Origin of the sequence: Streptomyces sp. NPDC032472, from assembly GCF_040636955.1 — a bacterium.
Classification (GTDB): domain Bacteria; phylum Actinomycetota; class Actinomycetes; order Streptomycetales; family Streptomycetaceae; genus Streptomyces.
This window is the reverse complement of the sequence record NZ_JBEZVK010000028.1, coordinates 55,706-98,466: the sequence shown is the minus strand read 5'-3', so window position 1 is coordinate 98,466 and position 42,761 is coordinate 55,706. Positions and strand designations below refer to the sequence as shown.

General features: G+C 71.0%; 33 protein-coding genes and 1 pseudogene (1 of these 34 cut by a window edge). 19 read left to right on the top strand and 15 right to left on the bottom strand.

Annotation, left to right across the window (positions count from 1 at the left end; genetic code table 11):
• Positions 1–279: 279 nt before the first annotated feature.
• The 3 genes from AB0F11_RS20690 to AB0F11_RS20680 all read left to right on the top strand — a co-directional run bounded on the left by AB0F11_RS20690 (position 280) and on the right by AB0F11_RS20680 (position 3,255).
• The gene (locus tag AB0F11_RS20690) at positions 280–1,662 is read left to right on the top strand and encodes an FAD-dependent oxidoreductase (protein WP_362175606.1); all 1,383 of its coding nucleotides are present in this window, start codon (positions 280–282) and stop codon (positions 1,660–1,662) included.
• A 69-nt stretch (positions 1,663–1,731) separates the two neighbouring features.
• On the top strand, positions 1,732–2,457 hold the full coding sequence (locus AB0F11_RS20685; protein ID WP_362175603.1) for a hypothetical protein: 726 nt from the start codon (positions 1,732–1,734) through the stop codon (positions 2,455–2,457).
• Positions 2,458–2,538: 81 nt separating this feature from the next.
• The gene (locus AB0F11_RS20680) at positions 2,539–3,255 is read left to right on the top strand and encodes an IPT/TIG domain-containing protein (RefSeq protein WP_362175600.1); all 717 of its coding nucleotides are present in this window, start codon (positions 2,539–2,541) and stop codon (positions 3,253–3,255) included.
• Positions 3,256–3,304: 49 nt separating this feature from the next.
• Here the strand turns inward: AB0F11_RS20680 and hemE are convergent, their stop codons facing one another.
• Positions 3,305–4,369 carry a uroporphyrinogen decarboxylase gene (gene hemE, locus AB0F11_RS20675; RefSeq protein ID WP_362175597.1) on the bottom strand — a complete coding sequence of 355 codons (1,065 nt, stop codon included), beginning with the start codon at positions 4,367–4,369 and terminating at the stop codon, positions 3,305–3,307.
• 91 nt (positions 4,370–4,460) lie between these two features.
• Between hemE and AB0F11_RS20670 the strand changes: the two genes are divergently transcribed.
• The 3 genes from AB0F11_RS20670 to AB0F11_RS20660 all read left to right on the top strand — a co-directional run bounded on the left by AB0F11_RS20670 (position 4,461) and on the right by AB0F11_RS20660 (position 7,671).
• Positions 4,461–5,117, top strand: coding sequence for a DUF3000 domain-containing protein (locus AB0F11_RS20670; protein WP_361902451.1), 657 nt, complete (start codon positions 4,461–4,463; stop codon positions 5,115–5,117).
• Positions 5,118–5,444: 327 nt separating this feature from the next.
• Complete coding sequence (locus tag AB0F11_RS20665; RefSeq protein ID WP_007267191.1) at positions 5,445–6,107, top strand: response regulator transcription factor; 663 nt, start codon at positions 5,445–5,447, stop codon at positions 6,105–6,107.
• A gap of 283 nt (positions 6,108–6,390) precedes the next feature.
• Entirely contained in the window at positions 6,391–7,671 is a 1,281-nt protein-coding gene (locus tag AB0F11_RS20660) for a ribonuclease D (RefSeq protein ID WP_362175594.1), read from the top strand.
• A gap of 105 nt (positions 7,672–7,776) precedes the next feature.
• Here AB0F11_RS20660 and AB0F11_RS20655 read toward each other — a convergent pair whose 3' ends face one another.
• Positions 7,777–8,946, bottom strand: coding sequence for an alpha/beta fold hydrolase (locus AB0F11_RS20655; RefSeq protein WP_362175591.1), 1,170 nt, complete (start codon positions 8,944–8,946; stop codon positions 7,777–7,779).
• Between the two features lie 330 nt (positions 8,947–9,276).
• On the opposite strand from AB0F11_RS20655, the gene AB0F11_RS20650 reads away from it, so the two are divergent.
• The 8 genes from AB0F11_RS20650 (at position 9,277) to AB0F11_RS20615 (ending at position 20,823) form a co-directional block, all read left to right on the top strand.
• Positions 9,277–10,503 (top strand): acetyl-CoA C-acyltransferase, encoded by a 1,227-nt coding sequence (locus AB0F11_RS20650; protein ID WP_361902460.1) that lies wholly within the window; start codon positions 9,277–9,279, stop codon positions 10,501–10,503.
• Positions 10,500–12,629 (top strand): 3-hydroxyacyl-CoA dehydrogenase NAD-binding domain-containing protein, encoded by a 2,130-nt coding sequence (locus AB0F11_RS20645; RefSeq protein ID WP_362175587.1) that lies wholly within the window; start codon positions 10,500–10,502, stop codon positions 12,627–12,629. The genes AB0F11_RS20650 and AB0F11_RS20645 overlap by 4 nt, the downstream gene beginning before the upstream one ends.
• Positions 12,630–12,835: 206 nt before the next feature.
• Positions 12,836–13,819 (top strand): signaling protein, encoded by a 984-nt coding sequence (locus AB0F11_RS20640; RefSeq protein WP_362175584.1) that lies wholly within the window; start codon positions 12,836–12,838, stop codon positions 13,817–13,819.
• Between the two features lie 165 nt (positions 13,820–13,984).
• Positions 13,985–15,979 carry a hypothetical protein gene (locus tag AB0F11_RS20635; protein WP_362175581.1) on the top strand — a complete coding sequence of 665 codons (1,995 nt, stop codon included), beginning with the start codon at positions 13,985–13,987 and terminating at the stop codon, positions 15,977–15,979.
• A gap of 87 nt (positions 15,980–16,066) precedes the next feature.
• Positions 16,067–17,572, top strand: coding sequence for a bifunctional cytidylyltransferase/SDR family oxidoreductase (locus tag AB0F11_RS20630; protein WP_362175578.1), 1,506 nt, complete (start codon positions 16,067–16,069; stop codon positions 17,570–17,572).
• Positions 17,573–17,574: 2 nt separating this feature from the next.
• Positions 17,575–18,381: a rhamnogalacturonan acetylesterase gene (locus tag AB0F11_RS20625; RefSeq protein WP_362175575.1), complete on the top strand. Its 807-nt coding sequence runs from the start codon at positions 17,575–17,577 to the stop codon at positions 18,379–18,381.
• Positions 18,382–18,392: 11 nt separating this feature from the next.
• A complete protein-coding gene (locus tag AB0F11_RS20620) occupies positions 18,393–19,208 on the top strand; it encodes an Ig-like domain-containing protein (protein ID WP_362175572.1) in 816 nt (271 codons plus the stop codon).
• 13 nt (positions 19,209–19,221) lie between these two features.
• The gene (locus tag AB0F11_RS20615) at positions 19,222–20,823 is read left to right on the top strand and encodes a glycosyltransferase family 2 protein (protein ID WP_362175569.1); all 1,602 of its coding nucleotides are present in this window, start codon (positions 19,222–19,224) and stop codon (positions 20,821–20,823) included.
• A gap of 24 nt (positions 20,824–20,847) precedes the next feature.
• Here the strand turns inward: AB0F11_RS20615 and AB0F11_RS20610 are convergent, their stop codons facing one another.
• Complete coding sequence (locus AB0F11_RS20610; RefSeq protein ID WP_362175566.1) at positions 20,848–21,996, bottom strand: hypothetical protein; 1,149 nt, start codon at positions 21,994–21,996, stop codon at positions 20,848–20,850.
• 126 nt (positions 21,997–22,122) lie between these two features.
• Here AB0F11_RS20610 and AB0F11_RS20605 point away from each other — a divergent pair, with 126 nt between their 5' ends.
• Positions 22,123–23,196: an LCP family protein gene (locus AB0F11_RS20605; RefSeq protein WP_362175563.1), complete on the top strand. Its 1,074-nt coding sequence runs from the start codon at positions 22,123–22,125 to the stop codon at positions 23,194–23,196.
• 57 nt (positions 23,197–23,253) lie between these two features.
• Here AB0F11_RS20605 and AB0F11_RS20600 read toward each other — a convergent pair whose 3' ends face one another.
• The 6 genes from AB0F11_RS20600 to AB0F11_RS20575 form a co-directional block, all read right to left on the bottom strand.
• Positions 23,254–24,750, bottom strand: a complete 1,497-nt coding sequence (locus AB0F11_RS20600) for an amino acid permease (RefSeq protein WP_362175561.1) — start codon at positions 24,748–24,750, stop codon at positions 23,254–23,256.
• A gap of 131 nt (positions 24,751–24,881) precedes the next feature.
• On the bottom strand, positions 24,882–26,798 hold the full coding sequence (gene dxs / locus AB0F11_RS20595; RefSeq protein WP_362175558.1) for a 1-deoxy-D-xylulose-5-phosphate synthase: 1,917 nt from the start codon (positions 26,796–26,798) through the stop codon (positions 24,882–24,884).
• A 256-nt stretch (positions 26,799–27,054) separates the two neighbouring features.
• On the bottom strand, positions 27,055–28,314 hold the full coding sequence (locus AB0F11_RS20590) for a sugar ABC transporter permease (protein ID WP_362175615.1): 1,260 nt from the start codon (positions 28,312–28,314) through the stop codon (positions 27,055–27,057).
• Between the two features lie 41 nt (positions 28,315–28,355).
• Entirely contained in the window at positions 28,356–29,144 is a 789-nt protein-coding gene (locus AB0F11_RS20585; protein WP_361902496.1) for an ATP-binding cassette domain-containing protein, read from the bottom strand.
• A 277-nt stretch (positions 29,145–29,421) separates the two neighbouring features.
• Positions 29,422–30,543 (bottom strand): substrate-binding domain-containing protein, encoded by a 1,122-nt coding sequence (locus AB0F11_RS20580; protein WP_362175555.1) that lies wholly within the window; start codon positions 30,541–30,543, stop codon positions 29,422–29,424.
• Positions 30,544–30,661: 118 nt separating this feature from the next.
• Entirely contained in the window at positions 30,662–31,864 is a 1,203-nt protein-coding gene (locus tag AB0F11_RS20575; RefSeq protein WP_362175552.1) for an ROK family transcriptional regulator, read from the bottom strand.
• Positions 31,865–32,306: 442 nt separating this feature from the next.
• Between AB0F11_RS20575 and AB0F11_RS20570 the strand changes: the two genes are divergently transcribed.
• Positions 32,307–33,563 (top strand): helix-turn-helix transcriptional regulator, encoded by a 1,257-nt coding sequence (locus AB0F11_RS20570; protein ID WP_362175549.1) that lies wholly within the window; start codon positions 32,307–32,309, stop codon positions 33,561–33,563.
• An 87-nt stretch (positions 33,564–33,650) separates the two neighbouring features.
• Positions 33,651–34,085 (top strand): hypothetical protein, encoded by a 435-nt coding sequence (locus tag AB0F11_RS20565; RefSeq protein WP_362175546.1) that lies wholly within the window; start codon positions 33,651–33,653, stop codon positions 34,083–34,085.
• On the opposite strand, the gene AB0F11_RS20560 is transcribed toward AB0F11_RS20565, so the two are convergent.
• The 4 genes from AB0F11_RS20560 to acnA all read right to left on the bottom strand — a co-directional run bounded on the left by AB0F11_RS20560 (position 34,078) and on the right by acnA (position 40,435).
• Positions 34,078–35,007 carry a carbohydrate ABC transporter permease gene (locus tag AB0F11_RS20560; protein ID WP_362175543.1) on the bottom strand — a complete coding sequence of 310 codons (930 nt, stop codon included), beginning with the start codon at positions 35,005–35,007 and terminating at the stop codon, positions 34,078–34,080. The two genes, AB0F11_RS20565 and AB0F11_RS20560, sit on opposite strands and share 8 nt — an antisense overlap.
• Positions 35,008–35,023: 16 nt before the next feature.
• Positions 35,024–35,968: a sugar ABC transporter permease gene (locus tag AB0F11_RS20555; RefSeq protein ID WP_362175540.1), complete on the bottom strand. Its 945-nt coding sequence runs from the start codon at positions 35,966–35,968 to the stop codon at positions 35,024–35,026.
• A gap of 17 nt (positions 35,969–35,985) precedes the next feature.
• Positions 35,986–37,416 (bottom strand): N-acetylglucosamine/diacetylchitobiose ABC transporter substrate-binding protein, encoded by a 1,431-nt coding sequence (ngcE, locus tag AB0F11_RS20550; RefSeq protein WP_362175537.1) that lies wholly within the window; start codon positions 37,414–37,416, stop codon positions 35,986–35,988.
• A gap of 304 nt (positions 37,417–37,720) precedes the next feature.
• Positions 37,721–40,435 carry an aconitate hydratase AcnA gene (gene acnA / locus AB0F11_RS20545; RefSeq protein ID WP_362175534.1) on the bottom strand — a complete coding sequence of 905 codons (2,715 nt, stop codon included), beginning with the start codon at positions 40,433–40,435 and terminating at the stop codon, positions 37,721–37,723.
• A 241-nt stretch (positions 40,436–40,676) separates the two neighbouring features.
• On the opposite strand from acnA, the gene AB0F11_RS20540 reads away from it, so the two are divergent.
• Positions 40,677–41,567 (top strand): alpha/beta hydrolase, encoded by an 891-nt coding sequence (locus AB0F11_RS20540; protein ID WP_362175532.1) that lies wholly within the window; start codon positions 40,677–40,679, stop codon positions 41,565–41,567.
• A gap of 359 nt (positions 41,568–41,926) precedes the next feature.
• On the opposite strand, the pseudogene AB0F11_RS20535 reads toward AB0F11_RS20540, so the two are convergent.
• Positions 41,927–42,217: pseudogene (locus AB0F11_RS20535) on the bottom strand (substrate-binding domain-containing protein); the annotation flags it as partial.
• Positions 42,218–42,317: 100 nt separating this feature from the next.
• Between AB0F11_RS20535 and AB0F11_RS20530 the strand changes: the two are divergent.
• A complete protein-coding gene (locus AB0F11_RS20530; protein ID WP_362175529.1) occupies positions 42,318–42,587 on the top strand; it encodes an amidohydrolase family protein in 270 nt (89 codons plus the stop codon).
• Here the strand turns inward: AB0F11_RS20530 and AB0F11_RS20525 are convergent.
• Positions 42,550–42,761, bottom strand: the end of a protein-coding gene (locus AB0F11_RS20525) for a haloalkane dehalogenase (protein ID WP_362175527.1). Its footprint extends 673 nt past the window's final position; 212 of the gene's 885 nt are visible here — the last part of the coding sequence; the start codon falls outside the window, past its right edge; it ends in the stop codon at positions 42,550–42,552. The two genes, AB0F11_RS20530 and AB0F11_RS20525, sit on opposite strands and share 38 nt — an antisense overlap.

Genomic DNA, 42,761 nt, shown 5'->3' with positions numbered 1-42,761 from the left:
GTTTGAGCGCACCGGGCGCGAAGCGCCCGGAACCGGGTCCGGGCGGAGCCCGCCACGCGGCGGAGCCGCACATCCGGCACAGCGGGAAGGGGCGGAGAGGGGACTGCTCCGCGCAGCGGCGCCCGCACCGCGGCCGGGGGACTGGGCACCGGGCGGCCCGAGGACCCGGCCCGCACCGCCGACCCGACGGAGTCTGCGGGGGTTTCGGGCTGAACACCCGTACGGCCGTAGCGTGTTCCCCGAAGACAGCGGCGGCGGAAGCGAAGGACGGTGCGGACGATGGCAGCGGAACGACTGGTGGTGGTCGGAGGCGACGCGGCAGGCATGTCGGCCGCCTCCCAGGCCCGACGGCTGAAGGGCCCGGCGGAACTGCAGATCACCGCCTTCGAGCGCGGGCACTTCACCTCGTACTCCGCCTGCGGGATCCCGTACTGGATCGGCGGCCAGGTCCCCGACCGGGACCGGCTGATCGCCCGTACCCCCGAGGAGCACCGGGCCCGCGGCATCGACCTGCGCACCCGCACGGAGGTCGTGGAGCTCGACCCGGCCGCCGCCCGGGTCCGGGTCCGCGACCTGGACTCGGGGGCCGAATCCTGGACCGGCTACGACAAGCTCGTCCTGGCCACGGGCGCCCGGCCGGTCCGGCCGCGGCTGCCCGGGATCGGCGCGCACGGGGTCCACGGCGTCCAGACCCTGGACGACGGGCAGCGCCTGATGGACACCCTGGAGCACACGCCGGGCCGCCGGGCGGTGGTCGTCGGCGCGGGCTACATCGGCGTGGAGATGGCCGAGGCGCTGGTGCACCGCGGGTACGAGGTCACCGTCCTGCACCGCGGCGAGCAGCCGATGGCCACCCTCGACCCGGACATGGGCCGCCTGGTGCACGGCGCGATGAACCGCATGGGCATCGCCACCGTGTCCCGCGCCGAGGTGGTGAAGATCCTGACCGACGAGGAGGGCCGGGCCCGCGCGGTGGCCACGGCGGCCGGGCAGGAGTACCCGGCGGACGTGGTGGTCCTCGGCATCGGCGTGGAGCCGCGCACCGTGCTCGCCCGGGAGGCGGGCCTGCCGCTCGGGGAGTCGGGCGGCCTGCTGACGGACCTGTCGATGCGGGTCCGCGGGCACGGCAACATCTGGGCCGGCGGCGACTGCGTGGAGGTCCTGGACCTGGTCGCCGGGCGCCACCGGCACATCCCGCTGGGCACCCACGCGAACAAGCACGGGCAGGTCATCGGCTCGGGCGTGGGCGGCGGCTACGCCACGTTCCCGGGGGTGGTGGGGACCGCGGTCAGCAAGGTGTGCGACCTCGAGATCGCCCGGACCGGTCTGCGGGAGAAGGACGCCCTGGAGGCGGGCCTGCGCTTCGTGACCGCCACCATCGGCTCCACCACCACGGCCGGCTACTACCCGACGGCGGCCGACATGACGGTCAAGATGCTGGCGGAGCGGCGCACCGGGCGGCTGCTCGGCGTGCAGATCGTCGGCGGGGCGGGATCGGCGAAGCGGGTGGACATCGCGGCCGTCGCCCTGACCGCGGGCATGACCGTGGAGCAGGTCGTCACCCTCGACCTCGGCTACGCGCCGCCGTTCTCCCCGGTCTGGGACCCGATCCTGGTCGCGGCCCGCAAGGCGGTGTCGGCCGTGCGCGCGGCCGGGGCGTGACGGCCGATATCCTGAAGATCGGACATCGGGGGCACCTCGGGGACTTTCCTCTCACGAAGGGCAAACACGATGAACCGGCACCGGCACCGGCGTCTGGCGTTCCTCGCCGCCCCGCTCCTCGTCTCCTCGGTTGCCCTCGCCCCGGCGTACGCGGCACCGGGCCGTCCGTCGGCGGCCGGCGCCCGTCCGGTTCCCTCCTGCGCCTTGGTACCGAACGACACCGGCGCGTCGGGCAAGAACAAGGGCTACGACCTTCACCTGAGCGGGTTCCCCGCGCAGCAGTCGGTACGGATCGAGGGGCCGAAGACGGCGCTCAAGACCGCGGTGGACGACCAGGGCGAGCTCGTCCGGCAGCGTGTCCGGTACGGCACGTACCAGGTCAGCTACCGCCAGGAGGACGCGCAGCAGAGCGTCCACTGCGAGACGCCGCCCCGCAAGAATCAGGACGGCGGCAAGCAGACCGTGAAGGTCACCAGGATCGGCATCAAGACCCTCACCAAGGACCAGACGGTCGACTGCAGCACACCGCAGAAGGCCGAGTTCGACGGCCTCATCGAGGTGACGGGCACCGGCAAGGTCAGCTGGTACTGGACGCTGTTGTCCAGCGCCGACCCGATACAGCAGCGGTCGCACACCTTCGAGCCCGGCAACACGGGGCACAGCGACCTCCTGGTGGTGCCGGCGGGAACGCCCACGACCGCCTCCAAGGCAGAGGTTCGCGTCACCCTCCACGTGCCCAAGTTCAACCTGGTCAAGGAGAGCGATCTGGTGACCTTCACCTGCAAGCAGCCGTGATCCGTCCTCCACGCCGCCCCGCCCGTGGGGCCGGGCCGCGCCCCGGTCCGCCGATGTTTCCCGCTTCAGAAGGTCGCCACCATGAAACGCCGTAGCCGACTCGTGCTCCTCGCGCCGCTCCTCGCCTCCTCGGTCGCCGCCGCTCCCGCCTTCGCCGCCGCCGCCGCGCAGCCCAGTGCCGGGGCGCCGGCAGCCTTGCCGGCCGCCGGCTCGTGTCTGCTGATCGCGCGCGGACCGGGCGTGACCACGTACGACCTTCAGCTGAACAATTTCCCGGCCGACCAGTCCGTCAGGATCGAAGGCCCGCGGACGAACCTGCGGGTCACCGTGGACAACCTCGGCGCGTTCAGCAAGCCGAAGGTCCCGTACGGCAGGTATTCGGTCACCTTCAAGGAGCCGGGCACGACCAGCTCCCAGCACGTGCGGTGCCAGACGCCTCCCCGGGAGAAGACGGGCAGCGGCAAGGGGAACGTGCAGGTCACCCTCGTCGAGGTCGAGGACAAGACCCCGGCGACCGCCGTCGACTGCGCCAAGGAGAACCAGGTGATCTTCGAGGGGAAGATCCACGGTACCGGCAAGGGCAAGGTCAACTACTACTGGACGCAGCAGTCCAGCCAGGATCCCGTTGAACCCGGCACGGTCGAGTTCAACGGCCAGACGGAGGTCGCCTCCATCCGCAGGGTGGTCGTAGTCCCCCCGAACGCGCTCCAGCGCACCATCGCCACCGACCTGCACGCGCAGAACATGACCTCGGCACGGATGGAGGTCAAGCTCACCTGCACCAACGCGAAGCCCTGACGGCCCGCCGGGGGCGGCCCCAGGGGGCGGCGCCCCGGCGGACGACGGGTCAGCGGGCGGTGCGGGTGTGGACGTGGTCCACCAGGCGGGTGAGGGCATCCGGGTCCGTGGTCGGCAGGACGCCGTGGCCCAGGTTGAAGACGTGGCCCTCCAGGCCGGCCGCGGCCGCGAGGACCTCGTCCGTCTTGGCCTCCACCGCCTCGGGGGTGGAGAACAGCACCGCCGGGTCCAGGTTCCCCTGGAGCGCCTTGCCGGGCCCGACGCGCCGGGCGGCCTCGTCCAGCGGGATCCGCCAGTCCACGCCGACGACGTCCGCACCGGCCTCGCCCATCAGGCCGAGCAGTTCGCCCGTGCCGACACCGAAGTGGATCCGCGGGACGCCGTAGGAGGCGACGGACTCGAAGACCTTCGCCGAGGCGGGCATCACCGAGCGGCGGTAGTCCGCCGGGGCGAGCGCGCCGACCCAGGAGTCGAACAGCTGGACCGCCGAGGCACCGGCCTCGATCTGGACCTTCAGGAAGGCGGAGGTGATCTCGGCCAGCCGGTCGAGGAGGTCCGCCCACAGCTGCGGGTCCCCGTACATGAGGGCCTTGGTGTGCTCGTGGTTGCGCGACGGCCCGCCCTCGACGAGGTAGCTCGCAAGGGTGAAAGGCGCACCGGCGAAGCCGATCAACGGCGTGGAGCCGAGTTCACCCGTGAGCATGCCGATGGCCTCGGTGACATACGCGACGTCCTCGGGGGTCAGGTCGCGCAGCTGTGCGAGGTCCTCGCGGCGCCGGATCGGCTGGGCGACGACCGGCCCGATGCCCGGCTTGATGTCGAGGTCGATGCCGATGGCCTTCAGCGGGACCACGATGTCGGAGAAGAAGATCGCGGCGTCCACCTTGTGGCGGCGCACCGGCTGGAGCGTGATCTCGGTGACCAGGTCGGGCCGCATGCACGACTCCAGCATCTGGGTCCCCTCGCGCACCTTGCGGTACTCGGGGAGCGAGCGCCCTGCCTGCCGCATGAACCACACCGGCGTGTGCGGTACCGGCTCGCGGCGGCACGCCTTCAGGAAGGCGGAATCGTACGTCTGACTCGGCTGGCCCGTGGGGCGGTCGTTGGCGCTCACGCGGCAAATCTTCGCACGTATGAAGAAGTGCCCGGCCCGGCGCGGGTGTCCCTGCGCCGCACAAGCCCTCGTTCCGCCTAGTCTTCCGGGCATGGCTGCGGCTCAGGGACGATTTTCAGATGGCGCCGACGGTATGGACAGCGGGAAGGAGAGCTCCGTCCCGCTCCCGTTCCGACGGGCGGTCGAGGGCTTGAAGAAGGCGCGCCTGCGACCGGGGATCGAGATCGATCCCGCCAGACCGCCCCAGCGGCTGGCCCCGTACGCGTACGCCCTGGAGGCTGCGGTCGTGGACGGCGAGGACGACCTCGCCGACGGCCGGCTGATCCTGCTGCACGACCCGGCGGGGCACGACGCCTGGCGCGGTACCTTCCGCCTGGTGACCCTCGTACGGGCGGAGCTGGAGCCGGAGATGGCCGCGGACCCGCTGCTGCCGGAGGTGTGCTGGTCCTGGCTGACCGGGGCGCTGGACGCGCGCGGGCTGTCGTACGCCGAGACGGGCGGCACCGTGACCATGGCGGCCTCCCACTACTTCGGCGGGCTCGCCGAGCGGCGGGCGGCGACGCAGATCGAGATCCGGGCCTCGTGGACGCCGCGCGAGGGCGTGGGCGGGGTGCCGGACACGCCGGGCCACCTGGCGGCCTGGTGCGAGCTGCTGTGCCAGATCGCGGGGCTGCCGCCGATCGGTCCGGGCGAGTCGGGCACGGGCGTGGTCTCCCTGCCACAGCGGCGCGGTCCACACCATCCGTAGCGGTGGCGCCGTACGGCGCAGCGCCCGCGGGTGCTGCGGCCGTACGGAGGCACCCGTCCGGGGGCCGTGGCCCCGTGCGGGCGACGGCGGCTGGAACGGCTGATCGAAAGCCTTCGGCGCGACGCCCGAAAGCGGCACAGATTGTGGGCATCTGATCACCCGATGATCGATCGTGCGTCCGAATTGCCCGAATTGTTACTCACCAAATCGTGATCATTCCCTAAAGCCGGGCGGGTGACGTGCCGAAGGAGTCAATGACCATCCGCACGGTTCGCACCGGCTTCCTTCCCCGAGCCGGCCGTCCCGCCACTCCCCCAGGAGGCCTAGGTGTCCGTTCTTCTCGAGCAGCCCGCAAGCCTGGTCGCCTACCGCCCGAACAAGCCGACGGCCATGGTCGTCGTGGCCGACCCGCGCGTCCGTTCCACCGTGACCCGCCATCTGTGGGCCCTCGGAGTCCGTGATGTGATCGAGGCGTCGTCCATCGCGGAGGCCCGCCCCCGCGTCGGCAGCCCGCGCGACATCTGCGTGGCCGACGTGCACCTGCCCGACGGCTCCGGTCTGACCCTGCTCTCCGAGACCCGCGCGGCGGGCTGGCCGAACGGCCTGGCCCTTTCCGCCGCCGACGACATCGGCGCCGTGCGCAACGCCCTCGCGGGCGGTGTGAAGGGCTACGTCGTCACCGGCACGCGGACCAACATCGGGCTCCCCACCCGCCCCGGCGCCGCCCCCATCGGCGCCGCCGCCGCGCGCATGCACCGCCGCCCCCCGGGTGCCCCGAGCCACCCGGGCGGCTACCGCGAGCTCTCCGGCCGCGAGGTCGAGGTCCTGCGCCTCGTCGCCGAGGGCCAGTCCAACAAGGCCATCGGCGTCTCGATGGGCCTGTCCGCCCTGACCGTGAAGTCCCACCTCGCCCGCATCGCCCGCAAGCTGGGCACCGGCGACCGCGCCGGAATGGTCGCCGTCGCCCTGCGGACCGGAATCATCCACTGACCCCTGCCGCCGCCTCTCCCCCGCCCCTGCACTCCCCACTGCCCTGACGACGGCACCACCGAAGAAGAAGACACCACCGAAGAAGACACCGCCGAAGCGACCACCGAAGGCAAGACGAAGGCAAGACGAAGGCAAGACCGAAGACACCGCCGAAGACAACGCCGAAGACAACGCCGGGGGCAACGCCGCAGGAACCCCGGGCGAACGGCGGGACCCCGCCAGCGCGCCCGTCGCCGGAACGTTCCGGCGACGGGCGCGTCCGATCCGCGGATACCCTTGAGCGGTGACCGACGCCCAAGAGACCGCAGCACACCTGCGCACCACCCCCGGGGGCGGCCCCCCGGACGACGACACTCCGTCCGATGGGCTGCCGATTCCGCTGCTCGAACCCCGCGAGGGCATCCCTCCGGTGGTCGCCGACGAGGAGGCCCTCGCCCGGGTGGTCGCGGCCTTCGCCGCGGGCACCGGGCCCGTGGCCGTCGACGCCGAGCGCGCCTCCGGATACCGCTACGGCCAGCGCGCCTACCTCGTGCAGCTGCGCCGCGAAGGCGCGGGATCCGCGCTGATCGACCCGGTCGGCTGCCCCGACCTGTCCGCACTGGGCGACGCCCTGTCCGGAACCGAGTGGATCCTGCACGCCGCCACGCAGGACCTGCCGTGCCTGCGCGAAATAGGCATGGTCCCCACCTCCCTCTTCGACACCGAGCTCGCCGGCCGCCTCGCCGGCTTCCCCCGGGTCGGACTGGGCGCGATGGTCGAGAGCGTGCTCGGCTACGCGCTGGAGAAGGGGCACTCCGCCGTCGACTGGTCCACCCGTCCGCTCCCCGAGCCGTGGCTGCGCTACGCCGCGCTCGACGTGGAGCTGCTGGTCGACCTGCGGGACGCGCTGGAGAAGGAGCTGGACCGGCAGGGCAAGCTGGAATGGGCCCGGCAGGAGTTCGCCGCCATCGCCGCCGCGCCGCCCGCTCCGCCGCGCAAGGACCCCTGGCGCCGCACGTCCGGCATGCACAAGGTGCGCCGCCGCCGGCAGATGGCCGTCGTACGGGAGCTGTGGGAGGTGCGCGACCGCATCGCCCAGCGCCGCGACGTCTCGCCCGGGAAGGTCCTGAGCGACGCCGCGATCGTCGAGGCCGCGCTCGCCCTGCCGGCGCACCTCCACGCACTGTCGGCCCTGCCCGGCTACGGGCAGCGGATGGGCCGGCGCCAGCTGGAGCAGTGGATGGCCGCCGTGGACCGGGCCAAGGCGCTGCCCGAGAACGAGCTGCCGCAGCCGGGCGCCGCCCCGGCCGGCCCGCCGCCGCCGCGCTCCTGGGCCGACAAGGACCCGGCCGCCGCGGCCCGGCTGTCGGCCGCGCGCACCGCAGTGTCGGCGCTGGCGGAGCGGCTGAGCCTGCCGCAGGAGAACCTGGTCACCCCCGACACGGTCCGCCGGCTGTGCTGGGAGCCGCCGCAGCGGCTGGAGCAGGACACGGTGGCCGAGGCCCTGGCGGGCTACGGCGCCCGCCCGTGGCAGATCGAACAGGTGACCCCGGCCCTGGTCACGGCCCTGGCCACGACCGCCTGACCGGCGCCGCCCGCCCGAGGGCGCACGACACGGAGCCCCCGGCCACCCGGGGGCTCTCGCGCGGGCCGGCCGCGCGAGTACGCGCCGCCCCGGCGCCCCGGCGTCCTACGGCACGGGCTGCGGCGTGACGTCGTCGTTGTCGTCCAGGTGGAAGCTGCCCTTGTCCTTCCCGAACACCTTGCCGTGCTTGAGCCACTGCTTCGACATGGTCTGCAGCGTCGTGCGCCGGCCCTCCCAGGGCATCTGGTGGCTGGCGCAGGACACCTTGAACATCAGCTTGTTCTCACCCGCGATGGCCTTGTAGAGCTCCGTGACGGACAGGGGCCCGGTGGTGACGGTCTTGTCCAGGTCCCCGTACACGATGAAGACGGGGACCGGGCCGCCGAGCGTGCCGTGCAGGGGCGCGGTCTTCTTGTTCCACCCCCACCAGAACGTCTGGCGCTGGCGATTGATCCCTTCCGCCCCGCCCCCCGGCAGCGGCTTGCCCCACGTGCGGCCCACGGGGTCGCTCGCCATGATCGCTTCCCAGACCGTGTCCACGATGCCCGGCGCCTTCTGGCTCGGGCAGTCGGAGCTGGTCTCGGCCTTCCAGGCCGCCTCCACCCCCGCCTTGTTGCCGAGGGCCATCGGGTACGGCGGGGTGTTCGTGGGCAGCGGGACCGGGGCGCCGAACTCGGTCCCGGGGGCGCTGTCGGTGCCGTTGGGCGGGAAGACGGGTGCCTGGAACATCAGGCTGCGGACGTTGTCCTTGTGCTGGATGGCGTAGGGGCCCAGCGCGAACGCGGCGGCGGAGTTGCCGATCAGGTCCACCTGCTTCACGCCGTGGAGGTCCTTGATGTACTCGACGACCGTGTGGACCTCGTCCCAGTCGCTCTGCGAGTTGCCCAGCTGGTGGGGGTACGTGGGGGGGCCGTCGGAGGGCAGCGGCAGATTGGGGTACGTGACGCGGTCGTGCTGGGCGGGGTTGCCGTTGTACGCGCTGTCCATCTCCGGCCGGGGCGAGAGCCCCATCCCCTGGAGGTCCATCATGAACACGTCGTAACCGGCGTGCGCCAGCACCCTGGACCAGCTGTAGTCGCCGAGACCGATGTCGTACACCGCGAGGACCGGAACGGTCCTGCCGTGCAGCATCAGGACGGCGCGGCGCTTCTCGGGCGGGGTGTGCTCCGGTGTGCCGTCGTACTCGCGGACGAAGAGCTTCACGAGGAGGTTGTAGTTGGCGGGGACGGTCGACTTGTGCTCGACGGCGTGGTCGGTGTGCTTGATGGGCGCCATGCGGGACTCCGATCGTTCGGGGGAGGCCGGGAGGGGGCGCCTCCGGGCGGAGCCAAGGATCGGCGCCGCCGGGACTCCCGGTCCGGAGCCGGGCCGGGCCGGCGGCCGAGGACGACCCCATCGGGGCGTCCGGCCGCTCCGATCGGGTGGGCGCGCGCAGGGGGCGCGCGGGGGTCTTGGCGCCGGGGGCGGGTGTGACGTTCACCGCGTATGGGGGGAGGGCTGTGCACATTGGTTACCCGCAAGTAGCATGACGGGGTGAGCGGGCGCTCAGTCAACGCGCGCCCGTCACGCGCAGCAGTGCCATCCCGCACCTGGAGGAGAGCCAACGTGCCTCGTACCGTCAGGGACGTCGTCTTCGTCGACGGCGTCCGCACCCCGTTCGGCAAGGCGGGCCCGAAGGGCATCTACCACGAGACCCGCGCCGACGACCTCGTCGTGAAGGCGATCCGGGAGCTGCTGCGCCGCAACCCGGACCTGGACCCCAAGAAGATCGACGAGGTGGCCATCGCCGCCACCACGCAGATCGGCGACCAGGGCCTCACGCTGGGCCGCACGGCCGGCATCCTCGCGGGCCTGCCGCAGTCGGTCCCGGGCTACTCCATCGACCGCATGTGCGCCGGCGCGCTGACCGCCGTGACCGCCGTCGCGGGCGGTGTGGCCTTCGGTGCGTACGACGTCGCCCTCGCCGGCGGTGTCGAGCACATGGGCCGCCACCCCATGGGCGAAGGCGTGGACCCGAACCCGCGCTTCGTCTCCGAGAAGCTGGTCGACGAGTCCGCCCTGTTCATGGGCATGACCGCCGAGAACCTGCACGACCGGTACCCGACGATCACCAAGCTCCGCGCCGACGAGTACGCCGTGCGCTCGCAGGAGAAGGCCGCCAAGGCGTACGCCGACGGCAAGATCCAGCAGGACCTGGTCCCGATCTCGGTGCGCAACACCAACGCGGAGGTCGGTGAGACGGGCTGGGGCCTGGTCACCTCCGACGAGCCGATGCGCCCGGGCACCACGCTGGAGAACCTGGCGAACCTGAAGACCCCGTTCCGTACGCACGGCCGGGTCACCGCGGGCAACGCCGCCGGTCTCAACGACGGCGCCACCGCCGCGATCATCGCCTCCGAGGACTTCGCCCGCGAGAACAACCTCCCGGTCAAGATGCGCCTCGTCTCCTACGCCTTCGCCGGCGTGGAGCCGGAGGTCATGGGCTACGGCCCGATCCCGGCCACCGAGAAGGCCCTCGCCCAGGCGGGCCTGTCCATCGAGGACATCGGCCTGTTCGAGATCAACGAGGCCTTCGCCGTCCAGGTCCTCGCGTTCCTGGAGCACTACGGCATCGCCGACGACGACGCCCGCGTCAACCAGTACGGCGGCGCCATCGCCTTCGGCCACCCGCTGGCCTCCTCCGGCGTCCGCCTGATGACGCAGCTGGCCCGCCAGTTCGAGGAGCAGCCGCACGTCCGCTACGGCCTGACCACCATGTGCGTGGGCTTCGGCATGGGCGCGACGGTCATCTGGGAGAACCCGAACTTCAACGCCGAGGGAGACTCCAAGTGAGCACCACCGCTGAGCTCCTGAAGGGCGCGGCCGAGCTGTTCCCGGACGAGGTCGTCACCCAGGCGCACGTGCGCCACCTGGACCTGCCGTTCGGCGCCGGGCGCTTCGCGCTCATCACGCTGGACAACGGCTTCGACCACACCAAGCCGACCACCTTCGGCCCGCAGTCCCTGGCCAACCTGAACGCGGCCATCGACCAGGTCGAGCAGGAGGCCATCGCCGGCTCCATCGTCGGCGCGGGCATCACCGGCAAGCCGTTCATCTTCGCGGTCGGCGCCGACCTCAAGGGCGTCGAGCTGCTGAAGAGCCACGACGAGGCGCTGGCCATCGGCAAGGGCGGCCACGACGTCTTCAAGCGCCTGTCGGCGCTGGCCGTCCCCACCTTCGCGTACTACAACGGCGCGGCGATGGGCGGCGGTGTCGAGGTCGGTCTGCACTGCACCTACCGCACCGTCTCCAAGGCCATCCCGGCCTTCTCGCTGCCCGAGGTCTTCCTCGGCCTGGTCCCCGGCTGGGGCGGCTGCGCCATCCTGCCGAACCTGATCGGCGCCGAGCGCGCGGTCTCGGTGATCATCGAGAACTCGCTCAACCAGAACAAGCAGCTGCGCGGCAAGCAGGTCTTCGAGCTCGGCATCGCCGACGCGATCTTCGAGGGCGCGGACTTCCTGGAGCAGTCGCTGCTGTGGACCGCGAAGGTCCTGGGGGGCGAGACCGAGGTCGTACGGGCCGAGGTCGACCGCGGCGAGGCCTGGGACGCGGCCGTCGCCAAGGGCCGCTTCATCGCGGACTCCAAGGTGCACGGCGCGGCCCCGGCCGCCTACCGGGCGCTGGAGATCATCGAGGCGGCCAAGGACGGCGACCTGCAGAAGGGCTTCGACGCCGAGGACAAGGCCCTGGCCGACCTCATCATGGGCGGCGAGCTGCGCTCGGGCATCTACGCCTTCAACCTGGTCCAGAAGCGCGGCAAGCGCCCGGCCGGCGCCCCGGACAAGAGCCTGGCGCGCCCGGTGACCAAGGTCGGCGTCGTCGGCGCGGGCCTGATGGCCTCGCAGCTGGCGCTGCTGTTCCTGCGCCGCCTGGAGGTGCCGGTGGTCCTCACCGACATCGACCAGGAGCGCGTCGACAAGGGTGTGGGCTACGTCCACGCCGAGATCGAGAAGCTGCTGGGCAAGGGCCGGATCAACCAGGACAAGGCCAACCGCCTCAAGGCGCTGGTGACCGGTGTCCTGGACAAGGCCGAGGGCTTCGCGGACGCGGACTTCATCATCGAGGCCGTGTTCGAGGAGATGTCCGTCAAGCAGAAGGTGTTCGCGGAGGTCGAGGCGGTCGCCCCGGCGCACGCGATCCTCGCCACCAACACCTCCTCGCTGTCGGTGTCGGAGATGGCCTCCAAGCTGCAGCACCCGGAGCGCGTGGTCGGCTTCCACTTCTTCAACCCGGTCGCGATCCTCCCGCTGCTGGAGATCGTCCGCGGTGAGAAGACCGACGACGCCTCGCTGGCCACGGCCTTCGGTGTCGCCAAGAAGCTGAAGAAGACCGCGGTCCTCACCAAGGACGCCCCGGCGTTCGTCGTGAACCGCATCCTGACCCGCTTCATGGGCGAGATCCAGAACGTCATCGACGAGGGCACCCCGGTCGTCACGGCGGAGAAGGCCATCGAGCCGCTCGGCCTGCCGATGTCCCCGCTGGTGCTGCTGGAGCTCGTGGGCCCCGCGATCGGCCTGCACGTCTCCGAGACCCTGAACGCCGCCTTCCCGGAGCGCTTCAAGGTCTCCCCGAACCTGAAGGCGGTCGTCGAGGCCGGCAAGCGCGGGTTCTACGTGTACGACTCCGGGAAGCCGGAGCTGGACCCCGAGGTCGCCGCGCTCCTGGTCCAGGGCGACTCCGTCCTGACCGAGGAGCAGGTCCGCGACCGCGTCCTGGACGCGGTGGCGCAGGAGATCGGCCTGATGCTGGAGGAGGGTGTCGTGGCCGAGGCCCAGGACATCGACCTCTGCCTCATCACGGGCGCCGGCTGGCCCTTCCACCTGGGCGGCATCACGCCGTACCTGGACCGCGAGGGCGTCTCGGAGCGCGTGAACGGCAAGAAGTTCCTCGCCCCGGGTCTGGCGAGCGTCCCGGCCTGACACCGGCCGCCGCCGCCACGGCCTGATGCCGTGTGAGCAAGCGGACGCCCGTCCCCGCCTGGCGGGGGCGGGCGTCCGCCGCATTGCGGGCCCCCGCATTACCGGGCCCGGCGCCGGGGCGGGCCGGGTGAGCTGGCAGAATACGATCCATGGCGGATGGCAAGAGACCCCTCAGCCGCCGGACCCTGCTCTTCGCGGGCGGCGCGGTGGCCGCCGGGCTCGGTACGAGCGGCCTGGCATGGGCGCTGCGGCCCGGCCCGGGCGAGCAGGGCGACCCCCAGCCCCTGGCCGGCGAGTTCGACATGCGCACCGGTGCGCAGTTGCTGGCGCCGACGCCCCTGTTCAACACGACCGGCCCGCAGTCGTTCGCGTTCGACGACACCAACGGGCAGGTCTACGCGCTGCAGACGGTGCAGAGCGGTCTGCAGCTCGACGGCGAGGACGAGGCGCGCGACTCCGGCGAGCGCAAGTCCGCCGGCGATATGTGCCTGACCCGGCTGAGCAGTTCCGGGAAAACCCTCGGGCACATGTATCTGCGCGGCTTCGGCCATGGAATTTCCTTCGGTGTGGAGCCGACGGGATCGCGTACGTACATATGGCTGGAGGGCCGGGCCGATCCGGAGAGCGGCTACGGGCGCACGGTGGTGCGCGTGCCGTTCAAGGACGGCGAGGTCCTCGACAGTTCCCACGAATCGGTCCGGCATTTCGACCCGGTGCCCGGTTCCGTCGACGTGTGTCCCGCGCTCGACCTCGAGGACGAGCGGGTGCTGGTGAGCCACGAGGAGGAGGGCGTGCACCGGTTCTCGGTGTACGGGATGGCCGACTTCCTCGACGGGCGCTTCGACGCGGCGCAGACGATCCGGGCCGGTGTGCAGGTCAAGGAAGAGGAGTGGTTCCAGGGCTGCGCGCTGTACGGCGACTACGTGTACGTGCTGACGGGCAACCCTTACAGCGGGAAGAACGGCAAGAATCCGCGAAAGTCGGGCGGCAATACCTATATCTCCGCAATCGACGTGCGGACCGGCAAGGCGCAGGGGCGCCACCACGTGACGGTGGCCCCGGATCTGGCGTTTCGGGAGCCGGAGGGAATCGCGATCAGCCGCGTCGGGGGGCAACCCGCTTTGTGCATCGGATTTTCCGTGAAGGAGAAGGACCGGCGCGACCTGGCGCTGTATCGGTTCACGCCCTGAGACCCGCTCCGCCGGCCGGGGGGATCGTCGTCACATATTCGCGCAACAAGGCCCGTAATCATTGGCCTGTGGTTCATGGCACGTTCTAGGGCCGTCCATCAGGCTGCTTATACTACTGCGACACTTCACGCGACTCTTATACCTCCACAGGGGAGGCACCGCACCATGGGCTCCAAGCGGCTTCGCGCCGCGCTCGGCGTCGGAATCACCGCTGCGCTCATCCTCAGCTTCCTCGGGATGCTCGTGGCCGTCGCGTTCGTCTCGCTCCCCCTCTTCGCCGGCTGCGCGGCCCTCAGCTACGTCGCCGACCTGATGCTCCACAACACCGAGTCGCCGACCCTGGAGAAGCTGCGCGACTCACGTTTCGGCCTGACGATGCGCTTCCTGATCCGGCAGTTCCTGCTGCTGGGCCTGTGCGGGGCCGTGGCCGACATCGAGTCGTTCGTGGCGCAGATGACCACCATCGGCCTGCTGCTGCTGTTCATCCTCCAGCTCGCCTACGGGGCCCTGCTCAAGCACGTCCGCAAGATGCGCAACGAGCTGCCCTTCACCACCCGCGGACTGGACCTGGAGGCGCTCGGCATCCGCCGCATGCCCCACCCGTTCCTGATGAACAAGCACGTCAGGAAGACGCTGCACCTGGACATCCCGCTCGTGGCGGGAGCGCTCGCCACCATCGCCACGGACGACTGGCGCTGGGTCACGTACGGCATGATCACCACCGTCTTCCTCGCCTACTTCTTCCTGCTGGTGCTGGTGCCCGACGCGCGTAACGCGCTCAAGCTGCCCACCACCGACGAGGCCATCGACGAGCTCAACCACCAGCTGGCCGAATACCGCCCCCAGGTCGCGCTGTACTTCACCTTCGCCGCCATCTCCAAAGACTTCATGTACCAGGTGAACATGTGGCTGGAGGCCCTGGAGGCACTGGACCTGCGGCCCATCATCGTGCTGCGCGAGCGGGCCACCCTGCGCTACCTGGACGCGACCTCCGTCCCCGTCATCTGCATTCCCAAAGCGGACAATCTCGCGCGAATAGAGATGAACGAGCTCCGCGTCGCCCTCTATCCGGGCAATGCGGGTAAAAACGTGCACATGCTCCAGCGCGCCGAGGTCAAGCACGTCTTCATCGGCCACGGCGACAGCGACAAGCTCGCCAGCAGCAACCGCGTCAGCAAGGTCTTCGACGAGATCTGGGTCGCCGGCCGGGCCGGCCGCGACCGCTACGAGCGCATCAAGCACGCCGTCTCCCCGCACCAGATCGTCGAGGTCGGACGCCCCCAGCTGATGCCCCTGCACAGCTGGACCGGCCGGGTCTCCGGGCCCATCCCCACCGTCATCTACGCCCCCACCTGGGAGGGCTGGACCGACGACGCCTGCTACACCTCCGTCATCCCGGCCGGCGAGAAGCTCATCAAGGCCCTCCTCGACTACGACCGCGAGATCCGGATCATCTACAAGCCGCACCCGCTGACCGGCTCGCGCTCCCCCGTCGCCGCCGCAGCCCACCGGCGCGTCATCGCCCTCCTGGAGGAGGACAACGCCCGCCGCTTCGGGCGCAACCTCACCGACTCCAAGGCCGCGGCCAAGAAGCTCGCCCGGATCGACCAGCGCATCGCCGACCTCTCCGAGCGCGGCGTGCGGTCGAAGTACCCCGACCTCACCGAGGAGGAGCGCACCGCGCGCATCCGGCGCAGCCGCAACCAGGCCGGGGCCCTGTACTGGAGCGCCATGCCCGACGCCGCGCACCACGTGGTCACCGAGCGCATCCCGGCCCTGTACGACTGCTTCAACCAGTCCGACCTGCTCATCGGCGACATGTCGAGCGTGGTCTCCGACTTCGTCGCGACCCTGAAGCCGTACGCGATCTTCAACCTGGAGGGCCTGCCCGACCAGGAGTTCCGCAACGAGCAGCGCACCGCGTACGCCTCGTACCTGCTGGACGCCGACTGCAACGGCCTGGCCGAGGCCATCGAGGCCACGCTCAACCCCTCCCAGGACGTCATGGCCCCCTACCGCGAGCAGCTCAAGGAGTACCTCCTCGGCGGCGAGTACCCGCCCTCGATCGTCCGCTTCAACGCGGCCGCCAACGACCTCTACCGGCGCGGACTGCGCGACTTCCCCATCGAATACCCGGAGCCGGCTCCCTTCCCCGTCTAGCCGCCGCGCCCCGGATCCCCCCGTCCCACCGCGTCGCCGGCGTCCCCACCGCAGTGCCGCATCCCCCCGCTCAGGAAGAAGGAGACCGTGTCCCCGAGACCAGTCCCCCACCGCACCATCGCCGTCGTCCTCGCCGGCGGCACCGGCCAGCGCATCGGGCTCGAGATACCCAAGCAGCTGCTCAAGATCGCCGGGAAGCCGATCCTGGAGCACACCCTGCACGTCTTCGAGAACGCGCCGGACGTCGACGAGGTGCTCCTCCTGATGACGCCCGCCTACGTGGAGGACGCCCGCCGCATCGTCGAGCGGGCCCGCCTCGGCAAGGTCACCGCGGTCCTGGCCGGCGGCTCGACCCGCAGCGAGACCACCCGCATCGCCATCCGCGCCGCCGCCGAGCGGCTCGCCGAGGGCGAGGACTGCAACCTCCTCTTCCACGACGCCGTGCGCCCGCTGCTCTCGCAGCGCGTGGTGCGCGAGTGCGTCGAGTCCCTGGAGCGCTACCAGGCCGTCGACGTCGCCATCCCCTCCTCCGACACGGTCATCGTGACCCGGACCCACGGCGACGACGGCGAGTTCATCACCGAGGTGCCCGACCGCTCCCGGCTGCGCCGCGGCCAGACCCCGCAGGGCTTCCGCCTGTCCACCATCCGCGCCGCGTACGAGCGGGCGGCCGCCGACCCGTTCTTCCAGGCCACCGACGACTGCTCCGTGGTCGTGAAGTACCTGCCGGACGTCCCGGTCCACGTGGTCACCGGCGACGACTACAACATGAAGGTCACTCAGCCCGTCGACGTGTTCATCGCCGACAAGCTGTTCCAGCTCGCCTCCCACGCCGCGCCCGCCCAGGCCGGCGAGGCCGCCTACCGCGAGCAGCTGGCCGGCAAGACGATGGTGGTCTTCGGCGGCTCGTACGGCATCGGCGCCGACATCTGCCGCATCGCCGAGGGCTTCGGGGCCCGCGTCTATGCCCTGGGCCGCTCCACCACCGGCACGCACGTGGAGAACCCGGCCCACGTCGAGGAGGCCCTGGCCAAGGCCTACGGCGAGACCGGCCGCATCGACTACGTCGTCAACACCGCGGGCGTGCTGCGCGTCGGCCGCCTCGACGAGGCCGACAACGACACCGTCCGCGAGGCGCTGGAGGTCAACTACCTCGCGCCCGTGAACATCGCCCGGACCGCGTACAAGTACCTCAGCGAGACCGGGGGCCAGCTGCTGCTGTTCACCTCCAGCAGCTACACCCGCGGCCGCGCCGAGTACAGCCTGTACTCCTCCACCAAGGCCGCCATGGTCAACCTGACCCAGGCGCTGGCCGACGAGTGGGCCGAGGACGGCATCCGCGTCAACTGCGTGAACCCCGAGCGCACGGCCACCCCCATGCGCACCAAGGCCTTCGGCCAGGAGCCCGCGGGCTCGCTGCTGACCTCCGAGTCGGTGGCGCTGACCTCCTTGGACGTGCTGCTCTCCGAGATGACCGGCCACGTGATCGACGTACGCAGGCAGGACCCGACCTCGACCCCGGCGCAGCGCTCCGGTTTCGAGGAGGCGCTCGCGAACGTGCTGATCCAGACCACGGAGGACCAGGGGGTCTAGGCGTGACGTACGCACCCTCCCCGCAGCCGGGCCGCCGCCCGAAGATCTTCGTGGTCGGCGGCTCCAACGCGGTCAGCCGCCCGTACAGCTTCCTGCCGATGGCCGGATGGGCGCAGACGATGCCGCTCTTCCTCACGGACGAGGTGGAGGTGGTGGCCTGCGCCCGGGCTCGGGCCAGCTCCAAGAGCTTCCGCGAACGCGGCCGGCTCCAGTGGATCCTGGAGAACATGGATCCGGGCGACTACCTGCTGTTCGGCTTCGGCCAGAACGACATCAAGCCGGACCCTGGCCTGCACACCGAGCCGTACTCCACCTTCATGGAGCACATGGCCGCGTACGTGCACGGCGCGCGCGAGCGCGGGGGCCACCCGGTGATCTACCTGCCGTACGAGCGGCGGCGGATCGACCGGCACGGCAACGTGGCCCGCTTCCTCGGCGACTACCCGGCCGCCGCCCGGCTGCTGGCCGAGGAGGAGCACGTACCGGTGGTCGACGTGTACGGGCAGAGCCTGCAGTGGTGGGAGGAGCTCGGGCCGGAGGCGAGCAAGGCCGTCTTCGTGTACCTGCGCCGCGGCGAGCCCCTCCAGAAGCACATCCTGGACGGCGACAACGTGCACCTGCGGGCGGAGGGCGCGGTCGAGGTCGCGCGCTTCACCGTGCGCAGCATGCTGGAGCAGGGCATCATCCCGGCCCACTGGGGCCGGGACCTGGACCGCACGCGCTTCGACTACAGCGAGATGGGCTGGCTGGACGAGGAGACCTTCCGCCACCGCACCGCGTCCCGCGTCTCCACGTACCCCGGCGCCTGAGGAGTCGTCCCGTGAACCACCTCCTGTGCCGGGGCCGGGCCCTCGGCGAGGGCGCGGCGCCCAGCGCCGTGTACGCGGCCCTGTACAGCTCGGCCGACCCGCGCCGCGGCGTCGCGCCCGGCGAGACGCTCCAGCTGGGCCTGTCCGTGGCGGCCGACCAGGGCGCCCCGCGCGGCTGCGGCTACCTGCTCCAGGCACCGCTGGCCGAGGCCGCCGACATCGTCGGCATGCAGGGCCTGGAGTACTTCCCCAAGCAGCGCTGGTTCCGCATCCGCGCCGAGGCCGGCGAGACCGCGACCGGCGTCCTGCACCTGCGCGTGCGCGACACGGCCGCGGCCGCGAACCGGCGGATCCGGCCGCAGATCATGGTCGGCGTCCCGGACGCGAGCGGGCGCAGGACCATCCGCACGGCGAAGCTCGACGCCGAGGCGCTGCCGCTGCGGGCGCCCGCCGCCCGGGGCCTGCGCCTGACGGCCGCGCCGGGCGGATCCGGCTCGGTGAACGTGCTGTCCGCGTGCCCCGCGGGCAGTACGGCGATCGGGGTGTCGGCGCCCCGCCACGGCGATGCGCAGCTGTCGTACGACGGCTGGGTGACGTACAGCCCGGCGCCCGGTTTCAGCGGGTACGACCGGTTCACGTACACGGTGGGCACCCCTTCCGGGGAGCAGCAGACCTCGCACGTGAACGTCTTCGTGGGCTCCCTGGACCACGCCCCGGGAGCCTTCCCGGCGCACCCGACGGAGGTCGCGTTCCGGCCCTGGCAGTGGCCGGAGCTGACCGGCGAGATGCCCTGGCCCCGCCCCGACCAGTCCGCGCACACCCGATGAGGAACCCAGCAGCATGAACACCGCCGTCGTGAGCCCCGCCGACGTCAAGGACGTGTCCGTCGCGATCCGGGTCTCCAACCAGGCCGCGGCGCTCGACGCCTGCCTGGCGTCCGTCCTCGCGCAGACCATCGGCACGGACCGGCTGGAGATCATCGGCGTCGACGACGGGTCGACGGACGAGAGCGGCTCGGTCCTGGCCAGGGCCGCGCACCAGTACCCGGCGTTCGTCCGCGTGGGGCAGGTGTCGCAGGGGCTGAGCCCGGCGGCGGCCCGCAACTGGGCGCTGAGCCAGGTGCGCGGACGGTACGTCATCTTCCTGGAGGCGACGGACCGGCTGGCGCCGGACGCCCTGGAGCGGATGGTCGCGGCGGCCGATGCCAACGAGGCCGACGTGGTGCTGGGCAAGCTGGAGAGCTCGGGCCGGCACCCGGTCGCGACGTCGATGTTCCGCAAGAACCAGGCGTACACCGATGCGTACACCTCGCGCGTGTACTGGTCGCTGACCCCGGACAAGCTGTTCCGCACCGGCCTGCTGCACCGCCGCGCCCTGGTCTTCCCCACCGACACGCCGATCGGCGACGACCAGGTCTTCACCGCCGGCGCGTACCTCGGCGCGGACAACGTGTCGGTCGTCGGCGATGCGGTCTGCGTCATCAAGGGCCCCTCGCCCGCCAACCGGGCCACCCTCTCGGACCGGGTCGCGCTCGCCTCGCGGATGCTGGCGCTGATCGCCTCGCAGCTGCCGCCGGGCCCGCGCCGGGACCGGCTGCAGTCGCGCCACCTGGAGGTGGAGCTCGGCAAGGCCACCGCGGCGGCGCTGCTGTCGGCGACCGACCCGGCCGAGCGGGACCAGGCGCTGTGGGCCGCGGCCGAGGTGCTGCGGGGCCAGGCGGCGCCGGGGGCGCTGGCGCTGCTGCCGCGGACGGTGGCCGTGCGGTTCGCGCTGCTCGCGCAGGGCCGGTTCGCGGAGGCGCAGGCGATGGCCGCGTTCGAGGCCGACAAGGACCGGCCGGCCGTCCGCAAGACGGTCGAGAACGGCCGGGTCTACACGACGCTGCCGTTCTTCCGTGATCCGCAGGTCCCGCTGCCGGACGAGCTGTTCGACATCACCGGTGACATGACGGTCAGCCAGCAGCTGCAGCGGGCCCGCTGGGACGGGCCGATGCTGCTGCTCGACGGCTACGCCTTCTTCGAGCAGCTGTCGACGAAGGACCGGGCCACCCGGGTGGTGCTGCGGGAGCGGACCAGCGGCGCGCAGGAGAGCCACGCGGTGACGGCCCGCCGGGACGACACCCTGACCAACTCCAAGGGCAAGGCCCGGGCGATGGGCCGGTTCTCGGCGCGCGTGAACCTGGCGCAGACCTCCAGCGGCTGGCCGCTGCCGCCGGGCACCTGGGACCTGTACCTCTCCGTGTCCTTCGAGGGAGTCCGGCAGGAGGTGCGGCTCGGCGCGCGGCGCGCGCCCGAGCTGGACACGACGGCCCGGATGCCGGTGCGGATCGCGGACGCGCCCGGTGCGCCGGGAATGGAGCTGGCCGCCACCCCGTACTACACGCAGGACGGCGGCCTGAGCATCGAGGTGGTGCAGCGGGCTCCGCTGCCCGGGAGCGCCTGAGCCGGACGTGCTCGGGCACGCGCTCTACGCCAGCGGCTCCCACGGGCCGAAGGCCAGCCCCTGGGCGCCGGTGTCCTGGCGGGCGCACATCGGGGCGCCCGTCTCGTCGAACGCGGCGACGACGATCCGGCCGGCCGCATCGACCGCCACCTGCGGGGCGTAGGCCCCGTGGCCGCCGAGGGAGGCCCACCAGGTGCCGTAGCCCTCGTTCTCGGTGACGTACGCGGTGACCTCGATGTCGCGCTCGGCGCCGGTCTGCGCGAGCACCGTGCAGTCGTAGCCCCCGACCATGGCGCGCGCGACGCCGGGCGCGCCGCGCCCGCCCGCCCCGCCGAGGCTCATCAGCCCGCCCTGGACGCCCGGTCGGGCGGCCCGCCAGGCGACGAGCGAGCCGTCGCCCGGGTAGCGCCAGAAGTACGTGACCCTGCGGGCGCCCGTCTCGCAGACGGCCGGGCTGCCGGGGACGACCGGCGTGGGGATGGTCTCGGCGAGCCCGAAGCGGCCCTGGCCGATGCCGATCCAGCGGTCGGCGCCGGAGGGCCCGAGGGCGAGCATCTCCAGCTGCCCGCCGGCCGGCATCAGCGGGGTCACGTCGCCGCGGTAGCTCTGTGCGGCGACCGGCTTCCAGCCGCCCCAGGCGCCCTCGGCGTTGCGGCTGCGGCGCAGGATGCCGGAGTGCTGGAGGGAGACGATGACGTGGATCGAGCCGGAGCGCTGGTTGACGGCGATGCGCGGGGGGCCGGTCAGCCGGTCGTCGGCGGGGCCGCCGCGCAGGCCGGGAACGCCCAGTCCGTGCCAGTCGATCATGCCGCGGCCGGACTGGAACTGGGTGGAGACGATGACTTCCGGTCGCTCCGAGCCGTCGTCCGCGGCCCTGAGCGCGACGAAGTGCACGTACCCCTCGCGGCTCTGCGCCATGGCGGCGGGGCCGAGCCAGCCGGGGACCTCGAAGGAGTCCGGGCCGGTCCAGCCGCTGTGCGGGGCCTCGGCCTCGGTCCAGCGGCGCAGGCCGTCCCGGGTGCAGGCGTACGCCGTCAGACGGCCGTCGGCCCCGGCGAACAGCCACTTTCCGGCCGGCGGGGAGGTCCGGCGCGGACCCGGTCCACCCGTGCGGGCGTCCTGCGTCCCGGGAGCCGAAGAGGCGGATCCGTTCCCGCCTTTGCCTCGGTTCACGCCGCTGTCCACCCTTCTGCCGACTATGTCCGAGCCCGAGGAGCCGGGCCTTCACCCGAAAGAACCAGCCACTCGAAAGCGTGTCTTATGATGCACCCCATTCGATGATAGAAGGGCACTGCCTCCATGACCGACCGCCCCTCGGCCCCCTCTCCGACGCCCGGGCGCAAGCCCCGGCGCGGCGGCCGGCGCGTCCTGCGGATCCTTCTGCTGACCGTGGCAGTGCTCGTCCTCGCGGCCGGCGGGGCGGGCTGGTGGGCGTACAGCCACCTGAACGGCAACATCGACAGCGTCGACCTGGACCAGGCGATCGGCGACAACCGCCCGAAGAAGGTCGTACCCGGAGCGCAGAACGTCCTCGTCCTCGGCTCCGACTCGCGCGCCGGCGCCAACGCGGACCTGGACCACGGCGACGTCAGCGGCGCCCGCTCGGACACGGCCATGCTGATTCACCTCCCCGAGGGGCGCTCCAAGGCCACCGCGATCAGCATCCCGCGCGACACCCTGATATCCCGGCCCGAGTGCAAGGACTCCGACGGCAAGACCGTCGAGGGCGCCGACCGGGTGATGTTCAACTCCGTCTACTCGCTCGCCGGACCGGCCTGCGTGGTCAAGACCGTCGAGCAGATGTCGGGCATCCGCGTGGACCACTTCGTCGAGGTCGACTTCGCCGGCTTCAAGGGGCTGGTGGACGCGCTCGGCGGGGTCACCGTCACCCTGGACAAGCCGATGAGCGGGGCGAAGGGCGGCCTGAAGCTGGATGCCGGCACCCACCGGCTGAACGGCACCGACTCGCTGAAGTTCGTCCGCACCCGCTACGGGTACGGCGACGGCAGCGACCTCGGCCGCATAGGTCTGCAGCAGCAGTTCATGATGGCGATGCTCTCCGAGATCAAGAAGCAGGACGCCCTCGGCAGCCCGGCCCGCCTCTACAAGCTCGCCGACGCCGGCACCAAGTCGCTGACCACGGACTCCGAACTCGCCTCGCTGACCGCGCTGTCCGACTTCGCCCAAAGCATGAAGGGCGTCAACCCGGACACCATGGAGACGATCATGCTCCCGGTCGCGTACGACAAGGTGGACCCCAACCGCGTGGTGGTCGCACAGCCGCAGGCGGGCCGGCTCTGGGAGGCCCTGCGCACCGACCAGGCGATCCCGGCGGACGCGAAGAAGTCCCCGGCCACGGCGAACAAGGGCTGAAGACCCGCGCCGCACCCGGGATGCGGGTGCGGCGCCGGTGCGCAGGCGGCCCGTGCGTCAGAAGGTGGCGTCCCGGCCGGCCTTGCCGAGGCGGCTGTGGTGGCGCCCGTACAGGAAGTACACGAAGAAGCCGATCACCATCCAGATCCCGAACCGCAGCCAGGTCTCGGCCGGCAGGTTGAGCATCAGCCAGAGCGAGGCGGCGATCGACAGGATCGGAACCACCGGCACCCACGGGGTGCGGAAGGCCCGGTGCAGGTCGGGGCGGGTGCGGCGCAGGATGATGACGCCCAGCGCAACGACCACGAAGGCGAACAGCGTGCCGATGTTCACCAGTTCCGCGAGCTTCTCCAGGCTGGTGAAGCCGGCGATGACGGCGATGACCACGCCGAGCAGGACCGTCGCCCGGTAAGGGGTGCGGAACTTCGGGTGGGTGACCGAGAAGACGCGCGGCAGCAGCCCGTCACGGCTCATCGCGAAGAACACCCGGGTCTGCCCCAGCAGCAGGATCATGCAGACGGTGATCAGGCCGACGGAGGCGCCGAGGCTGATGGCGCCGGCGAAGAAGGGCTGGTTCACCGATTTGAAGGCCTCGGCGAGCGGGGCGGTGGGCGACATCTGCGTGTAGTGCTGCATACCGGTGACCACGACCGTCACGGCCACGTAGAGCACCGTGCAGATGAGCAGCGAGCCCAGGATGCCGCGCGGCATGTCCCGTTGGGGGTTCTTGGTCTCCTCGGCGGCGGTGGCCACCACGTCGAAGCCGATGAAGGCGAAGAAGACCAGGGAGGCGGCGGTGAAGATGCCCATGACGCCGAAGTTGGTGGGCGCGTACCCGAACATCAGCTGGACCAGCGGGGCCTTCCAGCCGCTGCCTCCGGCCTGCGGCTCGGCCGGCGGGATGAACGGCTTGTAGTTGTCCGCCTTGATGAAGAACAGGCCCGCGATGATGACGAGCAGGACCACGGTCACCTTGATGGCGACGACGATCGCGGTGATGCGGGCCGACAGCTTCGTCCCGACGACGAGGATCGCGGTCAGCGCCAGGACCAGCAGGAAGGCCAGCAGGTCGAAGGTGCCGCCCTCGTCGGGCCCGGAGAGCCCCACGGGCAGGCTCCAGCCGAGGTTGGTGTGCATGAGGGCGCGCACGTAGCCGGACCAGCCGACCGCCACGACGGCGGTGCCGAGGGCGAATTCGAGCACCAGGTCCCAGCCGATGATCCAGGCGGGCAGCTCGCCGATGGAGGCGTACGAGAAGGTGTACGCGGAGCCCGCCACCGGCACGGTGGACGCGAACTCGGCGTAGCACAGCGCCGCCAGGGCGCAGACCACGCCCGCCGCCACGAAGGCGAGGGCGGTGGCGGGACCGGCATTGTTCCGGGCGGCGATGCCGGTGAGAACGAAAATGCCGGTGCCGATGATGACGCCCACACCGAAGACGGTCAGGTCCCAGGCGGAGAGCGACTTGCGGAGCGCGTGTTCCGGCTCCTCCGTGTCCCGGATGGACTGTTCCACCGTCTTGGTGCGGAAGGGGCTGTTGAGATCCGTACTCACCGACGCACCTCCGAAAGGTGACGACGCACACAGACGGGCCGGGAGGCCCACCCCTACCAGGGTGATCTCCCGGCCCGTGACGTGCAACCGCGCATCGGTCCACGGACCGGCGCGCCAGGCGGTTTTCGGAACTAGTCGACCGCGGCGGCCGGCTCGCTGTCGAAACGGCCGTCCAGCTTGGCGACCAGACCGGTGACCTGCCGGGCGATGTCCGGTGCGGTCAGGCCGATCTCCGCCAGGATCTCCTTGCGCAGGGCGTGGTCGAGGAAGCGCTGCGGGATGCCGAAGTCGCGCAGCGGTACGTCGACGCCCGCGTCGCGCAGCGCCTGCGAGACGGCGGCGCCCACACCGCCGGTGCGGCCGTTGTCCTCGACGGTGACGACCACGCGGTGCTGTTCGGCGAGCGGGGCGAGGGCCTCGTCGACCGGCTTGACCCAGCGCGGGTCGACGACGGTGGTGGAGATGCCCTGCTTGTCGAGGAGGTCGGCGATCTCCAGGCACATCGGGGCGAGCGCGCCGACCGAGACGAGCAGTACGTCCGGACGGGTGACCTCGGGGGCGGGGGCGCGCAGCAGGTCCATGCCGCCGATCCGGCCGATGGCCGGGACGGCCGGGCCCACGACGCCCTTGGAGAAGCGAACCACGGTCGGGGCGTCCTTGACCTCCACGGCCTCGCGCAGCTGGGCTCGCAGCTGCTCGGCGTCGCGCGGGGCGGCGAGCCTGAGGCCGGGGACGACCTGCAGGATCGACATGTCCCACATGCCGTTGTGGCTGGCACCGTCGTCGCCGGTGACGCCGGCCCGGTCCAGGACGAAGGTGACGCCGCACTTGTGCAGGGCCACGTCCATCAGGACCTGGTCGAAGGCACGGTTGAGGAAGGTGGCGTACACGGCGAAGACCGGGTGGACGCCGCCCGTGGCCAGGCCCGCCGCGGAGGTCGCGCCGTGCTGCTCGGCGATGCCGACGTCGTAGATGCGGTCCGGGAAGGCCTCGGCGAACTTGTTGAGGCCGACCGGGTGGAGCATGGCGGCGGTGATGCCGACGACGTCCGGGCGCTCGTGGCCGATCTTGACCATCTCGTCGGCGAAGACGGAGGTCCAGCTGGCGGCGGCGGTCTTCACCGGCAGGCCGGTGTCGGGGTGGATGACGCCGACCGCGTGGAAGCGGTCCGCCTCGTGCTCCAGGGCCGGGGTGTAGCCGCGGCCCTTCTGGGTGAGGCAGTGGACGATGACCGGGCCGCTGAAGCGCTTGGCGCGCTGGAGGGCGGACTCCAGGGCCTCGATGTCGTGGCCGTCGATGGGGCCGATGTACTTCAGGCCCAGGTCCTCGAACATGCCCTGCGGGGCGATGAAGTCCTTCAGGCCCTTCTTGGCGCCGTGCAGGGTCTCGAAGAGCGGCTTGCCGACGACGGGCGTGCGCTCCAGGATCTCCTTGCCGCGGGCGAGGAAGCGCTCGTAGCCGTCGGTGGTGCGCAGGGTGGCCAGGTGGTTGGCGAGGCCGCCGATGGTGGGGCCGTACGAGCGCTCGTTGTCGTTGACGACGATGACCAGCGGGCGGTCCTTGGCGGCGGCGATGTTGTTCAGCGCCTCCCAGGCCATACCGCCGGTGAGGGCGCCGTCGCCGATGACCGCGGCCACGTGGTGGTCGGCGCGGCCGAGGACCTCGTTCGCCTTGGCCAGGCCGTCGGCCCAGCCCAGCACCGTGGAGGCGTGGGAGTTCTCGATCACGTCGTGCTCGGACTCGGCGCGCGAGGGGTAGCCGGACAGGCCGCCCTTGGTGCGCAGGCCGGCGAAGTCCTGGCGGCCGGTGAGGAGCTTGTGGACGTAGGCCTGGTGGCCCGTGTCGAAGAGGACCTTGTCCTTGGGCGATTCGAAGACCCGGTGCAGGGCGATCGTCAGTTCGACCACGCCGAGGTTGGGGCCGAGGTGCCCGCCGGTCTTGGAGACGGCGTCGACGAGGAAGGACCTGATCTCGGCGGCGAGCTGAACCAGCTCCTCCTGGCTGAGCCGGTCCAGATCGCGCGGTCCCTTGATGCGGGTCAGCAGCACCCGTGCCTCCTTGCAGTTGCTTGCTGGTCTGTCGAGTCTAATGTTCCGTCGCCGACCGCGGTCATCGGGCTGCCGCAGGCGGGTCACAGCTTTGTCATCCTGTACGGATTCGTCCGATGTCACACATCACATTCGGGCGTATTCCCCCACAGTTGCCCGCATGTGCGTACCTCCCGGATGCACGCACAGGTGCCCGGCGCCACCGCTGGGGTGGCACCGGGCACTGTGACCGGTCTGACCGCGCCGGGGCGCGGTGTCAGGCGCGTCCGGCCGTCTTCTGGGTCTTGCGGGTGACCGAGTCGATCACCACGGTGGCCAGCAGCACCGCACCGGTGATCATGTACTGGATGGGCGTGGCGATTCCCTCGAGAGCCAGACCGTACTGGATCGAGGTGATGACCATGACGCCGAGGAGGGCGTTCCAGGTCCGGCCACGGCCGCCGAAGAGGCTGGTGCCGCCGATCACGGCCGCCGCGATCACGTTCATCAGCAGGTCGCCGGCGCCGGCGCTCTGGTTGGCCGCCGCGATCTTGGAGCACCAGAAGAGCCCGCCGATGGCGGCGAAGGTGCCCGCGATGGAGAACACCGCGATGCGGATGCCGGCGACGTTGATGCCCGCGCGACGGGAGGCCTCGACGCTGCCGCCGAGGGCGAACACGTTGCGGCCGAAGGTGGTGCGGCGCAGGAGGAAGTCCGTACCGACCAGGACCAGGACGAAGAGCACCACCGCGAGCGGGAGGCCCTTGTACTGGTTGAACACCGCGGCCGGGCCGAAGGTGAACACCGCGAGCAGGCCGGTGCGCAGCAGGATCTCGCTGGTGGGGCGGGAGGGGACGCCCGCGGCCTGGCGGCGGCGGTTGTCGGAGAACGCGGCCAGGAAGTACGCGGCCGTGGCGACGGCGGCCAGGCCGTAGGCGGCGGCCACGTCGGAGAAGTAGTACGTGGTGAGCTGGCCCACGGCACCGTCGGCGTCGATGTTGATCGTGCCGTTGCTGCCGAGGATCTGCAGCATCGCGCCGGACCAGAACAGCAGGCCCGACAGGGTGACGGCGAAGGCCGGCGCGCCGATCTTGGCGAAGAAGAAGCCGTGGATCGCACCGATCAGGGCGCCGCCCGCGACGGCCGCGAGGATCGCGACCCACTCGTTGACGCCGTTGGTGACGGCCAGGACGGCGAAGAGGGCGCCCGCGACACCGCTGACGGAGCCGACGGACAGGTCGATCTCGCCGAGCAGCAGCACGAAGATGATGCCGACGGCCATCATGCCGGTGGCGACCATCGTGATCGCGATGTTGGTGAGGTTCTCCGGGGAGAGGAAGTTCGAGTTCAGCCCCTGGAAGATGCCCCAGATGACGATCAGGCCGATGACGACCGGGAGGGAGCCCAGGTCTCCGGCCTTCATCTTGCGGCCGAACTCGCTCAGGTAGCCGGACAGGCCCTGCTCGCGCACGAGCAGGCGCGGGTCCACTGCGGGAATGGCGTCGGCCGGGGCAGCGGGGTTGGCCAGCTTGGCCACGTCCTCCGCGGTGTGGTGCCCCGCGGTGTGGTGTTCGGTGCTCACTTGCGCGCCTCCCCGGTGCGGGCCGCCCGGCGGGTCACGGCGTTGTCCGTGGCTCCGGTGATGGCGGAGATGATCTCTTCCTGCGAGGTTTCGGCGACCTTGAAGACACCGTTGTTGCGGCCGAGCCGCAGCACCGCCACCCGGTCGGCGACGGCCTTCACATCGGCCATGTTGTGGCTGATGAGGATGACCGCGTGGCCGCGCTCGCGCAGCCGCTCCACCAGGTCGAGGACCTGTGCGGTCTGCTCGACGCCGAGGGCGGCGGTGGGCTCGTCGAGGATGACGAGCTGCGGCTCGCCGAGCATCGAGCGGGCGATCGCCACGGTCTGGCGCTGGCCGCCGGAGAGCGAGGCGATGGGGATGCGGACACTGGGGATCCGGATGGACAGGGTGGTCAGGAGCTCGCGGGCGCGGCGCTCCATCTCCACCTCGTCCAGGACGCCGCGGCGCTTGAGCTCGCGACCCAGGAAGAGGTTGCCGACGACGTCGATGTTGTCGCACAGCGCGAGGTCCTGGTAGACCGTCGCGATGCCCAGGTTCTGGGCGTCGTGGGGCTTGCCGATCGAGACCGGCTTGCCTTGCCACTCGATGACGCCGTCATCGATGGGGTGGACGCCGGCGATCGTCTTGACGAGCGTGGACTTGCCGGCGCCGTTGTCGCCGACCAGGGCGACCACCTCGCCGGAGTGGATCTCGAGCTCTACGTCGGTGAGCGCCTGGACGGCACCGAATCGCTTCGAGACCCCTCGCAACGCCAGCACGGGCGCAGCGGACACATGAACCATCTCCTTCGCCGCCTGACCGGCGGGGATGTCGTGCAGAAAGTGCAGGAGCGGGGTGGATGAGGAATCGTTTCTGCCCGGCGCCCCGCGGTGGCGGGGAAAGCGGGGGCGGGGCGCCGGGCAGGCGCGGGGGTCCCGGTGGACCGGAGGCCGCGGGGGCGGGCCTCCGGCCGACAGGGACGCTGTGGCCTCGCACCGCCGCAGGGCCGGTGCGGGGCCTCGGCCGGCCCGAATCGGGCCGGCGTGGCCTGCGTGCGGCCCGGACGGGGGCCGCGGGGGCCTACTTCAGGCCGAGGGCGGAGCAGGCGGCCGCGTACTTGTCGGTGCAGATCTCGTCGGCCGTGTAGACACCGTCCTTGATGACAGTGTCCTTGATGTTGCTCTTGGTCAGCGAGACGACCGGGACGAGGACCGAGGGCACGTCCTTGGTGGTGGGGCTGTCGTACTTCGACGTGGCCACCGCGTCGAGCTTCTCGCCCTTGGCGAGGGCGACGGCCATCTTGGCGGCGGCCTCGGCCTCGGGGGCGTACGGCTTGTAGACGCTCATGAACTGCTCACCGGCGACGATGCGCTGCACGCCGGCGAGTTCGGCGTCCTGGCCGGTGACCGGGGGCAGCGGGTTCATGCCGGCGGCCTTCAGGGCGGTGATGATGCCGCCGGCCATGCCGTCGTTGGCGGAGTAGACGCCGATGATCTTGTCCTTGCCGAGCGCGGAGATCGCGCCCGCCATGTTGGTGTTGGCGTTCTCCGGCTTCCACTCCTTGGTGTCGTACTCCTTGCCGACGTTCACCTTGCCGTCGAGGACGGAGTGGGCGCCCTTCTTGAACAGGGCGGCGTTGGGGTCGGTGACCGACCCGTTCATCATGACGATGTCGCCGTCCTTGGCCTTGTCGCCCAGGGCCTCCAGCAGGGCCTTGCCCTGGACCTTGCCGACCTCTTCGTTGTCGAAGGAGGTGTAGGCGTCGATCGGGCCCTCGGCGAGGCGGTCGTAGGAGACGACCGGGATGCCGGCGTCCTTGGCCCGCTTGACCGCGCCGGCGATCGCCTTGGAGTCGACCGCGTCGACGATCAGGACGTTCACCTTGTTGGTGATCATCGTGTCGACCTGCGAGTTCTGCGTGGTCGCGTCCTGCTTGGCGTTGGCGTAGACGACCGTGCCCTTGCCACCGGTGAGCTCGGCGACCTTCTTCTCGATGAGCGGCTTGTCGAACTTCTCGTAGCGCGCGGTCTGGTTCTCGGGCAGGAGCAGACCGATCTTGATGGCCCCGCCGGAGGCCGCGGCGGAGGCGGCGGACTCCTTCGGCTTGGTGCCGGCTTCCTTGGCACTGCCACAGGCGGCGAGGGACACGGCCGCAGCGCCGGCGGCGACGACAACGGCAGCTCTACGCATACGCGCGTTCATTTCCTGAACCTCCCTGACGAGGCCGCAACACTGCGGCCGAGGTGGGTGTGAGTCAACCTCGGCCGCAAGTTTGTCGTCAAGGAGTGAATCCTTAACGAGATGACAACGGTGCCATCCGTTATCTAACTGAAGGCAAGAGCTTCAGCGACGGCGAATCGGTCAAAAGGGTTGAATCGCCCATCTCGCTGAGCACCAGGGCCAGTGCCCCCAGCACCTCGGCCCGGGCCCCCAACGAGCCGGTGAGAACGGAGAGTTGGCGGGCCGCGCTGGGGATCGCGTACCGCCCCACGGACTCGCGTATGGGCGCCAGCACCAGCTCACCGGCCTCGGCGAGCGAACCGCCCAGCACCACGCGGCTCGGGTTCAAAACGTTGCAGAGGTTCGCGACGCCACTACCCACATGGCGGCCTACGTCGGCGATGACCCGGCGGCACCCCGGGTCGCCCTCGCGGGCCAGCTCCACCACCCGCTCCATCGTCAGCTCCGGCCCGTGCGTGCTCTGCAGCAGCGGCAGCACGTACCGGGCGGCGGCGAAGGTCTCCAGGCAGCCGCGGTTGCCGCAGCGGCAGACGGGGCCGGACTCGTCGAGCGTGATGTGCCCGATCTCCCCCGCCGTGCCGCCCGGGCCCCGGTAGATCTGGCCGTTTATCACCAGGCCGGCGCCCACACCGCTCGCCACCTTGATGTACGCGAGGTCCTTGACCCCCCGGCCGCTGCCCCACACCAGCTCGCCCAGCGCGCCGAGGTTGGCGTCGTTGTCCACGTACACCGGCACGCCCAGGCGCTGCGAGAGCTCCTGGCGCGGGTTGATCCCCGACCAGCCCGGCAGGATCGCGGTGGAGCCGAGCGTCCCGGACTCCACGTCGATCGGACCGGGGACGCCGAGGCCGACGCCGATGACCTTCTCCAGGCCGACCCCTATGGTCTGGATAAGCTGTCCGACCAGGGCTTCCGCCCGGTCGAAGCCGTCTTGCCAGGAGGCGTCCACGTCGAGCGGGGCCGACTCCTCGGCCAGCACCTGGTGGGCCAGGTTGCCGACCGCGACCCGCAGGTGGGTGTGGCCGAAGTCCACGCCGATGACGATGCCCGCGTCGCCGCTGAGGGAGACGCTGCGCGCCCGGCGGCCGCCCGAGGAGGTGTCCGTGACCTCGACGGTCCCGCCGTCCTTGAGTTCCCGGACGATGTTGGAGACCGTGGCCGCCGACAGTCCGGTGGACCGGGCGATCTCCGCCTGGGTCAGCGAACCCGCGAGCCGCACGGCCCGCACGACCCGTTCGAGATTCGCGCGGTGCAGCGAAGACTGCGATCCGGGAGTCTGCACGACTCATCCACTCCTGCCCATAAGCGACGGCGACCGTCGCCCCCCGGCCGGCGATCGCGGCTGCTGGCTCCGAGACCCCGGCGTCTCTACAACTTGTGAACCTTAAGTCGAGCCTTTGGGCCTCCACACGTCAAGAGGCGGACACATCACGAAACGGGCCTACCCGGTCATAAGTATGAGAGACAACCTTCTAGATCGTGCTCCGGCCGCCGGGTGCACCGGTCCGCTGCGGCCCGGCCGACTCGCTCCGACCCCGCCCCGGTGTACAGGGCATCGCCCCGAAAGAAGCGGCACGGCACCCGGATCCGCTGACGCCGGCCGGAGCGCAGGCCCCCTCCAACTCACGCCGCCAGGGACGCTCTTGTGCGTTCTGGATCACACGGGAACCGCCGCGCCCCCTACGCTGACAGAGTCGAGCCGCAAGGAGAAAGGCGAGGCCGCCATGTCACCTGGTGCTACTCCGGGGCCGTACGACAACCCCGTCGCGTTCGGGCAGAGAGTCCAGATCTACCGCAACCGCCGAGGCATGACCCGCGAGCAGTTGGCGGGACTCCTCGGCCACCATCCGTCCTGGGTCAAGAAGATCGAGACCGGCACCCTGCAGATGCCGCGGCTGCCGGAGATCCTCCGCATCGCCGAGATCCTCCGCGTCCGCCGGCTGAACGACCTCGTGGGCGAGGTCGGGGCCGAACCGCACGTCGACCTGTTCGTCGGGCCGGGGCACGACAGGCTTCCGGCCGTCGCCGCCGCTCTGGACGCGTTCCCCTCCTCCGGCGACCGCCAGGCGCCGACGGCCGCCTACCTGCGGGCCGCCCTGGACTCCGCCTGGTCGGCACGGCACGACGCACCGCACCATCGGGAGGTGCTGGGCGGACTGCTCCCCGGCCTCATCCGCGACGCCCGGCTGCTGGTGCGCCAGGCGGACAGGGCACAGGACAGGCGCACGGCGCAGGCGCTGCTGGCCGAGGTGTACTTCCTCGCCCAGTTCTTCGTCGCCTACCAGCCGGATCCCTCGCTCCTGTGGCGCATCGCCGACCGCGGCATGGTCGCGGCGCAGGAATCCGAGGATCCCCACGCGATCGGAGTGGCGGCCTGGCTCACGGCGCAGGCCCACCGCGACTCGGGCCCCGGCCACTACGACGCGGCGGACGCCGTCGTCATGGACGCGCTGCGGCTCTTGGAACCGCTCCTGCCGGGCGCTCCCGTCGACGTCCGGGCCGTGGCGGGCGCTCTGAGGTTCGAGGCGGGCTTCACCGCAGCCCGGCGCAGGGACAGCGGCACGGCTTGGGGCTGGTGGGACCGGGCCGACCTGATCGCCCAGCGGCTCCCCGCGGCCTACTTCCACCGCGTGACCAGCTTCGGCCGGGCCGTGATGGGCGCCCACGGCGTCACGGTCGCCGTGGAGCTGCGCGCCGGGGGCGAGTCCGTACGGCAGGCCAACCGCGCCGGGGCCCTGTCCATCGCCTCCCGTCCGCGAAGGGCCCGGCACCGGATCGAGCAGGCCCGTGCGTACTACCTCGACGGCCAGTACGAGACGGCGCTGAGCACGCTGGAGCAGGCCCACGCGACGGCACCGGAGACGGTCCGGTACAACGGCTACGCGAAGCGGATGGTGCTGGAGGAGGCGGCCTCCCGGACGCCCGAGCGCCGGCAGCGCGCGAGCCGGCTCGCCGTGGACATCGGCATGCCGGCTGCCTGAGCAAGGGAGGCCGAAACCCGGCCCCTCATCCGCCCGCCGGGCACCTACCGTCGTCCCATGACCCGCGGACGACGGTAGGGAGCAGCCGTGCACGGCGAAGAGGGGCATGACCGGGAACAGGAAGCGGTCGGGATCGGGTTCACCGACTTCGGCGCGCTGATCCTCGACCTCGCGAACGCCATCGAGGCGGCCGTCGAGGCCGAGGCCGAGCGGGACGTCGTCGCGGCGCTCACCACCGAGCCCGCACCACCGGAGCTGGCCCGGCTGACCGACCGGCTGATCACGCACTGCAAGACCCTCGCGGTCGGCCTCGGCGAGATCCCCGCGCCCCAGCGCTCCGCGCGGGCGGCCGGCGCCCTGCGGGACTGGGCCGACCTGGCCTCGGCGGACCCGGCGGCGGACGCCCGCCACGACAGGTCCGGCAACCTCGCGTACGCCCGCCTGCTGGCGCTCCTGGCCCGGACCATGCTCAGGGCCCTGCGCGAGCACCGCGCGCGGCGGGCGCCGCATCCGGCTACTTGAGCGTGGCCGAGGTCAGGCCCGCCTGGATCTGGCGCTGGAAGGAGAGGTAGACCACCAGCATCGGGATCATCGCGATGGTCACGCCGGCGAACAGCACCGGCAGGTCCGTCTCGTACCCCATCTGGTACTGCAGCTGGATCAGGCCCTGGGTGAGCATGTAGCGCTCGGGGTCCGAGCCGGTCTGCGGCTGCATCAGCACCGAGGGCAGGATGTACTGGTTCCACTGGCCCAGGACGTTGAAGATCCCGACGCTGATCAGCCCGGGCCGGGCCATCGGGAGCATCACCTGGAAGAAGATCCGGCTGTCGGAGGCCCCGTCGATCACCGCCGCCTCGTGCACGGCCGTCGGCAGCGTACGGAAGAACGAGTGCATGAAGAAGACGGTGAACGGCATCGAGTACGCGACGTACACCAGGATCAGGCCCTGGTAGGTGTTGAGCATGTCGAAGCGCTTGACCATGAAGAACAGCGGGACCAGCGCCAGGAAGACGGGGAACATGGCCCCGCTGACGAAGAAGTAGTAGACGACCCGGTTGCCCGGGAAGGGATAGCGGGCCAGCACGTACGCGGCCATCGAGCCCAGCAGCATGGTCAGCGGGACCGAGAAGGCCATCACGATCAGCGTGTGGGCGAAGTAGTCGCCGATGCCCTTGTCCCAGGCGCGGGAGAACGCGTCGAAGTGCCAGTTCGAGGGCCAGCTGAGGGCCGAGCCGCCGATCTGGGCGTCCGTCTTGAAGGACCCGAGGGTCAGCCAGACGAGCGGCAGGACGATCAGCACCGCCCAGACGGCGAGGAAGCCGTGGGAGAAGACGTTCAGCGCCGTCCCGTCGGAACCGCGCCCGGCGCCCCGCGCAGGGCGGCCGCCGCCGGCCCCGGGCTTCTCCGCCGAGGACTCCCCCGGCGCCTTGATCACTGTGGTCATGGTGGTGGTCTCCCGCTCAGAACTCGATGCGCTCGCGGCGGGTGGCGCGCAGCGTGACGACGGAGAGGATCATGGTCAGGAGGAGCATCACCACGCCCATGGCGCAGGCGTAGCCGCTCTTGCCGAAGTAGAGGAAGTTGCGCATCAGGACCGTGGCCATGACCTCGCTGTGGTGGTCGGGCCCGCCGCCGAACTGGCCGGAGGTCATCGTCGACACCAGCACGAACATGTCCATGGCGGCGATGCCGAGGTAGACCGCGGAGGTCTGCACGGCGTCCCACAGCAGCGGCAGCGTGACCTTCAGGAAGGTCTGGGCGCGCCCCGCGCCGTCGAGGAGGGCGGCCTCGTAGATGTCCTTCGGCACGGACTGCATGGCCGCCGAGAACAGCACGAGGTAGAAGCCGACCCCGTGCCAGACCACCACGAGCAGCAGGCACCACAGGACGAGGTCGGGCTCGTTGAGCCATTCGACGGGGTGGCCGGGGTCGACCAGGCCCAGCCGGGTGAGGAAGCCGTTGAGGAGGCCGCCCTCGTCGCTGCGGTACACGGCGCCGAAGAGGACGGCGAGGATGGCGAGGGAGAGGACCTGCGGGAAGAAGTAGACGATCTTGTAGACGGAGGAGCCGCGCACGCCCCGCACCCCGCCGGCCCCGCTGCGCCCTCCCGCGTTCACCATGAAGGCGAAGAAGAGGGCCAGCAGGATGGTGACGGTCGGGACGAACACCAGGAGCAGCAGGTTGTGCCACAGGGCGCCGCGGAAGACCTCGTCCTTCATCAGGGCCGTGTAGTTGTCCCAGCCCACGAAGTTGAAGGTGGGCGACTGGCCGGACCAGTCGGTGAAGGAGTAGCCGAAGGTCTGGACGTAGGGCCAGATGACGAACGTGAGGTACAGCGCGAGCGGCAGGACGAGGAAGCCGGCGATGAAGCCGATCCGTCCTCGGGTCCGGGCTACGTGGCTCATGGGGTCCGTCCCTGGCGTCAGCTGCGGCGGTTGTTCTTCGCGTTCGGGTCCTTGGCGGCCTTGTCCACCGCGGCCTGGGCCCGCTTGATCCACTCCTTCGGCTGGATGCGCTTGGCCATCAGCTCATTGGACGCGTTCTGGATCTCGTTGTCCATTTCGCTGTACCAGTCGGGGTACAGGTAGTTGAACGTGTTCGCCCCGGCGGCCTTGACGGCGGCCACGGCCGACTGGGTGCCCGGGCGCAGCTTGACGCCCGGGTCGACGCCGTCCTTGACGACGGTGAGCGAGTTGGCCTGCTGGGCGAAGAGCGTCGACCATTCGCGCGACAGCATGGAGCGCAGGAACTCCAGGCCGGCGGGCTTGTTCGCGGCCTTCTCGGGGACGATGAAGGGCTCGCCCGCGCCCGCCCGGATGGCCTCGAAGGGCAGCTTGCTGTCGGCCAGCAGCGGCACGGGCAGGAACTTCATGTCGAAGTCGTCCGGGGTCTGCTTGAGCTGCTCGTTCTCCAGCCACGAGCCGGAGGGGATGAAGGCCGCCTTGTACTGGTTCCAGGCGGTCTGGGACTCGGTGTGCGTCAGGCCGTTGGTGCCGGCCATCAGCAGGCCCTTCTCCACGATCTCGTAGACGGCCTCGACCGCGGCCAGGGCGGCCGGGTTGCCCTCGAAGGCGTTCGGCTCCAGGTTGTCGATGGCCTTCATGGCCTCCAGACCGCCCTTCTTGGCGATCAGGTCCATGATGACGACGTTGATGTAGTACGGGTACTTGCCCTGGTGGGCGAGGCCGCCGATGCCGGCGTCGCGGGCCTTGGTGCAGATGTCGAGGAACTGGTCCCAGGTCTTCGGCTCGGTCCAGCCCTTCTCCTTGAAGAGCTTGCCGGAGTACCAGAAGCCGTACACGGTGTAGACGTAGTAGAGGGCGACGAACTTGCCGCCCTGGGTGCCCTGTTCGATGGTGCCGGGGATCAGGGAGTCGCGGACCTTCTTGGTCGGGTCGTCGAGCGAGGGCGCGTCGAGGACCGGCGTGAGGTCCGCGAGCTGGCCGCCCTTGGCCAGCACGTCGATCTTGATCTGCTGGGCGCCGGAGTCGTCGACGACGTCCGGCGGGTTGCCGCCGTTGAAGCGGGGCTGGAGCTTGGCGGCGATCTCCTGGGTGCCCAGGTGGGAGCTGGTGGTGCCCCATTTCTTGTCGAAGGCGGCCTCCCAGGCCTTCGCGTAGTCGTCGCCGAAACCGCCCTTGAAGACGACGACGTCCAGCTTGCCGTTCTTGGCTACGCCGAACGGGTTCTCCTTGGTCACCGCGGCCTTGTCCGGTCCCTTCGCGGTCGCGTCCCCGCCCGAGGCGCAGGCGGACAGGAAGCCCATCGTCGGCACCGAGACAAGTCCGAGTGCTGCGGAGCGCTTGATCAGGTCACGGCGCCCGAGGCCCTCACCAGTGGATCCCATGCTCATGTCCTCGCCTTCGTCAGAAGTGTGAAGGAGGCCGGAAATCACGACGGTTGCCGCAGATGCGGACATCTCCGCAGCTCCCCGTCCCTCCCCCCGGTCCGGGGCCGCTGCACCGCGGTGGGCCGGACGCGCACAGGTATAGTCCACTCCCGTTCATGTGAGCAAGATCATGCACAGCCATGTCTGTCAGCTTTTCCGAGTTGAGACCTCCGCGAAACCCGGCTCCGCCACCCGGACGCGCGAAAGGGCCGTACCCCCCGATGGGGGATACGGCCCTTTCTGGCGCGATCTCGCGCGCGATCCGTGTTTAGCCGCGGATCAGGTTGCGGAGCACGTACTGCATGATGCCGCCGTTGCGGTAGTAGTCCGCCTCACCGGGGGTGTCGATGCGGACGACCGCGTCGAACTCCACGCCGGAGTCGGTGGTGACCTTCACGGTGCGCGGGGTGGTGCCGTTGTTCAGCTCCTCCACACCGGTGAAGGAGAAGGTCTCCTCGCCGGTCAGGCCCAGGGAGGCGGCCGAGGCGCCCTCCGGGAACTGCAGCGGCAGGACGCCCATGCCGATCAGGTTCGAGCGGTGGATGCGCTCGTAGGACTCGGCGATGACGGCCTTGACGCCGAGCAGCGCGGTGCCCTTGGCCGCCCAGTCGCGGGACGAGCCGGAGCCGTACTCCTTGCCCGCCAGGATGACCAGCGGGATGCCGGCGGCCTGGTAGTTCTGGGAGGCGTCGTAGATGAAGGAGACCGGGCCGCCCTCGACGGTGAAGTCGCGGGTGAAGCCGCCCTCGGTGCCCGGCGCGATCTGGTTGCGCAGGCGGATGTTGGCGAACGTACCGCGGATCATGACCTCGTGGTTGCCGCGGCGGGAACCGTACGAGTTGAAGTCGCGGCGCTCGACGCCGTGCTCGGTGAGGTACTTGCCGGCCGGGGTGTCGGCCTTGATCGCACCGGCCGGGGAGATGTGGTCGGTGGTGACCGAGTCGCCCAGCTTCGCCAGCACGCGGGCGCCGGCGATGTCGGAGACCGGGGTGGTCTCCATGGTCATGCCCTCGAAGTACGGGGGCTTGCGGACGTAGGTGGACTGCGGGTCCCACTCGAAGGTGTTGCCGGTCGGGATCGGCAGCGCCTGCCACTGGGCGTCGCCCGCGAAGACGTCCTGGTAGGACTTGTTGAACATGTCCTCGCCGATGGCGTTGGCCACGACGTCGTTGACCTCGGCCTCGGAGGGCCAGATGTCCTTGAGGAAGACCGGGTTGCCCTCGGTGTCGATGCCGATGGCGTCCTTGGTGATGTCCACCTTCATGGAGCCCGCGATGGCGTACGCGACGACCAGCGGCGGGGAGGCCAGGTAGTTCATCTTGACGTCGGGGTTGATGCGGCCCTCGAAGTTGCGGTTGCCCGAGAGGACCGAGGTGACCGCGAGGTCGTGCTCGTTGATCGCCTTCGAGATCTCCTCGTCCAGCGGACCGGAGTTGCCGATGCAGGTGGTGCAGCCGTAGCCGACCAGGTTGAAGCCGATCTTGTCCAGGTACGGCGTGAGGCCGGCCTTGTCGAAGTAGTCGGTGACGACCTTCGAGCCCGGGGCCAGGGTGGTCTTGACCCACGGCTTGCGGGTCAGGCCCTTCTCGACCGCCTTCTTGGCCACGAGCGCCGCGGCGACCATGACGTAGGGGTTCGAGGTGTTGGTGCAGGAGGTGATCGCGGCGACGGTGACGGCGCCGTGGTCGATCTCGAAGGAGGAGCCGTCGGCCAGGGTGACCAGGGTCGGGCGGGTCGGCACGCCGTCGGTCTGGGCCGGGGCGTCGGAGGCCGGGAAGGACTCCTTGCCCGCCTCGTCCGCGTCGTCCACGTAGTTGCGGACGTCCTGGGCGAACTGCTGCGCGGCCTCGGCCAGGACGATGCGGTCCTGCGGGCGCTTCGGGCCGGCGATGGACGGGACGACCGTGGACAGGTCCAGCTCGAGCTTCTCGGAGAAGTCCGGCTCGGCCTTCGGGTCGAGCCACAGGCCCTGCTCCTTGGCGTACGCCTCGACGAGCGCGACCTGCTGCTCGGAGCGGCCGGTGAGCTTGAGGTACTTCAGCGTCTCGTCGTCGATCGGGAAGATCGCGGCGGTGGAGCCGAACTCCGGCGACATGTTGCCGATGGTGGCGCGGTTCGCGAGCGAGGTGGCGGCGACGCCCTCGCCGTAGAACTCGACGAACTTGCCGACGACGCCGTGCTTGCGCAGCATCTCGGTGATCGTGAGCACCAGGTCGGTGGCGGTGGTGCCGGTCGGCAGCTCGCCGGTCAGCTTGAAGCCGACGACGCGCGGGATCAGCATGGAGACCGGCTGGCCGAGCATCGCGGCCTCGGCCTCGATGCCGCCGACGCCCCAGCCGAGGACGCCGAGGCCGTTGACCATGGTGGTGTGCGAGTCGGTGCCGACCAGGGTGTCCGGGTACGCCACGCCGTTGCGCACCATGACCGTGCGGGCCAGGTGCTCGATGTTCACCTGGTGGACGATGCCGGTGCCGGGCGGGACGACCTTGAACTCGTCGAAGGCGGTCTGGCCCCAGCGCAGGAACTGGTAGCGCTCCTTGTTGCGGCCGTACTCCAGCTCGACGTTCTGGGTGAACGCGTCCGGGGTGCCGAACTTGTCGGCGATGACGGAGTGGTCGATGACCAGCTCGGCCGGGGCCAGCGGGTTGATCTTGGACGGGTCGCCGCCGAGCGCCTTCACGGCCTCGCGCATGGTGGCGAGGTCCACGACACAGGGGACGCCGGTGAAGTCCTGCATGATCACGCGGGCCGGCGTGAACTGGATCTCCTGGCTCGGCTGGGCCTGCGAGTCCCAGCCGCCGAGGGCCCGGATGTGGTCGGCGGTGATGTTCGCGCCGTCCTCGGTGCGGAGCAGGTTCTCCAGCAGCACCTTCAGGCTGTAGGGAAGGCGGGCCGAGCCCTCAACCTTGTCCAGCCGGAAGATCTCGTACGACTCGTCGCCCACCTGCAGCGTGCTGCGGGCGTCGAAGCTGTTCGCCGACACGACAGTCTCCTTCATGCATGAAATTCGCGCGTATAACCGCAATCCTGCCGCCACGCCCTGGCGCCAATCCGTTAAGGTAAGGCTAAGTTAGGTAGCCCTTACCAGCAGGGGCGGCTGCGGTACGCCTTCGGCAGATATCTCGATGTCGAGATAACTCTAGTGCATTGCCGCGCCGTGGTCATGCGCGGCATGGCGGGAAACCCGGTTGCCGGGCCGCGGCGGCGCTGCGAGGGTCGCCCGCATGCCTGTTTCCTCTCCCACCTCACCTGTAACCTCTCTTCGCCGTTTCACGTCATACGACGGCACCGAACTGGCGTACCGCGTGACGGCCGGCCCGGCGGCGGGGGCCGCACCGGCCCTGATCTGCCTGCCCGGGGGCCCGATGCGGGACTCCGAGTACTTCGGCGACCTCGGCGGGCTCGCCGAGCACCGCCGCCTGATCAAGCTGGACCTGCGCGGAACGGGCGGCTCCGCGGTACCGGCGGACCCTGCCACGTACCGCTGCGACCGGCTGGTCGACGACGTGGAGGCGCTGCGGGTCCACCTCGGGCTGGACCGGATGGACGTCCTGGCCCACAGCGCCGGCGCCAACCTGGGCGCCCTGTACGCAGCCCGGCACCCGCAGCGCGTCGGCCGGCTGGCCCTGATCACCCCGAGCGTGATGGCCGCCGGCATCGAGATCAGCGGCGAGCTGCGGCTGGAGACGGCGCGGGTGCGGGCGGCCGAGCCGTGGTTCGCGGAGGCGTTCGCGGCCCTGGAGCGGATCGTCGCGGGCGAGGGCGGCCCGGCCGAGTGGAAGGCGGCCGCCCCCTTCTTCCACGGGCGCTGGGACGAGGCGGCCCAGCGGCTCGCCGCGGAGGGCGACGCCCACAAGAACCAGGAGGCCGGAGCCGTCTTCGGCAGCGAGGGTGCCTGGGACCCGGCGGCCCTGCGCGCCGCGCTCGCCCGCTTCGAATCGCCGGTCCTGGTCCTCGCCGGGGACGTCGACGTCCAGGGCCCGGTGTCGGTGATGGCGCAGTACGCCGGCCTGTTCCCGAACGCGGCCCTGGTCGTCCAGCCCGCCGCCGGCCACTTCCCGTGGCTCGACGACCGAGCCGCCTTCACGGCAGCCACGGCCTCCTTCCTCGGCTGACGCCCCCGGGCCGGGTGCCCCACTGTCGGAGCCGGGGCCCGCCGATTCCGGCCCCCGCCGCCGCCCGAGGCACCGGCTCCGGGGCGGAGCCCAAGGAAACCCGGCTCCGCCGGGCACCGGGCTCCGCCCGGAGCCGCGCCTCAAACGCCGGCGAGGCTGAATTGGCGGACCCCGTCCCAGCAGCCGGGCCCACCAGGAGCAATGGGGCAGCGCCCCGGAATCCTGGGCACCACCACCCGCCTTCGAAGCCGAGGGTCGGCAAACCCAGCCCCGCCGGCGCTTGAGGCGCGGGGGCCGGGGCGGAGCCCCAGGGGTCCCGGCCGCGGCGTCACGCTCCCCGGAGCCGCGGGGCGGCGAACTCAGCCCTGCCGGCGATCCAGGCGCGGGGGCCGGGGCTGGGCCACGGGGCGGTGGGACGACGTGCGGGGCGTGAGGGTGGTCGGGACGGGGACCGACGGCGGCGGGGCGGCCTGCGGCGCCTCGACCAAGGTGACCAGCGCGGCCACCGCCCGCTCGGCCAGCAGCTCCGGCTCCAGGCTCAGCGTCGTCACCGCCGGCTCCCCCACCCCGTACCCGGGATCCTCACTCGCGCACACGAGCAGCAGCTCCTCCGGCACCCGCAGCCCGTGCCGCGCGGCAGCGGCCAGCACCTGCCGCCAGCTGCGGACGGCGATCGACCGGCAAGGCGCGTACGGTACGGGCCCGCTGTACCCGGAGCTGGAGGGGCTCGGCCGGAGCTCGGTGCTGCGGATGCACACGGCGGGGACGGCCTGGCAGCTGGGCCCGGACTCCCTGACGGGCACGGTGGAGCCGGGCAAGGAGGCCGACCTGGTGCTCCTGGACCGGGACGTGACCCGCTGTCCGGTGGCCGACATCAGCGGGACCGGGGTGCGGCTGACGCTGGTCGGCGGCCGGGTGGTGCAGGGACAGGCAACCCCTCCCCCCTGCCCCAGGCCCTGGGCTCCGGGCCCCCCCCGCCGGCCTACTTGCCGAGCCCGTGCCGTGCCGCCCAGCCGTTGACGGCGGCCGCGATCTCCTCGGGCCGGTCCTCCGGGCACAGGTGGGCCGCCTGCCCGCAGTACTCGGTCTCCAGCGCGGCGATGTTCTCCTCGCACCAGGCGGTCAGGGCCGGGCCGACCATCAGGGCGGGCGAGCCGTCGAAGGTCAGCAGCAGCTTGGGCACCTCCACACTCG

Excerpts from the sequence above, each read along its gene's own strand:
- AB0F11_RS20690 (WP_362175606.1), top strand. The coding sequence starts at position 280 with ATGGCAGCGGAACGACTGGTGGTGGTCGGAGGCGACGCGGCAGGCATG.
- AB0F11_RS20685 (WP_362175603.1), top strand. The coding sequence starts at position 1,732 with ATGAACCGGCACCGGCACCGGCGTCTGGCGTTCCTCGCCGCCCCGCTC.
- AB0F11_RS20680 (WP_362175600.1), top strand. The coding sequence starts at position 2,539 with ATGAAACGCCGTAGCCGACTCGTGCTCCTCGCGCCGCTCCTCGCCTCC.
- AB0F11_RS20670 (WP_361902451.1), top strand. The coding sequence starts at position 4,461 with ATGGCTGCGGCTCAGGGACGATTTTCAGATGGCGCCGACGGTATGGAC.
- AB0F11_RS20655 (WP_362175591.1), bottom strand. The coding sequence starts at position 8,946 with ATGGCGCCCATCAAGCACACCGACCACGCCGTCGAGCACAAGTCGACC.
- AB0F11_RS20635 (WP_362175581.1), top strand. The coding sequence starts at position 13,985 with ATGGGCTCCAAGCGGCTTCGCGCCGCGCTCGGCGTCGGAATCACCGCT.
- AB0F11_RS20615 (WP_362175569.1), top strand. The coding sequence starts at position 19,222 with ATGAACACCGCCGTCGTGAGCCCCGCCGACGTCAAGGACGTGTCCGTC.
- AB0F11_RS20605 (WP_362175563.1), top strand. The coding sequence starts at position 22,123 with ATGACCGACCGCCCCTCGGCCCCCTCTCCGACGCCCGGGCGCAAGCCC.
- AB0F11_RS20585 (WP_361902496.1), bottom strand. The coding sequence starts at position 29,144 with ATGGTTCATGTGTCCGCTGCGCCCGTGCTGGCGTTGCGAGGGGTCTCG.
- AB0F11_RS20580 (WP_362175555.1), bottom strand. The coding sequence starts at position 30,543 with ATGAACGCGCGTATGCGTAGAGCTGCCGTTGTCGTCGCCGCCGGCGCT.
- AB0F11_RS20570 (WP_362175549.1), top strand. The coding sequence starts at position 32,307 with ATGTCACCTGGTGCTACTCCGGGGCCGTACGACAACCCCGTCGCGTTC.
- AB0F11_RS20560 (WP_362175543.1), bottom strand. The coding sequence starts at position 35,007 with ATGACCACAGTGATCAAGGCGCCGGGGGAGTCCTCGGCGGAGAAGCCC.
- AB0F11_RS20555 (WP_362175540.1), bottom strand. The coding sequence starts at position 35,968 with ATGAGCCACGTAGCCCGGACCCGAGGACGGATCGGCTTCATCGCCGGC.
- ngcE (WP_362175537.1), bottom strand. The coding sequence starts at position 37,416 with ATGAGCATGGGATCCACTGGTGAGGGCCTCGGGCGCCGTGACCTGATC.
- AB0F11_RS20540 (WP_362175532.1), top strand. The coding sequence starts at position 40,677 with ATGCCTGTTTCCTCTCCCACCTCACCTGTAACCTCTCTTCGCCGTTTC.
- AB0F11_RS20530 (WP_362175529.1), top strand. The coding sequence starts at position 42,318 with ATGCACACGGCGGGGACGGCCTGGCAGCTGGGCCCGGACTCCCTGACG.